The 44,461-nt window shown below is 67.5% G+C and carries 39 protein-coding genes, 3 tRNA genes and 1 pseudogene; 22 read left to right on the top strand and 21 right to left on the bottom strand.

Translation table 11 applies throughout. The annotated features are described in order from the left end of the window. The 6 genes from murJ to A5752_RS16270 form a co-directional block, all read left to right on the top strand. Nucleotides 1–3,602: murein biosynthesis integral membrane protein MurJ (murJ, locus tag A5752_RS16295; protein WP_197500645.1), on the top strand; the 3,602-nt coding region annotated here is incomplete at its 5' end. Nucleotides 3,603–3,668: 66 nt separating this feature from the next. Next, nucleotides 3,669–4,244 (top strand): RNA polymerase sigma factor SigM, encoded by a 576-nt coding sequence (gene sigM, locus A5752_RS16290; protein WP_067087580.1) that lies wholly within the window; start codon nucleotides 3,669–3,671, stop codon nucleotides 4,242–4,244. Nucleotides 4,245–4,300: 56 nt separating this feature from the next. Continuing rightward, nucleotides 4,301–4,909 carry an RsmA family anti-sigma factor gene (locus A5752_RS16285; protein ID WP_082963923.1) on the top strand — a complete coding sequence of 203 codons (609 nt, stop codon included), beginning with the start codon at nucleotides 4,301–4,303 and terminating at the stop codon, nucleotides 4,907–4,909. 94 nt (nucleotides 4,910–5,003) lie between these two features. Beyond that, nucleotides 5,004–5,975: a thioredoxin-disulfide reductase gene (trxB, locus tag A5752_RS16280; protein ID WP_067087578.1), complete on the top strand. Its 972-nt coding sequence runs from the start codon at nucleotides 5,004–5,006 to the stop codon at nucleotides 5,973–5,975. A gap of 14 nt (nucleotides 5,976–5,989) precedes the next feature. Then, the gene (gene trxA / locus A5752_RS16275; RefSeq protein ID WP_067087576.1) at nucleotides 5,990–6,325 is read left to right on the top strand and encodes a thioredoxin; all 336 of its coding nucleotides are present in this window, start codon (nucleotides 5,990–5,992) and stop codon (nucleotides 6,323–6,325) included. A 143-nt stretch (nucleotides 6,326–6,468) separates the two neighbouring features. Beyond that, nucleotides 6,469–7,668, top strand: coding sequence for an N-acetylmuramoyl-L-alanine amidase (locus A5752_RS16270; protein ID WP_067087574.1), 1,200 nt, complete (start codon nucleotides 6,469–6,471; stop codon nucleotides 7,666–7,668). Here the strand turns inward: A5752_RS16270 and A5752_RS16265 are convergent. The 9 genes from A5752_RS16265 to rpmH all read right to left on the bottom strand — a co-directional run bounded on the left by A5752_RS16265 (nucleotide 7,665) and on the right by rpmH (nucleotide 14,094). Beyond that, nucleotides 7,665–8,462 (bottom strand): acetyltransferase, encoded by a 798-nt coding sequence (locus A5752_RS16265; protein ID WP_067087572.1) that lies wholly within the window; start codon nucleotides 8,460–8,462, stop codon nucleotides 7,665–7,667. The genes A5752_RS16270 and A5752_RS16265 overlap by 4 nt on opposite strands. A 207-nt stretch (nucleotides 8,463–8,669) precedes the next feature. Then, nucleotides 8,670–9,656, bottom strand: coding sequence for a ParB/RepB/Spo0J family partition protein (locus A5752_RS16260; protein WP_067087570.1), 987 nt, complete (start codon nucleotides 9,654–9,656; stop codon nucleotides 8,670–8,672). Nucleotides 9,657–9,729: 73 nt separating this feature from the next. Further along, nucleotides 9,730–10,677: a ParA family protein gene (locus A5752_RS16255; RefSeq protein WP_502686741.1), complete on the bottom strand. Its 948-nt coding sequence runs from the start codon at nucleotides 10,675–10,677 to the stop codon at nucleotides 9,730–9,732. 83 nt (nucleotides 10,678–10,760) lie between these two features. Next, nucleotides 10,761–11,450: a 16S rRNA (guanine(527)-N(7))-methyltransferase RsmG gene (rsmG, locus tag A5752_RS16250; RefSeq protein ID WP_067087566.1), complete on the bottom strand. Its 690-nt coding sequence runs from the start codon at nucleotides 11,448–11,450 to the stop codon at nucleotides 10,761–10,763. A gap of 59 nt (nucleotides 11,451–11,509) precedes the next feature. Then, a complete protein-coding gene (locus tag A5752_RS16245) occupies nucleotides 11,510–12,043 on the bottom strand; it encodes a Jag family protein (RefSeq protein ID WP_067087562.1) in 534 nt (177 codons plus the stop codon). 34 nt (nucleotides 12,044–12,077) lie between these two features. Beyond that, entirely contained in the window at nucleotides 12,078–13,139 is a 1,062-nt protein-coding gene (yidC, locus tag A5752_RS16240; protein ID WP_231983434.1) for a membrane protein insertase YidC, read from the bottom strand. 43 nt (nucleotides 13,140–13,182) lie between these two features. Further along, on the bottom strand, nucleotides 13,183–13,551 hold the full coding sequence (yidD, locus tag A5752_RS16235) for a membrane protein insertion efficiency factor YidD (protein WP_067087585.1): 369 nt from the start codon (nucleotides 13,549–13,551) through the stop codon (nucleotides 13,183–13,185). A gap of 8 nt (nucleotides 13,552–13,559) precedes the next feature. Then, nucleotides 13,560–13,919, bottom strand: a complete 360-nt coding sequence (gene rnpA, locus A5752_RS16230; protein WP_067087559.1) for a ribonuclease P protein component — start codon at nucleotides 13,917–13,919, stop codon at nucleotides 13,560–13,562. A 31-nt stretch (nucleotides 13,920–13,950) separates the two neighbouring features. Then, a complete protein-coding gene (gene rpmH / locus A5752_RS16225) occupies nucleotides 13,951–14,094 on the bottom strand; it encodes a 50S ribosomal protein L34 (protein ID WP_003890928.1) in 144 nt (47 codons plus the stop codon). Nucleotides 14,095–14,648: 554 nt separating this feature from the next. Here rpmH and dnaA point away from each other — a divergent pair. From dnaA to A5752_RS16175, 11 genes and pseudogenes are all read left to right on the top strand, one after another. After that, nucleotides 14,649–16,133, top strand: a complete 1,485-nt coding sequence (gene dnaA / locus A5752_RS16220) for a chromosomal replication initiator protein DnaA (RefSeq protein ID WP_067087557.1) — start codon at nucleotides 14,649–14,651, stop codon at nucleotides 16,131–16,133. A gap of 551 nt (nucleotides 16,134–16,684) precedes the next feature. Then, on the top strand, nucleotides 16,685–17,884 hold the full coding sequence (gene dnaN / locus A5752_RS16215; protein WP_067087555.1) for a DNA polymerase III subunit beta: 1,200 nt from the start codon (nucleotides 16,685–16,687) through the stop codon (nucleotides 17,882–17,884). Between the two features lie 13 nt (nucleotides 17,885–17,897). Beyond that, a pseudogene (gnd, locus tag A5752_RS16210) lies at nucleotides 17,898–18,806 on the top strand (phosphogluconate dehydrogenase (NAD(+)-dependent, decarboxylating)); the annotation flags it as partial. Nucleotides 18,807–18,817: 11 nt separating this feature from the next. Further along, the gene (gene recF / locus A5752_RS16205; protein ID WP_067087551.1) at nucleotides 18,818–19,978 is read left to right on the top strand and encodes a DNA replication/repair protein RecF; all 1,161 of its coding nucleotides are present in this window, start codon (nucleotides 18,818–18,820) and stop codon (nucleotides 19,976–19,978) included. Next, nucleotides 19,975–20,532, top strand: a complete 558-nt coding sequence (locus A5752_RS16200; RefSeq protein ID WP_067087549.1) for a DUF721 family protein — start codon at nucleotides 19,975–19,977, stop codon at nucleotides 20,530–20,532. Before recF ends, A5752_RS16200 begins: the two co-directional genes overlap by 4 nt. A gap of 221 nt (nucleotides 20,533–20,753) precedes the next feature. Beyond that, nucleotides 20,754–22,790, top strand: a complete 2,037-nt coding sequence (gene gyrB / locus A5752_RS16195) for a DNA topoisomerase (ATP-hydrolyzing) subunit B (protein WP_067087547.1) — start codon at nucleotides 20,754–20,756, stop codon at nucleotides 22,788–22,790. Between the two features lie 31 nt (nucleotides 22,791–22,821). Next, a complete protein-coding gene (gene gyrA, locus A5752_RS16190) occupies nucleotides 22,822–25,329 on the top strand; it encodes a DNA gyrase subunit A (RefSeq protein ID WP_067087545.1) in 2,508 nt (835 codons plus the stop codon). A 30-nt stretch (nucleotides 25,330–25,359) separates the two neighbouring features. After that, nucleotides 25,360–26,259, top strand: a complete 900-nt coding sequence (locus A5752_RS16185; protein ID WP_067087543.1) for a DUF3566 domain-containing protein — start codon at nucleotides 25,360–25,362, stop codon at nucleotides 26,257–26,259. Between the two features lie 70 nt (nucleotides 26,260–26,329). Then, nucleotides 26,330–26,403: transfer RNA gene (locus tag A5752_RS16180), tRNA-Ile, on the top strand. 16 nt (nucleotides 26,404–26,419) lie between these two features. Next, nucleotides 26,420–26,548: a hypothetical protein gene (locus tag A5752_RS28180; RefSeq protein ID WP_286144367.1), complete on the top strand. Its 129-nt coding sequence runs from the start codon at nucleotides 26,420–26,422 to the stop codon at nucleotides 26,546–26,548. Then, a tRNA-Ala gene (locus tag A5752_RS16175) sits at nucleotides 26,539–26,611 on the top strand. The genes A5752_RS28180 and A5752_RS16175 overlap by 10 nt, the downstream gene beginning before the upstream one ends. 24 nt (nucleotides 26,612–26,635) lie before the next feature. Here A5752_RS16175 and cwsA read toward each other — a convergent pair. Beyond that, on the bottom strand, nucleotides 26,636–27,076 hold the full coding sequence (gene cwsA / locus A5752_RS16170) for a cell wall synthesis protein CwsA (protein WP_067087541.1): 441 nt from the start codon (nucleotides 27,074–27,076) through the stop codon (nucleotides 26,636–26,638). 106 nt (nucleotides 27,077–27,182) lie between these two features. Between cwsA and A5752_RS16165 the strand changes: the two genes are divergently transcribed. Continuing rightward, entirely contained in the window at nucleotides 27,183–27,710 is a 528-nt protein-coding gene (locus A5752_RS16165; RefSeq protein WP_067087539.1) for a peptidylprolyl isomerase, read from the top strand. 9 nt (nucleotides 27,711–27,719) lie between these two features. Here the strand turns inward: A5752_RS16165 and A5752_RS16160 are convergent, their stop codons facing one another. Both A5752_RS16160 and crgA read right to left on the bottom strand, forming a co-directional pair. Then, complete coding sequence (locus tag A5752_RS16160) at nucleotides 27,720–28,142, bottom strand: PH domain-containing protein (protein WP_067087537.1); 423 nt, start codon at nucleotides 28,140–28,142, stop codon at nucleotides 27,720–27,722. A 154-nt stretch (nucleotides 28,143–28,296) separates the two neighbouring features. Beyond that, nucleotides 28,297–28,560, bottom strand: coding sequence for a cell division protein CrgA (gene crgA / locus A5752_RS16155; protein ID WP_067087535.1), 264 nt, complete (start codon nucleotides 28,558–28,560; stop codon nucleotides 28,297–28,299). A gap of 90 nt (nucleotides 28,561–28,650) precedes the next feature. Between crgA and A5752_RS16150 the strand changes: the two genes are divergently transcribed. Continuing rightward, nucleotides 28,651–29,436, top strand: a complete 786-nt coding sequence (locus tag A5752_RS16150) for a DUF881 domain-containing protein (RefSeq protein WP_067087533.1) — start codon at nucleotides 28,651–28,653, stop codon at nucleotides 29,434–29,436. A gap of 66 nt (nucleotides 29,437–29,502) precedes the next feature. After that, nucleotides 29,503–30,189, top strand: coding sequence for an aminodeoxychorismate/anthranilate synthase component II (locus A5752_RS16145; protein WP_067087531.1), 687 nt, complete (start codon nucleotides 29,503–29,505; stop codon nucleotides 30,187–30,189). On the opposite strand, the gene pknB is transcribed toward A5752_RS16145, so the two are convergent. From pknB to A5752_RS16110, 7 genes are all read right to left on the bottom strand, one after another. After that, complete coding sequence (gene pknB, locus A5752_RS16140; protein WP_067087529.1) at nucleotides 30,167–32,044, bottom strand: Stk1 family PASTA domain-containing Ser/Thr kinase; 1,878 nt, start codon at nucleotides 32,042–32,044, stop codon at nucleotides 30,167–30,169. The genes A5752_RS16145 and pknB overlap by 23 nt on opposite strands. Next, nucleotides 32,041–33,384 carry a protein kinase domain-containing protein gene (locus A5752_RS16135; RefSeq protein ID WP_067087527.1) on the bottom strand — a complete coding sequence of 448 codons (1,344 nt, stop codon included), beginning with the start codon at nucleotides 33,382–33,384 and terminating at the stop codon, nucleotides 32,041–32,043. Before A5752_RS16135 ends, pknB begins: the two co-directional genes overlap by 4 nt. Before the next feature lie 46 nt (nucleotides 33,385–33,430). Then, the gene (pbpA, locus tag A5752_RS16130; RefSeq protein ID WP_067087525.1) at nucleotides 33,431–34,906 is read right to left on the bottom strand and encodes a D,D-transpeptidase PbpA; all 1,476 of its coding nucleotides are present in this window, start codon (nucleotides 34,904–34,906) and stop codon (nucleotides 33,431–33,433) included. Then, a complete protein-coding gene (locus A5752_RS16125) occupies nucleotides 34,903–36,315 on the bottom strand; it encodes an FtsW/RodA/SpoVE family cell cycle protein (RefSeq protein ID WP_067087523.1) in 1,413 nt (470 codons plus the stop codon). Before A5752_RS16125 ends, pbpA begins: the two co-directional genes overlap by 4 nt. After that, nucleotides 36,312–37,904 carry a PP2C family protein-serine/threonine phosphatase gene (locus A5752_RS16120; RefSeq protein WP_067087521.1) on the bottom strand — a complete coding sequence of 531 codons (1,593 nt, stop codon included), beginning with the start codon at nucleotides 37,902–37,904 and terminating at the stop codon, nucleotides 36,312–36,314. The genes A5752_RS16125 and A5752_RS16120 overlap by 4 nt, the downstream gene beginning before the upstream one ends. Next, nucleotides 37,901–38,368, bottom strand: a complete 468-nt coding sequence (locus A5752_RS16115) for an FHA domain-containing protein FhaB/FipA (protein ID WP_067087519.1) — start codon at nucleotides 38,366–38,368, stop codon at nucleotides 37,901–37,903. Before A5752_RS16115 ends, A5752_RS16120 begins: the two co-directional genes overlap by 4 nt. A 129-nt stretch (nucleotides 38,369–38,497) precedes the next feature. After that, nucleotides 38,498–39,994, bottom strand: coding sequence for an FhaA domain-containing protein (locus tag A5752_RS16110; RefSeq protein WP_067087517.1), 1,497 nt, complete (start codon nucleotides 39,992–39,994; stop codon nucleotides 38,498–38,500). A gap of 258 nt (nucleotides 39,995–40,252) precedes the next feature. Between A5752_RS16110 and A5752_RS16105 the strand changes: the two genes are divergently transcribed. Then, nucleotides 40,253–40,335, top strand: a tRNA-Leu gene (locus A5752_RS16105). A gap of 225 nt (nucleotides 40,336–40,560) precedes the next feature. On the opposite strand, the gene A5752_RS16100 is transcribed toward A5752_RS16105, so the two are convergent. Both A5752_RS16100 and A5752_RS16095 read right to left on the bottom strand, forming a co-directional pair. Continuing rightward, nucleotides 40,561–41,022: an LppA family lipoprotein gene (locus A5752_RS16100; protein WP_156613923.1), complete on the bottom strand. Its 462-nt coding sequence runs from the start codon at nucleotides 41,020–41,022 to the stop codon at nucleotides 40,561–40,563. Between the two features lie 104 nt (nucleotides 41,023–41,126). After that, nucleotides 41,127–42,785: an alpha/beta hydrolase gene (locus tag A5752_RS16095; protein ID WP_067087515.1), complete on the bottom strand. Its 1,659-nt coding sequence runs from the start codon at nucleotides 42,783–42,785 to the stop codon at nucleotides 41,127–41,129. A gap of 422 nt (nucleotides 42,786–43,207) precedes the next feature. On the opposite strand from A5752_RS16095, the gene A5752_RS16090 reads away from it, so the two are divergent. Beyond that, complete coding sequence (locus A5752_RS16090; RefSeq protein ID WP_067087513.1) at nucleotides 43,208–44,383, top strand: DUF7373 family lipoprotein; 1,176 nt, start codon at nucleotides 43,208–43,210, stop codon at nucleotides 44,381–44,383. Nucleotides 44,384–44,461: the final 78 nt, after the last annotated feature.

The raw sequence follows: 44,461 nt of genomic DNA, 5'->3' as shown, positions 1-44,461 counted from the left end.
GCCACCGGCCAGCTCCCCGGCGCCGCGCCGGCCGCGAAGAACTGTCCGACGCGGCGGTGGTGTCGCGGTCGTGGGGCATGGCCGTGGCGACGCTGGTCAGCCGGCTCACCGGGTTCGCCCGCATCGTCCTGCTCGCTACCATCCTGGGCGCCGCGCTCACCAGCGCCTTTTCGGTCGCTTACCAGTTGCCGAACCTGATCGCGGCGCTCGTCCTCGAGGCGACCTTCACCGCGATCTTCGTGCCGGTGCTGGCGCGCGCCGAGCGCGACGACCCCGACAACGGCACCGCCTTCATCCGCCGCCTGGTGACGCTCGCGACGACCCTGCTGTTGATCATCACCGCGTTGTCGATCGCATCGGCGCCGATGCTCGTCAACCTCATGCTCGGCGGCGATCCGGAGGTCAACCGCGATCTCACCACCGCGTTCGCCTACCTGCTGCTGCCCCAGGTGTTGTTCTACGGCTTGTCGTCGGTGTTCATGGCGATCCTCAACACCCGCAACGTGTTCGGGCCCCCCGCGTGGGCACCGGTGTGCAACAACGTCGTCGCCATCGTGACGCTCGGCGTGTATCTGATTGTCCCCGGCGAACTCTCGGTCGACCCGGTGAAGATGGGCAACGCCAAACTGCTCGTGCTGGGCATCGGCATGACGCTCGGCACGGTCACCCAGGTCCTGGTTCTGCTGGTGGCGATCCACCGCGAACGCATCAGCCTGCGCCCGCTGTGGGGTGTCGACGACCGGATGAAGCAGTTCGGCGCCATGGCGTCGGCGATGGTGCTGTACGTCCTGATCAGCCAGGTCGGCCTGATCGTCGGCAACCGAATCGCCAGCGGCGCCGCGGCTTCCGGCCCCGCGATCTACAACTACACCTGGCTGGTGCTGCAGCTGCCGTTCGGCATGATCGGCGTGACGGTGCTGACGGTCGTCATGCCGCGGCTGAGCCGAAACGCCGCTTCCAACGACCAGCGCGCTGTGCTCAACGATCTCTCGCTGGCGACGCGACTGACGATGGTGACGCTCATCCCGATCGTGGCGCTGATGACGGTCGGCGGCCCCGCGATCGGCAGCGCGCTGTTCGCCTACGGCAACTTCGGCGAGGTCGACGCCAACTACCTCGGTATGGCGATCACCCTGTCGGCGTTCACGCTGATCCCCTACGCGCTTGTGCTGCTTCAACTTCGGGTGTTCTACGCCCGTCAGCAGCCGTGGACGCCGATCCTGCTGATCGTCGTCATCACGACCGTGAAGATCATCGCTTCGCTGATCGCCCCGCATCTCACCAACGACCCCGATCTCGTCGCCGGTTATCTCGGTACGGCCAACGGGCTGGGCTTCCTGGCCGGCGCGGTGGTCGGCTACTTCCTGTTGCGGGCCAACCTCGACCCGCCCGGCGGCCGCCTGCTCGACCTGCAGGTGGTGCGCACGGTGCTGGTCACCATCGCCGCCTCACTGCTGGCCGCAATGGTCGGCCAGGTCGCCGACCAGTTGTTCGGGCTGGAGGCGCTGACCCGAAACTGGGGCGGCGGCGGCTCGCTGCTGCGACTGCTCGCGCTCGGTCTGATCATGGTGCCGGTCATCGTCGGGGTTCTGCTGGGTGCACGTGTTCCGGAAGCCCAGGCCGCACTCGAGGCCGTCCGCCGCCGCCTCGGCGCTCGGTCCCGCCCCGTTCCGGCGGGCGGGTCGGTAGCCGCGTCGGCCACTGCAGCCGCCGACAGGCCACGGACGCGCACCTCACTCACGTACTCTGATCAGAGGAATCCGTCCCTGTCGGGGCGTCGGCACAGCCCGCCGGCGGTCCGGCGCGGACCACCCGACCTAGTTGCCAGGGACCGGATGCGGAAAGGACCAGCGGTGAGCGACGAATCCGCAGGCGGCTCCGCGCCCACACCCGACAGCACCGCCACCGCCAAGCTTCCGAGCGGTCAGCCCGACGTCGTCGCCGACGACCTGCGGCCCGACGTGCCCGACCCCGGCGAGACCACCGAGTTGGCCACCGAGAACGGCACGACGCGGCTTCCCGTGTCGGGCCGGCCGCCGTCCGATTACGGCGGCGACCCCTCTCGGGAGCCCCTCGCCTTCGACGCGCCGCGCGAACCGGCCATCGAAGCCGCGACCTCCGACGAGGACGTCCATCTCATCCCCGGGGCCATGGTCGGCGGCGGCCGATACCGGCTGCTGGTGTTCCACGGTGGCCCGCCCACGCTGCAGTTCTGGCAGGCGCTCGACACCGCGCTCGACCGCCAGGTGGCGCTCACGTTCGTCGATCCGGACAACACGCTGTCCGACGAGACACTGCGCGACATCCTGACCCGCACCCGCAAGCTGAGCAGCCTCGACATGCCCGGCGTGGCCCGGGTGCTCGACGTTGTCAACACCGGGTCCGGCGGTCTGGTGGTCGCGGAATGGATCCGGGGCGGCTCGCTGGTCGAGGTGGCCGACACCTCTCCCTCCCCGATCGGCGGGGCCAGGGCCATGCAGTCGCTCGCCGCGGCCGCCGAGGCCGCGCACCGCGCCGGGGTCGCCCTGTCGATCGACCACCCGGGCCGCGTCCGCGTCAGCATCGAGGGCGACGTCGCGCTGGCCTTCCCCGCGACGCTGCCCGACGCGACACCCGAGGACGACATCCGCGGAATCGGGGCGGCGCTGTACGCGCTGCTGGTCAACCGGTGGCCGCTGCCCGAGCACGGCGTCCGCAGCGGCCTGGCCCCCGCCGACCTCGACTCGGCCGGGCAGCCGATCGAACCGCGCGCCATCGACCGACAGATCCCGTTCCAGATCTCCGCGGCGGCGGCACGCGCCGTCCAGGAGGGTGGCGGCATCCGCAGCGCGCCCACCCTGTTGAACCTGCTGCAGCAGGCGACGGCGATCGCCGATCGCACCGAGCTGATCTCCCCCGTCGACGAACCCGACCGCTCCGGCGCACCGGGAGTCGGGGCCGCCACCGATCCGGAGACCGAGGCGCGGCGACGCAAGGCCCTGATGATCGGGCTGGGTGTGGGCGGCGCGATCGTCGTGGTCGCGCTGGTGGTGTTGGCGACGGTGCTGAGCCGGATCTTCGGCGACGTCGGCGACGGCCTCGGCGGCGACCGGCTCGGCCTCAACGACCCCACCACCTCCGAGTCGGCCGATGGAGGCGGTGGCGGTAGCGGCAATGTCGTCAAACCCACTGCAGTGACTGTCTTTTCGCCGGAGGGCGAAGCCGACGCGCCGTCCGAGGCGGGTAAGGCGATCGACGGCGACAAGTCCACGGCGTGGCCGATCGACACCTACACCGACCCGGTGCCGTTCCCCAACTTCAAGAACGGCGTCGGGCTGATGTTGCAGCTGCCGCAGGCCACCAAGGTGGGCGAGGTCGACATCGACCTCGACAGCACCGGCACCGCCGTGGAGATCCGCTCCGCGCCGTCGCCGAATCCGTCGTCGCTGTCCGACACCACGGTGCTGACGCCGGCCACCCAGCTCAAGCCGGGGTCCAACACGATCAAGGTGGAGGACGCGTCGCCGACGTCGAACCTGCTGGTCTGGGTGTCGACCCTCGGTCAGGTCAACGGCCAGAGCCGTTCCAACATCGCCGAGATCACGGTCAAGTCCGCCTCCTGACCCGTTCATCCCCAACCCGGCAAAGATGTGTCGGGAGGCCCCCGCCGGCCCGTTTAGTGTTCGGCTGTGGGGACGTTCGGGGGGCATTCCGGTCGGCAACGCAGTGACGCGGAACTGCTCGCCGCACACGTTGCAGGCGACCGGTATGCGTTCGAGGAGTTGTTCTACCGACACCACCGCCAGCTGTACCGGATCGCACGCATCACCAGCCGCAACCCCGACGACGCCGCCGACGCACTGCAGGACGCCATGCTCAAGGCGCACCGGCGGGCCCCTGCATTCCGGTACGACTCCGCGGTCAACAGCTGGTTGCACCGCATCGTGGTCAACGCCTGCCTGGACCGATTGCGGCGCAACAAGATCCGAGCGGCCGAAACGTTGTCCGACGACATCGCACACGTCGGCGACCCGGCCTCGCACGTCGACACCGCGATCGTCGTCGAGCGGGCCCTGATGCGGTTACCCGTCGAACAGCGTGCCGCCGTGGTCGCCGTCGACATGCAGGGGTATTCGGTGGCCGAGACCGCTCGCATGCTCGGTGTCCCCGAGGGCACCGTCAAGAGCCGGTGTTCCCGCGCCAGGTCCAAGCTGGCCGAGGCGCTCGACTGCTTCGACGCGCAGGCCACCGCGCGCACCGACTGAGCGGAACCGTCGGCATATCCGCCGCGTCTTACCTGTCGTGGTGGAGACTGGCTGAGATGCAGGACGACGGCTCGGATCCGGCGGTCGAGCGGGTGCGCCGCGGCCTGGCCCGGTTGGCGCACGACGAGGCCTCCGCGCCCGACGTGCCTGCCGGTGTCGCCGAGCGCGTCGGCGCGGCGCTGCGGGCCGCGGGTGAGCCCACGCACGCCGTCGAACGGCCCCGGCTGCGCCCAATCCACGTTTTCGGGCTCGTCATCGGCCTCGCCGCCGTTGTGACCGGCGCCGTCATCGGCACGTCGATGCTGGTCCGCGACCCTGCGCCCCGGTTCTCCCAGCCCGGACTGACCGCCGAGCGCATCACGGTGTCGCGTCCGCCGCCGACCGTGCCGCTGACCGGCCCCCAGCTCGCCGGTCTGCTGTCGGCGCCTGCCGAATACGGCCCGCTGGCGGACCCCGCGCGCCGCGCAGCATGTCTCGAGGGACTCGGCCGCCCGGCGAATACGCCCGTCCTCGGAGCCCGGACCGTCGACATGGGCGGGCGGCCGGCGGTCGTGTTGCTCCTACCCGCGCACGCCGCGACCGAGGTGGTGGCGGTGGTCGTCGACACGGGGTGCCACGCGGCTCACAGTGGGCTGCTGGCCGAAACAGTGGTCAAACGACCGTAGTCTGTCCCCCGAGGTTGTTCGGAAAGTCCGGGGAACACCACCGCCTACGCTGGTGTTTACACCGGTGTCGCAGGAATGCGGCAGAAAGGCGCAAATGACCACCACATCCACGGTCCACGAGCTGATCATCATCGGATCCGGCCCGGCCGGTTACACCGCCGCCATCTACGCGGCGCGCGCGCAGCTCAAGCCCTTGGTGTTCGAAGGCGTCCAATTCGGCGGCGCTTTGATGACCACCACCGAGGTGGAGAACTATCCCGGCTTCCGCAACGGAATCACCGGTCCGGAACTGATGGACGAGATGCGCGAACAGGCGCTGCGCTTCGGTGCGGACCTGCGCATGGAGGACGTCGACGAGGTCTCGCTCGACGGCCCGGTCAAGACCGTGACCGTTGGTGACGACACGTACCAGGCACGTGCGGTCATCCTCGCGATGGGCGCCGCCGCGCGGCACCTCGGCGTCCCCGGTGAAGACGCCCTGCTCGGCATGGGCGTGAGCACGTGCGCGACGTGCGACGGGTTCTTCTTCCGCGACGAGGACATCATCGTCGTCGGCGGCGGCGACTCGGCGATGGAGGAGGCCATCTTCCTGACCAAGTTCGCCCGCAACGTCACGCTGGTGCACCGCCGCGACGAGTTCCGCGCCTCGCGGATCATGCTGGACCGCGCCCGCGCGAACGAGAAGATCACGTTCCTGACCAACACCGAGGTCGTCGAGATCGAAGGCAGCCCGAAGGTCAGCGGAGTCCGGTTGCGTAACACCGCGACCGGTGAAGAGTCCAAGCTCGCCGTCACCGGTGTGTTCGTCGCGATCGGCCACGATCCGCGATCGGATCTGGTCCGCGGCCAGGTCGAGCTCGACGAGGACGGTTACGTCGTGACGCAACGTGGTTCGACCAGCACCTCGATCGAAGGCGTCTTCGCCGCAGGCGATCTCGTCGACCGCACTTACCGCCAGGCCATCACCGCCGCGGGCACCGGCTGTTCGGCGTCCATCGACGCAGAACGCTGGCTCGCCGAAATCGGTTCTGGCCCAAGCGATGAGACCACCGAAACCCCCGTTTGATAGGAGCATCACTGATGGCCGAGACCACTGGAACCACCGTTGCGGTGACCGACGACACGTTCTCTGCGGACGTGTTGTCCAGCAGCACACCGGTGCTGGTGGACTTCTGGGCGACCTGGTGCGGTCCGTGCAAGATGATCGCCCCGGTGCTGGAGGAGATCGCCACCGAGAAGGCCGACGCGCTGACGGTCGCGAAACTCGATGTCGACGCGAACCCGGCCACGGCCCGCGATTTTCAGGTGGTGTCGATTCCGACGCTCATCGTTTTCAAGGACGGCGCCCCGGTGAAGCGGATCGTCGGCGCAAAAGGTAAGGCTGCGCTGCTGCGCGAGCTCGCTGACGTGCTCTGATACCCGGCTGGATCAGTAATCCGGGACGCGGACACCGGCCTGGGGTTTTCTTGAATCGGCGGTGTGTCTGCGACAATCGTGCCTAGCCCGTCAACTTGGTCGGCGCCTTTGCGCAGCTGACAACCGTGACTGAAAGGCCGCATATGTCCAGTCTGCGTCGCGGTGACCGCGGGTCCGCGGTCACCGAGATCCGGGCTGCGTTGACGGCACTGGGCATGCTCGAGAACTCCGACGAGGAGATCACCACCGGTAGACATGTCGCACTCGACGTTTTCGACGGCGAACTCGACCAGGCCGTGCGGGCCTTCCAACAGCATCGCGGACTTCTGGTCGACGGGATCGTCGGCGAGGCGACGTACCGCGCGCTGAAGGAAGCGTCGTACCGGCTCGGTGCGCGCACGCTCAGTCACCAGTTCGGCGCACCGATGTTCGGTGACGACGTCGCGACACTTCAAGCGCGCCTTCAGGATCTCGGCTTCTACACCGGGCTCGTCGACGGGCATTTCGGGCTGACAACACACAACGCGCTGATGTCTTACCAGCGCGAGTACGGGCTGTATCCCGACGGCATCTGCGGCCCGGAAACGTTGCGCTCCTTGTACTTTCTGGGATCCCGCGTCACCGGCGGTTCTCCGCACGCGATCCGCGAGGAGGAGTTGGTCCGCAGCTCCGGTCCGCGCCTGTCGGGCAAGCGGATCATCATCGACCCGGGCCGTGGCGGCGACGACCATGGTCAGATCATGCAGGGCCCCAACGGCCCGATCAGCGAGTCGGACATCCTGTGGGACTTGGCAAGTCGTCTCGAAGGCCGGATGACCGCCATCGGCATGGAGACCTTCCTGTCGCGGCCGGCCAACCGCGCCCCGTCGGATGCCGAACGCGCCGCGACCGCCAACGCCGTCGGCGCCGACCTGATGATCAGCCTGCGCTGCGCCACGCAGCCCACCCCGTCCGCCAACGGCGTCGCCTCGTTCCACTTCGGTAATTCGCACGGCTCGGTGTCGACCATTGGACGCAACCTCGCCGACTTCATTCAGCGAGAAGTGGTGGCCCGCACTGGATTACGTGACTGCCGTACCCATGGGCGGACGTGGGACCTGTTGCGCCTGACGCGGATGCCCACTGTGCAGGTCGACGTCGGTTACATCACCAACCCGCACGACCGGGCCACGCTGGTGTCCACCCAGGCCCGCGACGCGATCGCCGAGGGTATGCTCGCCGCCGTCAAGCGGCTCTACCTGCTCGGCAAGAACGACCGCCCCACAGGCACTTTCACCTTCGCCGAGCTGCTGGCCCATGAGCTCTCGGTCGAGCAGGCCGCAGGGCGCGTCAGCCCCTCCTAGCGTTCGGCCGCGGTCAATCCGACCGAGCCCGCGCCTGCCCCGACCGGTTGCCGAATCTGGGCGAACTCGAACAATCGCTCCAGTGCCGCCTCCACATCGGCCTTCCAGCCCAACCCCTGCTCAAGCTCGAGCCGCAGCCGCGGGAAGTACCGGTGTTGGGATACGACGACGAAACCCGCATCGAGGAGGACGTCGGAGTCGAGCACACACTGTTCGACCGAGCAGTCACCGAGAACCTCGACGACCGGGCGCAGCGCCGGCGTCACAGCGCCCGGTTCGGCGAGCTCGCTGACCGCGGCGGTGTGTGCGAAGGCCTCGAGCGCGCGGGCACCGCGGCGAACCAGGTCGCCAACGACCGCGGCGATCAGCGCTCGCGAGATTCCCTCGGTGTCCTCCCCCGACTCGATGCCGAGCGACGTGAGCAGAACCGCGTCGGCGCTCACGGGTGCGGTCGGAAATCGTCGTGCCCGCGGAACGGATCCGGGCGGCGCGTAGAAGGCGTAGCCGAGGCAGGCCTCGTCTCCGCGCAACGGGGGCAGGCCGTCGTCGGATTGTTCGTCCGTGCACTGCACCGCGACCTGACCGCACGACCCCCACTCGAGCATGACCATCGACAGCCACGCTTCCTTCTCGAATTCGGGGTCCGACAGGTGATCGTCGACCCCCGGCACCGCCGCGCCCGCGGCGTCGCGCCCGAGGGTCAGGGGATCGACCTCCCAGTACACACAGCGGCGGGCATGCTTCGGCAACTGCTCGAAGGCTTCGAGCCGAAGAGGCGTGATGCGTGCCGACACTAAACTTCCCGAGTCCTACGCGATGCCGCGTTGTACAGCTTCCAGTCCAGGATAGAAGCACGTGGCCGGGTCGACGCTCCGTTTTGGGGGCCTCTCAGGGCGGGGGACGAAACGTGTTGTGTCACAGGTGGTTTCCTTCGAAGGACGGCGTTCACGCCGAGTCGGCCCGGGTTGTGTCACAGTGACGTAATTACCCGGTGTGGTGGGTCACCGCTCAGATGCGCTCATCAGTTCGACTATGCGTTGCAGGTCGTCCACCGAGCCGAATTCGACCACGATCTTGCCCTTGCGTTTACCCAAGCTGACCGTCACCCGCGTATCGAACGCCGTCGACAGCCGTTCAGCAACGTCCTGAAGCCCCGGCATGTTGATCGGCTTGCGCTTCGGCGCGGCCGGCGACGGCGCACCCGCGCTGTTGGCGAGGGTGACCGCTTCCTCGGTGGCGCGCACCGACAGGCCCTCGGCCACGATCCGCGCGGCGAGCTCCTCCTGCTTCTCCGGTCCCCCTTCGAGCGACAGGAGCGCGCGCGCATGGCCGGCCGACAGCACGCCGGCGGCGACGCGGCGCTGCACGGCGATCGGCAGGCGCAGCAGCCGGATCATGTTGGTGATCACCGGCCGGGACCGCCCGATCCGGGACGCGAGTTCATCGTGGGTGACCTCGAACTCGTCGAGCAGCTGTTGGTAAGCGGCGGCCTCTTCCAACGGATTCAGCTGCACGCGGTGGATGTTCTCCAACAGCGCGTCGCGCAGCATGCTGTCGTCGGTGGTCTCGCGGACGATCGCGGGGATGGTGGCGAGGCCCGCCTCCTGCGCGGCTCGCCACCGCCGCTCCCCCATCACGAGTTGGAAGCGCGCGGCGCCCGCTTCGGCCGCCGGCAATTCGCGCACGACGATCGGCTGCATGAGGCCGAACTCACGGATGGAGTGCACGAGTTCGCCGAGCGCCTCTTCGTCGAACACCTGGCGCGGCTGGCGGGGATTCGGCTCGATCGCCGACGGGTCGATCTCGCGGTACACCGCGCCGACCTCGTTGGTCGGGCCGCCGTTGGAAGGCCCGCCGATCACGACGTCGGCCGCCGCGTCGCCCATCCGGGGACCGAACCCGGTGTTCTCCCCGTCGGCGGGTCCGGTCGGGATCAGCGAGGCCAGGCCCCGGCCGAGGCCGCTGCGCTTGCGGGTGGGTTGACTCATGTTCTTCTCCTTAGCGCAAACGCTTATCGGTTGTTTCGGTTCTGACCGGGTTCGATGCTCTTCGCGCAAGCGCTCATCGGCGCTCCGCAATCTCACGGCTCGCATCCAGATAGCTCATCGCGCCCCGCGACCCCGGGTCATATCCGAGGATCGTCATCCCGTAACCGGGGGCCTCGGACACCTTGACGCTGCGCGGGATGACGGTCCGAAGGACCTTGTCGCCGAAGTGGGCCCGCACATCGGAGGCCACCTGGTCCGCGAGCTTCGTCCGTCCGTCGTACATCGTCAGGATCACCGTCGTGACATCGAGTTGAGGATTGAGGTGCGCCTTGACCATCTCGATGGTTCGCATCAACTGGCCGACACCCTCGAGCGCGTAGTACTCGCATTGGATCGGGATCAGCACTTCGGGTGCCGCGACGAACGCGTTGATCGTCAGCAGTCCCAGCGACGGCGGGCAGTCGATGAACACGTAGTCGAAGTTGAAGTCCGTGAGCGACGCCAGCGCGGTGCGCAGCCGTCCCTCACGCGCGACCATGCTGACCAACTCGATCTCGGCGCCGGCCAGGTCGATGGTCGCGGGTACGCAGTAGAGGCGGTCGTTGTGCGGACTGCGTTGCAGCGCGTCGCGCAACGGGATCTCTCCGATCAACACTTCGTATGACGACGGAGTGCCCGGGCGGTGTTCGATGCCCAGCGCCGTGCTCGCGTTGCCCTGGGGGTCGAGGTCGATGACGAGCGTCTGCAACCCCTGCAGCGCGAGCGCCGCCGCGACGTTCACGGCCGTCGTCGTCTTGCCGACGCCGCCCTTCTGATTGGCGATCGTGAACACCCGCTGGCGGTCCGGCCGCGGCAGGCTGCCCTTCGACGCGGCGTGTAGCAAGCGCACCGCGCGTTCGGCCTCGGCCCCGATCGGAGTGTCGATCCCCGCGGGGTCGTTCCACGCGCCCGGATCGTTCTTCTGGGTCCAAGCCTCACTCTGCGCGTCGCCGGTTTCGGACTTCGTTTCACGTGAAACCACGGGTGCCTTGGTTTCACGTGAAACATCCGGGCGCTGCCCGCCCGACGCATCCGTCGGCGGCCGCGCGCCGTTCCGCGGCGACGTCATCCTCGTCTCCTGCCCGTCGACCGGTGCGCTACCGTCCTCCCCCGCCGTGCCACGACGACGGTCGCGGGTGGATCCAAGTAGTTCGCGCCACACCTCATCACCTTTACATCGGCCGCACCGAGCGACGCCATCACACGCCGGTGGTCACGGATCTCCTCTTCGGCACGCTCCCCCTTGAGGGCGAGCATGTGGCCATCCACGCGAAGGAGCGGCATGCTCCATCGAGTCAGCTTGTCCAGGGAGGCCACCGCCCTGGACACCACCACGTCGGTCTCCCCCACTTGCTTCCTCACCCCTGGCTCCTCGGCCCGCCCCCGAACGACCGTCATGTCGATGCCGAGTTCATCGACCACCTCGCGCAGGAACTCGCTGCGGCGCAGAAGCGGTTCGATGAGCGTCACCCGGACATCCGGTCGGGCCAACGCCAACGGTATCCCGGGCAGGCCCGCGCCGCTGCCGATGTCGGCGATGTGGCACCGCGGCTCGATCAGCTCAGCCAGAGCGACGCTATTGAGGATGTGGCGGTCCCACAACCGATCGACCTCGCGGGGTCCGATCAGGCCGCGCTCGACGCCCGCGCCGGCGAGCACCCCGGCGTATCGCTCCGTCAGCTCAAGCCGCTCCCCGAACAAGGAGGCGGCCGCTTCGGGCGGCGCCGACACCTCCCCATGTTTCACGTGAAACATCCTCCGGATCGTCGCGTCGGACGACGACGCCTTATGAACTACACAGTTGTAACTCTGGGTCAGTCGGCGAGAACGACCACCCGGCGCGACGGCTCGACGCCCTCGCTCTCGCTGTGCACGCCGTCGATGGCGGCCACCGCGTCGTGCACGATCTTGCGTTCGAACGGAGTCATCGGCGCCAGCTCCTCGCGCTCCCCCGTCTCCAGCACTCGCCGGGCCACCTTGTCACCGAGGGCGGCCAACTCGTCACGACGCCGGCGGCGCCAGCGCGCGATGTCGAGCATCAGGCGGCTGCGCTCACCGGTCTTCTGATGCACGGCCAGCCGCGTCAGCTCCTGCAGCGCGTCGAGCACCTCGCCCTTGCGCCCGACCAACTTGTTCAGGTCGGCGCCGCCGTCGATGCTCACCACCGCGCGGTCACCCTCGACGTCGAGATCGATGTCGCCGTCGAAGTCGAGCAGATCCAGAAGCTCTTCGAGATAGTCGCCCGCGATCTCACCCTCGGCGACCAACTTCTCCTCGAGGTCGTCCTCCGCTGCCGGCGCGGAACCCTCGAGCACCTCGTCGCGTTCGGTCGTATCGGCGTCAGTCATGTCGTTCTCTCCTCATCCCGCCGGGGTCGCCCGGTCACCGTTTACGTTTCTTGGGCCGCGCCCCGGGGCGCGGGCTCGCGCCGGGCCGCGGTGTGCGATTGGCCGCTCCGCTGGCGGCCTTGCCGGGGCTGCTGCCGGTCGGCTTCTTCCCCGCCGCGCCGTTGTCCGACGGCGCCTCGCCGTCGTCGCTTTCGTCGCTAGGGGCTGCCTCGGCGGTCTTCGTCGCCTGGGCCTTGCGGTCGCGTTTCGGCTTGGCTCCGGGCGGCGGTGCGTTCTTGGACTGCCGCTCCTGAGCCTCGAGCTTCTTGGCCTCTTCTTCCTTCTCGATCTTGCCGAACACGTAGTGCTGCTGGCCGAAGGTCCAGATGTTGTTCGCCAGCCAGTACATGATGATCGCCAGCGGCAGGAACGGTCCGCCGACGACGACGCCGAGCGGGAAGACGTAGAGCGCCAGCTTGTTCATCATCGCCGTCTGCGGATTGGCGGCGGCCTCGGGACTCTGCCGGGCCACCGACGCGCGGCTGTTGAAGTACGTCGCGACGCCCGCCAGGATCATGATCGGCACACCGACCGCGATCACCGACGCCCGGTTGAACTCGGTGAAGGCGTCGAGGCCGGTCTTCTGAATCATGGTCGCGCCCAACGGCGCTCCGAAGAGGTGGGCGTCGAGGAAGTTGGCCACGTCCGACGGGCTGAACACGTAGTTGCCGGTGGCCCGGTTCTGCTCGACCGACAGATGGATCTGGCCGAACCCGCCCTGCGTCCGGTTGAACGACCGCAGCACGTGGAACAGCCCGAGGAACACCGGCACCTGGGCCAGCATCGGCAGACAGCCGAGGATCGGGTTGAACCCGTGCTCGCGCTGCAGCTTCTGCATCTCCAGCGCCATCCGCTGGCGGTCCTTGCCGTACTTCTTCTGCAGCGCCTTGATCTGCGGCTGCAACTCCTGCATCTGGCGCGTCGTCCGGATCTGCTTGACGAACGGCTTGTAGAGGATCGCGCGCAGGGTGAACACCAGGAACATCACCGAAAGTGCCCATGCGAAGAAGTTGGAGGGCCCCAGCAGGAAGGCGAACAGCTTGTACCAGACCCACATGATCGCCGACACCGGGTAGTAGATGATGTCCAGGCTGAACCAGTTAAACACGCGTCTCGCTTCCTGCTCGCAATGCTCGGTGGCCACCACTGACGTCGGCAGCGGTGCCCCGATCCTCCGAGGACTCGCCCGCGGGAGCACCCGACGCATGCGCGTCGTCTTGCCCGTCGGATGCGGGACGATCCGGTATCGGGTCCCATCCTCCCTTATGCCACGGTCCGCACTTCAGCAGCCGTACCGTCGCGAGCCAGCCGCCGCGCACCAACCCGTACTCGGTCAGCGCGTCGACCGCGTACTGGCTGCAGGTCGGGGTGAATCGGCAAGTCGGCAGCCGCAGCGGCGAAATCGTGTGCCGGTACAGCTGGATCGCATAGATCACGGCGCGAGCCGTCCACGCCCCGGCCGCACGCATCGACACTCTCACCGCGAGGCCTCGACTTTGGGCTTGGCCCGGCGCAGCGCGGTCCGCAATTCTTGTTCGAGTCGTGCCGAGATGGCGTGACGGCTGCTGGGTAGAGCACGGATCACCACGCGATCGGCGGGATCGAGTTCCTGGAGAAGATTGCGTGCGACATGGCGCAGCCGGCGCGCCACCCGGTGACGCTGCACGGCGGTGCCGACGGCTTTGGAGACGACCAGTCCGATCCTCGGACCGGGGTCGGATGACGCATCAGAGCGCAACGCGTGCACGACAATGTCGGGCTGCACAGCGCGCACCCCTCGACTGACAGTGGTTCCGAACTCGCTCGAGCGCGTCATTCGGTGGCGCGCCGGAAGCACAGCGTCAACTCCCGCTAGAGATCACGGGGAGTCACGCGGTCAGCTTGCGCCGACCCTTGCTGCGCCGGTTCGCGACGATCGCCCGGCCTGCCCGGGTGCGCATCCGCAGCCGGAAGCCATGCACGCGCGCCCGGCGCCGGTTGTTCGGCTGGAAGGTCCGCTTGCCCTTGGCCACGGCTGTCTCCTTGTTGCGTCTGGCACCCGCATCCCCCACCGACGACGTACGAATCGGTTTGGACGCAGTTGCCGTTGTTAAGCTCGTCCATCTTGCTAGCCGGCGCGGTCCCCGGTCGATGCCCGGGTCGCAGCCGTATCGCCTCGTACGGGCGACTGTTCGAGGGTACTGAGCAGATTTCGCTGGGTCAAACCTGGCCGAATGACAGTGGGGACAGCCACATTTGCAACACCTGTCACCGCCGACCAACGGCCCGAAATATCCGTCCACACAATGTTGCAGAACGGTTGGCACCCGCGAAGAAAACTGTTAGCTTCTGCCAATGCCGATTCGATAACGAAACGGCGACGGACAACGAAGCGAGGATGCCCGACCAGTCGTGAGCCCACAGGATGTCTCGCATCTGTGATGAGCCCCGGCCCGCGGCGTCCCCGCCGGTGTAAAACAGAACGACGACGACTGTCCAGTCTCCACAGCCTGTGGATAACTTTGTGGACAGATCGTCATCGTTCCTTTTGGTCGTCCCTGGACAGACCGCAAGGGGGTAGTCGTCGTTGACAGCTGACCCCGATCCCCCCTTCGTAGCCGTGTGGAACACGGTGGTCGCAGAGCTCAACGGCAACCCCGGCACCGGAGGCGACGACTTCGCCGGACCGATCCTCACGCCACAGCAAAGAGCCTGGTTGAAGCTGGTCAAACCCCTTGTCATCACCGAAGGTTTTGCCCTGCTGTCCGTGCCCACCCCGTTCGTCCAGAACGAGATCGAACGCCATCTGCGCGAGCCCATCATCACGGCCTTGAGCCGACAGCTCGGCCAGCGCGTCGAACTCGGCGTGCGCATCGCCGACCCGGGCCCCGATGACACCGACACTGCGCTCAACGGGTTGTCGACGATCGCCGAACCCGACGAAGTCGACGAGGATCTCGAGGCGCGCGTCAGCGCCGAGGAGAGTTGGCCGACCTACTTCACCAGCCGACCGCCGAACACGCTCGCCGACGACACCACGGCGGTCAACCTCAACCGCCGCTACACCTTCGACACGTTCGTCATCGGTGCCTCCAACAGGTTTGCCCACGCCGCGACGCTAGCCATTGCCGAGGCACCCGCGCGGGCTTACAACCCGCTGTTCATCTGGGGCGAGTCCGGCCTGGGCAAGACCCATCTTCTGCACGCCGCGGGAAACTACGCGCAGCGACTCTTTCCCGGCATGCGCGTCAAGTACGTCTCGACCGAGGAATTCACCAACGACTTCATCAACTCGCTTCGCGACGACCGCAAGGCGTCGTTCAAACGCAGCTACCGCGACATCGACGTGTTGCTGGTCGACGACATCCAGTTCATCGAGGGCAAGGAAGGTATCCAGGAAGAGTTCTTCCATACGTTCAACACCCTGCACAACGCGAACAAGCAGATCGTCATCTCGTCGGACCGGCCGCCCAAACAGCTGGCCACCCTCGAGGACCGGCTGCGCACCCGCTTCGAGTGGGGACTGATCACCGACGTACAGCCGCCGGAGCTGGAAACCCGGATCGCCATTCTGCGTAAGAAGGCGCAGATGGACCGTCTCGATGTTCCCGACGACGTCCTCGAACTCATCGCCAGCAGCATCGAGCGCAACATCCGCGAACTCGAGGGCGCGCTCATCCGCGTCACAGCGTTCGCCTCGTTGAACAAGACCGCGATCGACAAGTCGCTGGCCGAGATCGTGCTGCGGGATCTGATCTCCGACGCCAGCACCATGCAGATCAGCACCGCGACGATCATGGCGGCCACCGCCGAGTACTTCGAGACCACGGTCGAGGAGTTACGCGGACCCGGTAAGACCCGCGCCCTGGCGCAGTCGCGACAGATCGCCATGTATCTGTGCCGCGAACTCACCGACCTGTCGCTGCCGAAGATCGGCCAGGCGTTCGGCCGTGACCACACCACCGTCATGTACGCGGAGAAGAAGATTCGCGGCGAAATGGCCGAGCGCCGTGAGGTCTTCGATCACGTGAAGGAACTGACGACACGGATCCGTCAGCGCTCCAAGCGCTGACTCACATCGCCTCTGTCCCCCTCTCGTGGGGCTCGATCGCGCGCTCATGCGGGTGTGCCGACAAATTTTTTCGAAAAATCTTCTGCACCGCCGGCAACACCAGTCACAGCGCCGGGTTGTGCACACCGGTGTGGAGAACTTGGGATCAACCGATGAACTACCAGCCGATCACTACACAACCGGCAGCGAGTCCACAGTTCGTCGCTCACCAGCTGGCGTTCATCCACAGCTCTCTCACAACCCGATACGGCCGTAAGCAGCGCCGACATGTATTCATCCCCAACATCCACAGGACCTAATACTGTTGCTTGAATATCTCCCAAGAATCTTCTTCGAAGAAGGCGGTTGGGGAAGCACGGATCCGGCGGACGTTCGACCCACCGGACGCCGTCGATGTCGCCCCGATCGATTAGCTTTCAAGTTGGGGCGGAAAGCTCTACGGTGATTCATCACAGCCGTTACGGTCGTCGGGGACGCATCGGTCGGACGCGTGGTGAGACACCGAGAAACCGCTGCTTGAGGCTTGTCGTGATTGTGACCGAAGGGACCCTATGGACGTGGCGACGACAACGGTTGGTGTCACCGATCTGAAGTTCCGCCTGGTACGAGAGGACTTCGCCGAAGCCGTGGCATGGGTGGCCCGCAACCTGCCCACTCGCCCGACGGTTCCGGTGCTCGCCGGCGTCTTGCTGACCGGGTCCGAGGACGGCCTGACGATCTCGGGATTCGACTACGAGGTGTCCGCCGAGGTGCGGGTACCGGCCGAGATCGCTTCACCCGGCAGCGTTTTGGTATCCGGCCGGCTGCTGTCCGACATCACCAGGGCGCTGCCCGCCAAGCCGATCGACGTGAGTGTCGACGGCACCCGGGTCTCACTGACGTGTGGGAGTTCGCGGTTCTCGTTACCGACCATGGCTGTCGAGGACTACCCGACCCTCCCCGCGCTGCCCGAGGAGACCGGTGTCGTCTCCGCCGAGTTGTTCGCCGAGGCCATCGGCCAGGTGGCGATCGCCGCCGGTCGCGACGACACGTTGCCGATGTTGACCGGTATCCGGGTCGAAATCGCCGGGGAGAAGGTGGTTTTGGCGGCGACCGACCGGTTCCGTCTGGCGGTGCGTGAACTCACATGGTCGACGGCGGGCGCCGATCTGGAGGCAGCCGTGCTGGTGCCGGCCAAGACGTTGTCGGAAGCGGCCAAGGCCGGCGCCGACGGTGGCGATGTGCACCTGGCGCTGGGCGCCGGGTCGGCGGTCGGCAAAGAGGGACTGCTCGGGATCAGCAGCGGCGGCAAGCGAAGCACCACGCGTCTGCTGGATGCGGAGTTCCCGAAATTCCGCCAGCTGCTGCCCACCGAGCACACCGCCATGGCGACCATCGGTGTCGGTGAACTCACCGAGGCCATCAAGCGTGTAGCGCTGGTGGCCGACCGCGGCGCGCAGGTGCGCATGGAGTTCTCGGAGGACTCGCTGCATCTTTCCGCCGGAGCCGACGACGTGGGCCGCGCGGAGGAAGATCTTCCGGTCAGTTTCGCCGGGGACCCGCTGACCATCGCGTTCAATCCCACGTATCTGACCGACGGTTTGAGCTCGCTGCATTCGGAGCGGGTGACGTTCGGTTTCACGACTCCGAGCCGGCCCGCAGTGTTGCGCCCGGCCAGCGACGACGACACAACCGTCGGTGCCGCGGGCCCGTTCCCCGCCCAGCAGACCGACTACGTCTACCTGTTGATGCCGGTGCGGCTCCCAGGCTGACCGGCCCGACGCCACGGAAGGGGCGCAGATGCAACTCGGTCTGGTCGGTCTCGGCAAAATGGGCTTCAACATGCGCGAACGTCTGCGCGAGGGGGGCCACGAAGTGGTCGGCTACGACCCCAGGCCCGAAGTCACCGACGTTCCGACGCTGGCGGCCCTGGCCGAGGCCCTCGATGCGCCGCGGGTGGTGTGGGTCATGGTCCCGTCGGGGCATATCACCCACGACACGATCACGTCGCTCGCGGACGTGCTCGCCGAGGGTGATCTGGTCATCGACGGCGGCAACTCCCGCTACACCGAGGATGCCCCGCACGCAAAACTGTTGGGTGACAAAGGAATTGCGTTCATCGACGCTGGAGTCTCCGGCGGGGTGTGGGGGCTGAAGGAAGGCTACGGCCTGATGGTCGGTGGCAGCGACGCCGACGTCGAACGCGCGATGCCGATCTTCGACACCTTGCGGCCGCCGGGGCTGCGGGAGGACGGCTTCGTGCACGCCGGCCCGGTGGGTGCCGGGCATTACGCGAAGATGGTGCACAACGGCATCGAATACGGATTGATGATGGCCTACGCCGAAGGTTACGAGCTGCTGGCGGCCGAAGAACTCATCACCGACACCCAGGCGGTCATCCAGGCGTGGACCAACGGCACGGTCGTGCGGTCATGGCTGCAGCAGTTGCTGGCCAAGGCGCTTAAGGAAGATCCGGAGTTCGGCGAAATCAGCGGGTACACCGAGGATTCCGGTGAGGGCCGGTGGACGGTCGAGGAGGCGATCAGCCACCGGGTGCCTATGCCCGTGATCGCGGCGTCGCTGTTCGCGCGGTTCGCCTCGCGGCAGGAGGACTCGCCGTCGATGAAGGCGGTTTCGGCGTTGCGGAACCAGTTCGGCGGGCACGCGGTGAAGCGGATCAGCGAGTCCGGGTAGGCGGCTGCGCAGTGTATGTCCGCCGCTTGGCGTTGACCGACTTCCGATCGTGGCCGCGCGTCGAGCTGGAGCTCGAGCCGGGGCGTACGGTTTTCGTCGGTCCGAACGGCTTCGGTAAGACGAATATCGTTGAGGCACTCTGGTATTCATCCACTCTCGGATCACACCGGGTCGCGGCCGACGCACCCTTGATCCGCACCGGCGCTGAACGCGCGGTGGTGTCGACGATCGTCGTCAACGAGGGCCGCGAACTCGCCGTCGACCTGGAGATCCCCGCCGGGCGCGCGAACAAGGCGCGCATCAACCGCTCCCCCGTCCGCTCCGCGCGCGAGATCCTCGGCGTGCTGCGGGCCGTGCTGTTTGCCCCGGAGGATCTCGCGTTGGTGCGCGGGGACCCGGGTGAGCGACGCCGCTACCTGGACGAGCTCGCCACCACGCGGCGCCCGCAGGTGGCCGCGATCCGCGCCGATTACGACAAGGTGTTGCGTCAGCGTACCGCGCTGTTGAAGACGGCGTCCGGGGCTCGATTCCGGGGTGACAGAAGCGTTTTCGACACCCTCGACGTCTGGGACGGGCACCTCGCCGAGAAGGGCGCGAAGCTGATCACCGCCCGCGCCGAGCTGGTCAACCAGCTCGCGCCCGAAGTGGAGAAGGCATACCAGCTGCTGGCGCCATCGTCGCGGCCCGCTGCGATCCGGTACCGCAGCGGGGTGGATGTGGTGGAAGCAGAGGCGGCCGCGGGCACCGCTGATGCAAAGATGTTCGAGGCGGCATTGCTCGACGCCCTGGCGCGGCGCCGCGACGCCGAACTCGAACGCGGCGTCTGCCTGGTGGGGCCGCATCGCGACGACCTCGAGCTGCGGCTCGGCGACCAGATCGCGAAAGGCTTTGCCAGCCACGGGGAATCGTGGTCGATGGCGCTCTCGCTGCGGCTGGCAGCGTACGAACTGCTGCGCGCCGAGGGCAGCGATCCGGTGCTGCTACTCGACGACGTGTTCGCGGAGTTGGACAAGGCGCGCAGGCAGGCGCTGGCCGCCGTGGCGGCGTCGGCCGAACAGGTGCTGGTGACGGCGGCGGTGGCCGAGGACGTCCCGACGGACTGGGACGCGCGCAGGATCGGGGTCACGATGCGTGACGACGACTCCGGACGAATCTCGGTGGTGGAGCAGTGACATCGTCGGATGACCAGACCGGCCCGCCGGAGCATCTCGCGCACCTGCGCGGGATGGATCTGGTGCGGCGCACGCTCGAAGAGGCGCGCGGTGCGGCGCGTAGCCAGGGTAAGGACATCGGCCGCGGCCGACGCGGAGCCGCACCCCGAAAGATCGCGGGCAACACACGGCGCCGGTGGTCGGGCCCCGGCCCGGACGCCCGCGATCCGCAACCGCTGGGATCGGCGGCCGGCGATCTGGCCCGTAGCCGCGGATGGTCGGGTCGCGTCGCCGAGGGCGCGGTGTTCGGCCGATGGGTCGCCGTCGTCGGCGAAGGTATCGCCGCGCACGCAACGCCGACCTCACTCAACGACGGCGTGCTGACGATTTCGGCGGAGTCCACCGCCTGGGCCACGCAGTTGCGCATGGTGCAGGCGCAGGTGCTGGCCAAGATCGCTGATGCGGTGGGCGACGGTGTCGTGAAGTCGCTGAAGATCGTCGGACCGGTCGCCCCGTCGTGGCGCAAGGGCCGTTACCACGTCTCCGGCCGGGGGCCGCGGGACACGTATGGATAGCGGTCGGCTGAAAGCCGCGAGGACGCCGCGATCTTAGTTCTCAAGCGTCTTGAGGCACCCTGGATCGAGAAATTCCCCAGACGGCGCAAATAGGTGTGCAGAAACGCCGCCTCAGAGTCGGTCCTGTCTGACTCTCCCGGTAGGATGGAGGCAGATCGCAGGCGGTAGTCCGACCGCCCAGCCAGCCTTCCCCGGCAAGAGACCAAGGAGACCCGTCCAACGTGGCTGCCCAGAAGAAGAATGCTCCTAAAGAGTACGGCGCCGATGCCATCACCATCCTGGAAGGTCTCGAGGCGGTTCGTAAGCGCCCGGGTATGTATATCGGCTCCACCGGTGAGCGGGGTCTGCACCACCTGATCTGGGAAGTCGTCGACAACGCGATCGACGAGGCGATGGCCGGTTATGCCACCCGAGTCGACGTGCGCATCCTGGGCGACGGCAGCGTCGAGGTCACCGACGACGGCCGCGGCATCCCGGTCGAAAAGCACAAGCAGGCGGGCATCCCGACGGTCGACGTGGTCATGACCCAGCTGCACGCCGGCGGCAAGTTCGGCGGCGAGAACAGCGGTTACGCGGTCAGCGGTGGTCTGCACGGCGTCGGTGTGTCGGTGGTCAACGCGCTGTCCACGCGGGTCGAGGTCACGATCCTGCGCGACGGATACGAGTGGTTCCAGTACTACGACCGCTCGGTGCCCGGGGAGCTCAAGCAGGGCGGCAAGACCAAGAAGACGGGAACGACGGTCCGGTTCTGGGCCGATCCGGACATCTTCGAGACGACCGAATACGACTTCGAGACCGTCGCGCGCCGCCTGCAGGAACAGGCGTTCCTCAACAAGGGTCTGACCATCGAGCTGACCGACGAGCGGGTGACCGCCGAGGAGGTCGTCGACGAGGTGGTCAGCGACACCGCCGAGGCGCCCAAGACCGCCGATGAGAAGGCCGCCGAATCCTCGACCGGCCACAAGGTCAAGCACCGCGTCTTCCACTACCCCGGCGGGTTGGTCGACTTCGTCAAGCACATCAACCGCACGAAGACGCCGATCCAGCAGAGCATCATCGACTTCGACGGCAAGGCCGCCGGTCATGAGGTCGAGATCGCGATGCAGTGGAACGCGGGCTATTCGGAGTCGGTGCACACCTTCGCCAACACGATCAACACCCATGAGGGCGGCACCCACGAGGAGGGCTTCCGTGCGGCGTTGACCTCGGTGGTCAACAAGTACGCCAAAGACAAGAAGCTGCTCAAGGACAAGGACCCGAACCTCACCGGCGACGACATCCGCGAGGGGCTCGCGGCGGTCATCTCCGTGAAGGTCTCCGAGCCTCAGTTCGAGGGTCAGACCAAGACCAAACTGGGCAACACCGAGGTGAAGTCGTTCGTTCAGAAGATCTGCAACGAGGAACTCACCCACTGGTTCGACGCCAACCCGGCCGAGGCCAAGACCGTTGTCAACAAAGCGGTTTCGTCGGCGCAGGCCCGCATCGCCGCGCGTAAGGCGCGTGAGTTGGTGCGGCGCAAGAGTGCCACCGACATCGGCGGGCTGCCGGGCAAGCTGGCCGACTGCCGCTCCACCGATCCGCGCAAGTCCGAACTGTATGTGGTGGAGGGTGATTCGGCCGGCGGTTCGGCCAAGAGCGGACGCGATTCGATGTTCCAGGCGATCCTGCCGTTGCGCGGCAAGATCATCAACGTCGAGAAGGCGCGCATCGATCGCGTGCTCAAGAACACCGAAGTCCAGGCGATCATCACTGCGCTGGGCACCGGCATTCACGACGAGTTCGACATCTCCAAGCTGCGCTATCACAAGATCGTGTTGATGGCCGACGCCGACGTCGACGGCCAGCACATCTCCACGCTGCTGCTGACGCTGTTGTTCCGGTTCATGAAACCGCTTGTGGAGAACGGGCACATCTTCTTGGCCCAGCCGCCGCTGTACAAACTCAAGTGGCAGCGCAGCGAACCCGAGTTCGCCTACTCCGACCGCGAACGCGACGGGTTGCTCGAAGCCGGGCGCAAGGCGGGCAAGAAGATCAACACCGACGACGGCATCCAGCGCTACAAGGGTCTGGGCGAGATGGACGCCAAGGAGTTGTGGGAGACCACGATGGACCCGTCGGTGCGGGTGCTGCGCCAGGTCACTCTCGACGATGCCGCGGCGGCCGACGAGCTGTTCTCCATCCTGATGGGCGAGGACGTCGAAGCACGTCGCAGCTTCATCACCCGCAATGCCAAAGACGTTCGTTTCCTTGATGTTTAAGGCGAAGTTCCTCTAGAGCCGAAGGCAGATAATGACTGACACCACGTTGCCGCCGGGCGACGAAGCAGGCGACCGCATCGAACCGGTCGACATCCAGCAGGAGATGCAGCGCAGCTACATCGACTACGCGATGAGCGTGATCGTCGGGCGCGCGCTGCCCGAGGTGCGCGACGGCCTCAAACCCGTGCACCGCCGCGTGCTGTACGCGATGTTCGACTCCGGTTTCCGGCCCGACCGCAGCCATGCGAAATCCGCACGCTCCGTTGCCGAGACGATGGGTAACTACCACCCGCACGGTGACGCCTCGATCTACGACACCCTGGTCCGGATGGCCCAGCCGTGGTCGCTGCGCTACCCGCTGGTCGACGGCCAGGGCAACTTCGGCTCCCCGGGCAACGATCCGCCGGCGGCCATGCGGTACACCGAGGCCCGGCTGACTCCACTGGCCATGGAGATGCTGCGCGAAATCGACGAGGAGACAGTCGATTTCGTCCCGAACTACGACGGGCGCGTGCAGGAGCCGACCGTCCTGCCCAGCCGGTTCCCGAACCTGCTGGCCAACGGTTCGGGCGGCATCGCGGTCGGGATGGCGACGAACATCCCGCCGCACAACCTCCGCGAGCTCGCCGAGGCGGTGTACTGGTGCCTGGAGAACCACGACGCCGATGAGGAGGCCACGCTCGCCGCGGTCACCGAACGCGTCAAGGGCCCGGACTTCCCGACGCACGGCTTGATCGTTGGGTCACAAGGGATCACCGACACCTACACCACGGGCCGCGGGTCCATCCGGATGCGCGGCGTGGTGGAGATCGAAGAGGACAACCGCAGCCGCACCGGCATCGTCATCACCGAGCTGCCGTATCAGGTCAACCACGACAACTTCATCACCTCGATCGCCGAACAGGTCCGCGACGGCAAGCTCAACGGCATCGCCAACATCGAGGACCAGTCCAGCGACCGCGTCGGGCTGCGAATCGTGGTGGAGCTCAAGCGCGATGCCGTGGCCAAGGTGGTGCTCAACAACCTCTACAAGCACACTCAGCTGCAGACCAGCTTCGGGGCCAACATGCTGGCCATCGTCGACGGCGTTCCGCGCACGTTGCGCCTCGACCAGCTGATCCGCCACTACGTCAACCACCAACTCGACGTGATCGTGCGGCGCACCCGGTACCGGTTGCGCAAGGCCAACGAACGGGCCCACATCCTGCGTGGTCTGGTCAAGGCGCTCGACGCACTCGACGAGGTGATCGCGTTGATCCGGGCGTCGGAGACCGTCGACGTGGCGCGGCAGGGCTTGATCGAGCTGCTCGACATCGACGACATCCAGGCGCAGGCGATCCTGGACATGCAGCTGCGCCGCCTGGCCGCCCTGGAACGGCAGCGCATCGTCGACGACCTGGCCAAGATCGAGGCCGAGATCGCCGACCTCGAGGACATCCTCGCCAAGCCCGAACGGCAGCGCGCGATCGTCCGTGACGAGCTCAAGGAGATCGCCGACAAGTACGGCGACGACCGTCGCACCCGGATCGTGGCCGCCGATGGAGAGGTTGCCGACGAGGATCTGATCGCCCGCGAGGACGTCGTCGTCACGATCACCGAGACCGGCTATGCCAAGCGCACCAAGACCGACCTGTACCGCAGCCAGAAGCGCGGCGGTAAGGGCGTGCAGGGCGCCGGCCTCAAACAGGACGACATCGTCAACCACTTCTTCGTCTGCTCGACGCACGACTGGATCCTGTTCTTCACCACCCAGGGCCGGGTCTATCGCGCCAAGGCGTACGACCTGCCCGAGGCTTCGCGCACGGCGCGCGGCCAGCACGTGGCGAACCTGTTGGCGTTCCAGCCCGAGGAGCGCATCGCGCAGGTGATCCAGATCAAGAGCTACGAGGACGCGCCGTACCTGGTGCTGGCCACCCGCAACGGGCTGGTCAAGAAGTCCCGGCTGGTCGACTTCGACTCCAACCGCTCCGGCGGCATCGTCGCGGTCAACCTGCGCGACGGCGACGAACTCGTCGGGGCGGTGCTGTGCTCGTCCGACGACGACCTGCTGCTGGTCTCGGCCAAGGGGCAGTCGATCCGGTTCTCGGCAACCGACGAGGCGTTGCGGCCGATGGGGCGCGCGACGTCGGGTGTGCAGGGCATGCGGTTCAACGCCGATGACGCGCTGCTGTCGCTGAACGTGGTGCGGCCCGATACGTACCTGCTGGTGGCGACGTCCGGTGGCTACGCCAAGCGCACCGCGATCGACGAGTACCCGGTGCAGGGCCGCGGCGGGAAGGGGGTCCTGACGATCCAATTCGACAAACGCCGTGGCAATCTTGTGGGAGCGTTGGTCGTCGACGACGACACGGAGTTGTACGCCATCACCTCGGGTGGGGGCGTCATCCGGACCGCGGCTCGCCAGGTTCGCAAGGCCGGGCGGCAGACCAAGGGTGTCCGGTTGATGAACCTCGGTGAGGGCACAACACTGATAGCCATCGCGCGCAACGCGGAGGAAGGCGACAGCACCGACGAAGTCAACACCGACCCCGGTGCCTGACCCAGCGACGGGACCAGTGAGGAGCCGTAGGTGAGTTCACCGAACGAGCCGGGACGCCCCCGCGCGGGCGACGGACCAGGCGGCGCCAACGGCTCCGCGGGCAACCACGACGCGCTCGGCAAGCGCCCCGAGGTTCCGGACCGCGCCGAGGTGCCCCCGTGGCAGCGGGGCCCCGCGGCGCGCACGGCACCTGGAGGTCAGCGGCCGCCGGAGCCGCCGAGGCGCGCACCCGGACCGGGCCCGCGCGGTGAGGGAGCCGTCGATGAGGGTCACGCGACCGAGCGGCCCGCCGACGACCAGCGGGGGAACGCCAACAACTCCCCCAACGTCGGCGCGCGGGCCAACCGGTTCGTCCCGGGTGGCACCACGCCCACCGAGGAGGTCCCGACCCGCAGCGGGCCGTCGGAGGCACCACGCCAAGAGACCTACGCCAGCGAGTTGCCGGACCTGTCCGGGCCAATGCCGCGCGGGCCCCAGCAGCGCAAGCCCGCGGACCGCGCGCCGTCCGAGCCGGGCAGCCGGCCGTCGCCGGGCGGCCGTATCCAGGTCGGCACCCGGCACAAGGGTCCGGTGCGGGCCAGCATGCAGATCCGTCGCATCGACCCGTGGAGCACGTTGAAGGTGTCGGCGGTGCTGTCGGTCGCCCTGTTCTTCGTGTGGATGATCGCCGTCGCGTTCTTGTATCTCGTGCTCGGCGGGATGGGTGTGTGGAGCAAGCTCAACAGCAACGTCGGGGACCTGCTCACCAGTGCCGGCGGCGGTTCCGGCGGTGAGTTGGTGTCGAGCGGGACGATCTTCGGCGGTGCGACGTTGATCGGGTTGGTCAACATCGTGTTGTTGACGGCGATGGCCACGATTGGCGCGTTCATCTACAACCTGACCACGGACCTGGTTGGCGGCGTGGAAGTCACGCTCGCTGATCGGGACTGAGGCGCAGGCCGCGGTTTGGGCGGGAGCCCACGATTGCGGTAATCTCGTCGCTCGGCCATTACGGCGGCACGGGGCTATAGCTCAGGCGGTTAGAGCGCTTCGCTGATAACGAAGAGGTCGGAGGTTCGAGTCCTCCTAGCCCCACGGAAAGGTTCACACCATGAGGCGGGTGCTGTTGATCGCCACGGCGATCGGCGCCGCAGTCACCGTTGCCGTCTGGCGTTCGCGCCACGGCATCGAGGTGTGGCATGTGGCGCCGGACGCGCCGCCTGCGGACCAGGGGCCTTAGCTCAGTTGGTAGAGCGCTACCTTTGCAAGGTAGATGTCAGGAGTTCGATTCTCCTAGGCTCCACTCCTACTTCACCGCCCTGAGATCTCAGGGTTTCGGCGACACTTCCACACTCGGCGGCAGCGGCGAGGGGTCCGGCTGCGTTGACCGCCGCACGATCGAGAACGCCACCGCTCCCCCGGCCAACACGACGACGCCGGCTGCGGCGATCACCAGCCGACGCCTGCGCTGCTTGGCCTTCGACGGGCGGGGCGGCACCGCCCCCTGCAGCACCTGCGAGACGGCCTCCTGGGCCGCGGCGAGCTCCTGCGTGATGGTCTGTTGCGCAGTGGCCAGGTCCTCGCTCAGCTGAGCCTTGATGCGGCCGCGCCGATATCGGTCGCCCACCCAGGACGCCGACGATTGAGCACCGTTGAGCCCCAGCGCCAGAGCGCCCCGGGTGACGTCGACGGGCCCGACCGCCGTGTACTTCAGGCCGCGGCTCAACCGCTGGGCGGGGCTCATCCGGATCTCCGTCTTAGCGCTCATGGGCGTACCTTTCTCGCGGCCGGGGTGCGACCACAACAGCCTGCCATCTAGCCGAACACACCGGTGCCGGATGGGCGCCGAACGCGGCGTGGCACACTGACATCCCGTGACGAGCCCCATTCAGACAGCGACCGCGACCCTGCACACCAACCGCGGCGACATCAAGATCGCACTCTTCGGTAACCACGCGCCCAAGACCGTGGCCAACTTCGTCGGCCTGGCGCAGGGCACCAAGGACTACAGCGGCGAGAACGCATCGGGCGGCACGTCCGGACCCTTCTACGACGGTGTGGTCTTTCACCGTGTGATCGACGGCTTCATGATCCAGGGCGGCGACCCGACCGGCACCGGCCGCGGCGGCCCGGGGTACAAGTTCGAAGACGAATTCCATCCCGAGTTGCAGTTCGACCGGCCCTACCTCCTGGCGATGGCCAACGCCGGGCCGGGCACCAACGGCTCGCAGTTCTTCATCACGGTCACCAAGACCCCGCACCTGAACCGCAAGCACACTATCTTCGGTGAAGTCGTCGACCCCGAGTCGCAGAAGGTGATCGACGCCATCGCGACGACGGCGACCGATCGCAGTGACCGACCGACCGACCCCGTGGTCGTCGACTCGATCACCATCGCCTGACCGAAGCGGTCAGGAACGCGGGCCGGCGTAGCCGGCCTCGGTCAGCGCGTCGAGTACGTGCAGCGGATCGGTGCCCAGATCCCAACGCGTGAACACGGTCAGGTCGCCGCTTTCGGTGTCGATCTCGAGTAGCCGGACTTTGCGGGCCAAGCGGCGGAACTCAGTGATCCGGATCACTTTGATCTCGCTGCGCGGCAAAATCTTCGTGCCGAACCAACCGCGGTTGACGAGAGCGTCAGGTTTGATTGCCAGCTTCGGCCGCGCGCGCCACGAGAAAATTGCAAACACGATCAAACCCACCCCGGCAACTCCCCCGAGGAGGCGGCCCGGAGGGTCTGTGATCAGGCTCACAGCGGTGGTAGCCAAGATGATTCCGCCTATGCCGCACGCTGCGATGCCGACGGCGGGAGGGCTCCATTGAGTTTGCTGCACGGCTCTTCCACACCCTTTCACCGCGGGGTATGCGGTTATCCACAAGTGCTATCCCCAATGGGGATGAATCACAACCGTGTGAGTTGATTACCCGGAGGTTGCTAGCAGGGTAACGCGGAGCAACGGGGTTGAATTCATTCCAGGGACGGGGATCTCAGCGCCACCGCATGGTGAGCAACAGACCGGTGATCATGAAGGCAAACGCGATCGCGTAGTTCCACGGCCCCAGCTCCGCGAGGAAGGGGATGGCCGACGACGCGAGCTGGAACACCAGCAGCCACACCAAGCCGATCAGCATCAAGCTGACGAACAGCACGACGAACCAGGTGCTCGACGGCCCGGCTTTGACCTTGACGGGCGTGCGGCTCACCTGGTTGGCGGTGAAGTCGTTCTTCTTGCGGACCTTCGACTTGGGCATGGGTACCTTCGGGACAACTGAGTGCGACGATGTATTGACGAGCCTAACGTAGGACCGGCACCGCAGAGTCAAGGAAGCCAGGTAAGGCAGTTGCAGGGGTCGCATCGCCCGAAGCAGGCGACACACGAGCAGAGCCGCCGATCGACGGTGTGGCGATACGGCGTGCCGGTGGTGTGTCTGCTGGCCGGGCTCCTACTGTCCGCCACGCACGGTGTCTCCCGGGGCGGCGAGATCCGCCGCGGCGACGCCCCCCGCCTGGTCGACCTGGTCCGCGAGACGCAGCAGTCGGTGGACCGGCTCGGCGCCGAGCGCGATGCCCTCGTATCGACCATCGACAGCCATCACGGGGGCAGCCCGGGCGCCGACGCGGCCTTGGCGGCCATCACCACTCGCGCAGCACGCCTGTCGGCCGAGGCTGGGCTGGACCCGATGCGGGGGGCCGGGCTCATCGTGCGGCTCAATGACGCGCAGCGCGACGCCGAAGGCCGGTTCCCGCGCGACGCCTCCCCCGACGACCTGGTGGTGCACCAGCAGGACATCGACGCCGTTCTCAACGCGCTGTGGAGCGCGGGCGCCGAGGGCATCCAGATGCAGGATCAGCGGATCATCGGTACCTCGGCGCCACGATGCGTCGGCAACACCCTGCTGCTCAACGGGCGCACGTACAGCCCGCCCTACGTCATCACCGCGATCGGCGACGCGTCCGCCATGCAGGCGGCCCTGGCGGACGCTCCCCTGGTCAACCTGTACCGCCAGTACGTGGTGCGGTTCGGTCTCGGCTATGCCGAAGAACCCCAGGCATCGGTGGAACTGGTCGGCCACAAGGAGCCCGTGCGGATGCGGTTCGCCAAGCCGGCAGGCCCAATCGGCTACTGACCTCTCTATGGTGAGCGGACTGGGTGCGACCGGGTACGGCGCCCCCGCAACCAGTAACCTGGGCGGATGCAGGTCTTGGTCGTCGACAACTACGACAGCTTCGTGTTCAACCTGGTCCAGTACCTCGGTCAGCTCGGGGTGCAGGCCCAGGTGTGGCGCAACGACGACGACCGCCTGGCCACCGACGCCGACGTCGCGAAGGCCGCCACTGATTTCGACGGTGTGCTGCTGTCGCCCGGCCCGGGCACGCCCGAGCGTGCGGGCGCGTCGATCCCCCTGGTGAAGGCATGCGCGAGTGCGGGCACCCCGTTGCTGGGCGTCTGCCTCGGTCACCAGGCCATTGGTGTCGCGTTCGGCGGCACCGTCGACCGCGCACCCGAACTGCTGCACGGTAAGACCAGCGTCGTCCACCACACCAATTCCGGTGTGCTGCAGGGTCTTCCGAACCCCTTCACCGCGACGAGGTATCACTCGCTGACAATTCTGCCGGACACGGTTCCGGATGTGCTCGAGGTGACCGCGCGGACCGAGGGTGGCGTGATCATGGGGGTGCGGCACGTCGAGGTGCCGATCCACGGCGTGCAGTTCCATCCCGAGTCGATCCTGACCGAGGGCGGGCACCGCATGCTTGCCAACTGGCTGGGGTACTGCGGCGCCGCACCGGCCGAGGCGCTGGTCCGCCAGCTCGAGGATGAGGTCGCGGGGGCCATCGCGGCCGGCCGCGACGCCGCTACGACGCGAAGCTCAGCGTGATCGTCGCGCCGAAATTCACGCCGGTGCCCGGCGACGGATTCTGAGTCACCACCGCGTTGGTTCGCTGACCGCTGTTTTGCACGTCGGCGCCCTTGTCCAGGAAGCCGGTCCAGCCCAGCGCCCGTAGCCGCGGTTCGGCGTCGGTCCAGAACATGCCGCGCAGGTCGGGCATGACGAACTGGTTGCACGCCGAGAGCTGCAGCTGGATTGGCGAGTCGACCGCCGACTCCTGACCGGCCGGCGGCAGCGTGCCGATGACCTGTCCGCACGGCTTGGGGCTGTCGACCTGAACTGGCACCACGTTGGTGAAGCCGGCGGCGGTCAGGATCTGCCGCGCCGGTTCCTCCGTCTGGTTCTCGACGTTCGGCACGGCGCGGCTCTGCGGGCCCGAGCCCAGGATGATCGTGATCTCGTTGGTGATCGCCGACGTCTGGTTGGCCGGCGGGTTGGTGCCGAGCACCTTGTCCTTCAGCTCCGGCGTCGACGGCGACGACGAGGACTTGAACTTCTCGAAGCCGGCCTCTTTCAGTTTCTCGGTGGCCTCGGAGTAGCTCAGGTTCCTCACGTCGGGGATCTCCCGCTGCTCCGGCCCGGTCGAGACGTTGAGGGTGATCTCCTCCCCCGCGTCGACCGAACTGTCGGCGCTGGGATCGGTGCTGATGACATGGTCGGGAGGCACCGTCGAGTCGGGCCGCTGATCCGTCCTGGTCTTGAAACCGCGGTTCTGCAGTTCGGCGATGGCGTCGGCCGACGGTTGGCCGCTGACGTCGGGCACCTCGACGCTGCGGGTGCTTCCGCCGAACATGTTGATCGCGACCGTGACCACGACCGTCAGGATGGCCAGCACCGCGACCGCGGCCAGCCAGCGTCCGACCGAGCCGCGCCGGTCGCGCTCGGCGTAGTCGGGGGCGGGAACCGGCGGCATCGGGTCGATCGGTTCGGTGCGCTCGTGGGGCGCCGGCGACGACAGCAGTGAGCTGCGCTCGGCGTCGGTGAACACCTTCGGCGCCTCGGGCTGCTCGCCGCTGTGGACGCGGACCAGGTCGGCGCGCATCTCGGCGGCGGTCTGGTACCGGTTGTCGGGATTCTTCGCCAGCGACTTGAGCACCACCGCGTCCAGTTCGGGGCTGATCGCGGGGTTGCGCTGCGACGGCGCGACGGGATCCTCGCGGACGTGCTGATAGGCCACCGCCACCGGCGAGTCGCCGATGAAAGGTGGCTCCCCCGTGAGGATTTCGTACAGCACGCAGCCCAGCGAGTAGACGTCGGAGCGGGCGTCGACCTTCTCGCCACGGGCCTGTTCCGGCGACAGATACTGTGCGGTGCCGATCACGGCGGCGGTCTGAGTGACGCTGTTGGCGTCGGCCAGCGCGCGGGCGATGCCGAAGTCCATCACCTTCACCGCGCCGGTCTTGCTGATCATGATGTTGGCCGGTTTGACGTCGCGGTGGATGATGCCGTGCTGGTGGCTGAAGTTCAGCGCCTGGCAGGCGTCGGCGATCACCTCGATCGCCCGGCGCGGCTCCATCGGTCCGTCGTTGTGGACGATGTCGCGCAGCGTCACACCGTCGACGTACTCCATGACGATGTAGGGCAGCGGGCCCTGTGGGGTCTCGGCCTCACCGGTGTCGTAGACCGCGACGATCGCCGGGTGGTTGAGTGCGGCAGCGTTCTGGGCCTCGCGGCGGAACCTCAGATAGAAGCTCGGGTCGCGGGCGAGGTCGGCGCGCAGCACCTTGATCGCGACGTCGCGGTGCAGCCGGACGTCGCGCGCGAGGTGGACCTCGGACATACCGCCGAAGCCCAGGATCTCGCCCAGCTCGTAGCGGTCGGACAAATGTTGCGGGGTCGTCATTGCAATGTCTGTTCTGGAGCCGAAAGCCGCTGGTACGGCTCCTGTGCCGGGGGCGACGCCGGTACCAGCGGCATTGCCGGTGACGCCATCGCCTGCGGTGTGGTTACCCCTGATTGTCCCTCACCACCGTCGCTCCCCTCGCGGATGGTCCGGTCGGGAAGCGCCTCGGGGGTCTCGAACGGCGTCGTCTCGGTGATGGTGTTGGTGATCGTCGGTGGCGGTGTCTGCTTGTCCTGACGGTCCTGGGCGTTGAGCACGATCAGGATCGCGATGATGATCGCAAGCGCTCCCAGCACGCCGGCGGCCCACAACAGCGCGCGCTGGCCCGACGAGAACGTACGCCGCGGCGGGGGCGGCCGGTGGCTTCCGCTCACCGACCGCGGGCGCGCGGCGGTGGCCGGGGCGCGTCCGGTCATATCGGCGGCGGCACGGGCCTGGGTGGCCGACGGCACGGCGGTGGGGGCAGCCCGGCCGATCGAGGGGGCGGCGTTCGGTCGCGGCGGGCGGCGCCCGGAGCGCACCGCAGCCACCGCGTCGGCGAACGCCCCGCCGGAGCGGTACCGCATACCGGGGTTCTTGACGAGGGTGATCTCGATCAGCTCGCGCACGTTGGGCGGCAGATCGGCGGGCAGCGGCGGGGGAGTCTCCTTGATGTGCTTCATCGCGACCGTCAGCGCACCGTCGCCGGTGAACGGCCGCTTACCCGAAACCGATTCGTAGCCAACGACTCCCAGCGCGTACACATCGCTGGCGGCGGTGGCGTCGTGACCGAGCGCCTGCTCGGGGGCGATGTACTGGGCGGTGCCCATAACCATGCCGGTCTGCGTCACCGGGGCGGCGTCGACGGCCTTGGCGATGCCGAAGTCGGTGAGCTTCACCTGGCCCGTCGGCGTGATGAGGATGTTGCCGGGCTTCACGTCGCGGTGCACCAGGCCTGCGCTGTGGGCGACCTGCAGCGCACGCCCGGTCTGCTCGAGCATGTCGAGTGCATGGCGCAGCGACAGCCGGCCGGTCCGTTTGAGGACGGAGTTCAGCGGTTCGCCGTTGACGAGTTCCATCACCAGGTAGGCGGTGCGCCCTTCGCCGTCCATGTCGGTCTCGCCGTAGTCGTACACGCTGGCGATGCCGGGATGGTTGAGCATGGCGACGGTGCGGGCCTCGGCGCGGAACCGCTCGACGAACTCGGGGTCGGTCGAGTACTCCGCCTTGAGCACCTTCACCGCGACCCGGCGGCCCAGCCGGGAGTCCACGGCCTCCCAGACCTGTCCCATGCCGCCGGTGGCGATCAACCGCTGCAGCCGGTAGCGCCCGGACAGCGTCACTCCCACGCGAGCCGTCATACGGCCCCCCGGGTGTGAGTCATGCGGAACGTCCGCCGTGCGCCGCTCATGAGCCCTCCCGCAGGGCCGCGGCGATCGTGGCCCGGCCGATCGGAGCGGCGAGCTCGCCTCCGGTTGCCGACAGCCTGTTACCGCCGTTCTCGACCAGCACCGCGACCGCCACCTTGGGGGCCTGGGCCGGGGCGAAGGCGATGTACCAGGCATGCGGAGGGGTGTTTCGAGGATCGGTACCGTGCTCCGCTGTGCCGGTCTTGGATGCGATCTGCACGCCGGCGATGGCTCCCTTCTGCTGAGTCACCTGCTCGGCGGCGACCATCAAGTCCGTAAGTGTATCCGCGACCTGCTGCGACACCGCCCGGCGCTCTTCCTGCGGCGCCGTGGTGGCGATGTTCGAGAGGTCCGGTCCCTTCAGGTTATCGACCAGATAGGGCTGCATCGCCACCCCTTTGTTGGCGATGGCCGCGGCGATCTGTGCGTTCTGCAGGGGGGTCAGCGCGACGTCCTTCTGCCCGATGCTCGACATGCCCAGGGCGGCGCCGTCCGGAATGGGCCCGACGCGCGACTCGACCACCTGAAGCGGGATGGGCTCCGCGGGCGCGTCCAGACCGAACGAGCGCGCCGTCGAGCGCAGCGCGTCGGCCCCGGTGTCGATGCCCAGTTCGACGAAGGCGGTGTTGCAGGACCGGGCGAACGCCTCTCGCAGCGTCGTGGTGGGGGCGCCGCCGCAGGACGCGCCGCCGAAGTTCTCCAGCGTTGCGGTGCTGTCCGGCAACGGAATTCGCGGCTGCGCGGTGAGCTGGGTGTTGACCGTCGCGCCGCGCTGCAGCGCTGCGGCGGTGGTGACCACCTTGAACGTCGACCCCGGGGGATAGGTCTCGGAGATCGCGCGGTTGAGCAGCGGCGAGTTCGGATCGTCGCGCAGCCGCTGCCACGCCTGGCTCTGCGCCTCCAGGTTGTGGGTGGCCAACAGGTTCGGGTCGTAGGACGGCGACGACACCATCGCCAGGATCTTGCCCGTCGACGGTTCGATGGCCACCACCGAACCCTTGCACGGGCCGTCGCAGCCGTCCTCCATCGCGTCCCACGCCGCCTGCTGGACCTGCGGCTTGATGGTGGTGTCGACGTTGCCGCCGCGCGGGTCGCGCCCGGTGAAGAAGTCGGCGAGCCGGCGGCCGAACAACCGCTCGTCGGAGCCGTTGAGTACCGAGTCCTCCGCGCGCTCCAGCCCGCTGCTCGAGTACTGCAGCGAGTAGAAGCCGGTGACCGGCGCATACGTCATCGGGTTCGGATACACCCGCAGGAAGCGGAACCGGCCGTTGGTGGACACCGAATACGCCAGCAGCTGGCCGCCCGCGGAGATCTGCCCTCGCTGGCGCGAGTACTCATCGAGCAGCACACGCTGATTGCGCGGGTCCGAGCGCAGCCCGTCGGCGGTCAACACCTGCGTCAGCGTGGCGTTGCCTAACAACAGCACGATCAGGGCCATGACCGTGACGGCGATGCGGCGCAGCGAGGTGTTCATACCTTCTCGATCACCTCGGTGCTGGCCGCAGCGATCGGGGTGGGGGTCTGCGGTCCGGCGATGATCGGGCGGCGGGCCGCGTGCGAGATCCGCACCAGGATCGCCAGCAGCGCGTAGTTCGCCAGCAGCGACGAGCCGCCGTAGGACAACCACGGCGTGGTCAGCCCCGTCAGCGGTATCAGCTTGGTGACCCCGCCGACGACGATGAACAGCTGCAGCGCCAGCGTGGAGGCCAAGCCGGCGGCCAGAAGTTTCCCGAAGCTGTCACGCACGGCGATCGCGGTGCGCAGGCCACGGATGATCACGATGGTGTACAGCATGAGCACCGCGGCGAGGCCAACCAGGCCGAGCTCCTCGCCGACGGCGGCGATGATGAAGTCGGTCGACGCGGCGGGCACCGTGCCGGGCTGACCGTTGCCGAGCCCGGTGCCGAATATCCCTCCGGTGGCGAAGCTGAACAGCGACTGCACCATCTGGTAGCCGGCGCCGTCGGGGTCGGCGAACGGGTCGAGCCAGGTCTGCACGCGCACCTGGACGTGACCGAAAAGGTGGTATGCCGCAACGCTTCCCGCGGCGAACAACGCCAACCCGATGACGACCCAACTGAACCGGTCGGTGGCCGCGTAGACCAACACCAAGAACGACGCATACAGCAGCAGCGAGGTTCCGAGGTCCTTCTCGAAGATCATCACGCCGACCGACGCGATCCACGCGGCCAGCAGCGGCGCGAGGTCGCGGGGCCGCGGCAGATCCATGCCGAGAACGTGCTTGCCCGCGCTGGTGAAAACGTTGCGCTTGGACACCAACACAGCGGCGAAGAAGATCAGCAGCAAAATCTTGGAGAACTCGGCGGGCTGAATCGAGAAGCCCGGCAAGCGGATCCAGATCTTCGCGCCGTTCTGTTCGGACATCGCGCGCGGCAGCACGGCGGGGATCACCAGCAGCACCAGACCCGACAGGCCGCAGATATAGCCGTAGCGGGCCAGGAGCCGGTGGTCGCGCAGGAAGATCACGATGAGCGAGAAGCCGACGACGCCGAGCAGCGTCCACAGCATCTGCTGGTTGGCGGTACCACCCAGCCCGTCCTGGGACAGCTCGCCGTCGGCGAGGTCGAGACGGTGAATCATCACCAGCCCCAAGCCGTTCAGCAGCGCGACGACCGGGAGCAGCAGGGGATCGGCGTAGGGCGCGAAGCGCCGGATGGCGAGGTGCGCGCCGCTGAACAACGCCATGTACGCGACGGTGTACTGCGCGAGGTCCCAGTGGACGCCCTGCTCCTGGTTGGCCTCCACGAGCAGCAGCGCCAGCGTCGTGATCAGGGCGGCGAAGCCGAGCAGCAGCAGTTCGGCGTTGCGCCGGTTGGGAAGTGGCGGCGCGACGGAGACGGCGGACTGCGGCTGTGTCGTCATGACACTTCCCGGCACGTGGTCCCCGGCTCGGGCGGCGGCGGAGGCAGCGCGGTGACGGTCGGGGACGGCGGCGGTTTGGGCGTCGGCGACTCCGGACCCTCGGGCGGTGGCGGCGTGCCCGGTTCGGCCCGCGGAGATTCCGGTCCGGGCGACGGCGGCTTGGGCGCGGGTGACGGGGGAGGCGTTGTCACGGTCCGCGGGGTCTCCGGTGCCGGGGTTTCGTCCTCGCCGCGGGGCGGCGGATTATTCGGTACGCCAGGCGAATTCGACGGCGCCGGGCTGTGCGGCACCGCGCTGGTGCGCGGCGGCGGAGGCGGCGGCGGTGCGCAGATCGGCAGCAGCGAGTCGCGCGCCAGCTGGTTGATCTGGGTGATCGCCTGATCCTCCGATCCCGTCGGCAACCCCGCGATGACCTGACGCTGCTCGGAGGGCTTGAGGTCGCCGACCTTGAGCAGTTGGCAGTCGCGCGGTTTCTGGCCGGGATTGATGAGGGTCAGGCCGTTGCGCTCGGTCAGGCAGCCCTGCCGGTACGGCTCCTGCAGCGGGTATCCGAGCACCGATCCCGGCACACCCCGCATGATCGAGACGACGCCGTCGTGGGCGGCGACGTAGAAGTTGCTTCGGACGATCTCGCGGCCGACGGCCAGCCCGGCCAGGATGACCAGGACCACAAGGGCGGCGGCGATGAACATTCGCCGCCGCGACTTGGGCGGTCGCGGCGGTTCCTCCGGTTCCGGTAGCGCGCGCTTGGTCTCGTTGCGACGCGGGTTGAACGCCGACGCGCGACCGGCCGCGGTGTTGGGCGGCGGCTGATCGTCATCACCCGATACCGCTCCAGCGATGATCGGCTGGGTCTGTCCGTAGTCGTAGGTGCTGTTGTCGACGACATCGGCCACCACGACGGTGACGTTGTCGGGTCCGCCGCCGCGCAGGGCCAATTCGATGAGCCGGTCGGCACTTTCGGCGACGTCGGGGATCTGCAGCGCTTCGAGGATGGTGTCGTGGCTGACCGGATCGGACAGGCCGTCGGAGCACAGCAGGTACCGGTCGCCGGCGCGGGCCTCGCGCATGATCAGCGTGGGCTCGACCTCGTGGCCGGTCAGCGCGCGCATGATCAACGACCGTTGCGGGTGGCTGTGGGCCTCCTCGGCGGTGATGCGGCCCTCGTCGACGAGCGTCTGAACGAAGGTGTCGTCCTTGGTGATCTGGGTCAGCTCACCGTCGCGCAGCAGATAACCCCGCGAGTCGCCGATGTGCACCAGGCCAAGACGGTTGCCCGCGAACAGGATTGCGGTCAACGTGGTGCCCATGCCCTCGAGCTCGGGGTCGGCCTCCACATGCGCGGCGATCGCGGAGTTGCCCTCGCGCACCGCCGCGTCGAGCTTGCTGAGCAGATCTCCGCCGGGTTCGTCGTCGTCGAGGTGCGCCAGCGCGGCGATCACCAACTGCGAGGCGACCTCGCCCGCGGCGTGGCCGCCCATGCCGTCGGCGAGCGCGAGCAGCCGGGCACCGGCGTACACCGAGTCCTCGTTGTTCGCCCGGACCAGGCCGCGGTCGCTGCGCGCGGCGTATCGAAGCACCAGTGTCACGGGCGCAGCTCGATTACCGTCTTGCCGATCCGAACCGGCGTGCCCATCGGAACGCGTACCGCCGTCGTCACCTTCGCCCTGTCGAGGTATGTGCCGTTGGTCGATCCTAGGTCTTCGACGTACCACTCCGAACCTCGCGGCGACAGCCGCGCGTGGCGCGTCGAGGCGTAGTCATCGGTGAGCACCAAGGTCGAGTCGTCGGCGCGGCCGATCAACACCGGCGCAGTGCCCAGTGTGATGCGGGTTCCCGCGAGCGCGCCCTCCGTGACCACCAGATGTCGTGGCACATTACGTCGGGCTCGGCTGGGGAGCAGCGAGGCGCGCAACGGCAGCCCGCGACGGACCATGACCGAACCGGTCGGGGCGTAGAGATCCGTGCGCAGAATCCTCAACACCGACCAGATGAACAGCCATAGCAGCAACAGGAATCCGACGCGCGTCAGCTGCAGTACCAACCCCTGCATCTGACGTCCTCTCCGTCTCCATCCCGTTCAGTCACCTCGGCAACGCAGCCAGCCTCGGCACCGTCACGATACTTGGACGGTTACCGACATGAGGGGGAAGCGACCAGCTTCTCCGCCCCCGGCCGACGCTCAGTGCACTCGGACGATGATCTCGGAGTGGCCCAACCGGATCACGTCGCCGTCCGCGAGTTGCCACTCCTGGACCGGCGCGTTGTTCACCGTGGTCCCGTTGGTGGAGTTCAGGTCGGACAGTAGCGCGACCTGACCGTCCCAGCGGATCTCCAGATGACGGCGCGAGACCCCGGTGTCGGGCAGCCGGAACTGCGCGTCCTGGCCGCGGCCGATGACGTTGGTGCCCTCACGCAACTGGTAGGTCCGGCCGCTGCCGTCGTCGAGCTGGAGCGTGACGGTCGCACCGCCGGCGGCGTAGTCGCCCTGGCCGTAACCGCCGTACCCGGCCGGCTGTCCGTAGTCGTAGCCGCCGCCTGCGGGCTCGGCGTAGCCCGGCTCGGCGTATCCGCCGGGCGCATCGCCGTACCGGCCGTACTCCGGCGGGGCGCCGTAGCCCTGGTCCTGTCGGCCGTAGGGCTGGCCGCCGTAGCCGCCCTGGTCCGGGTAGCCACCCTGGTCGGGGTAGCCGCCCTGATCGGGGTAGGCGGGCCGGGGCTCGGGACGGCCCTCGGGACGCCCATAGCCGCCCTCCTCGTGCCGGCCGGGGGCCGGGGCACGGCCGTAGTCGTAATCACCCGCGGGCGCGCCGCCGTAGCCGGGCTGACCGCCCGGCGGGGGACCGTAGCCACCCGGGGCTTGGCGGTAGCCCTGGTCGGGGTAGCCACCTTGCTGCGGCGGTGGGCCGTATCCGGCCGGGGGGCGCTGCTCGTAGGACGGCGGTGGATAACCCTGGTCGGGGTAGCCGCCCTGATCCGGATATCCGCCCTGATCCGGGTAGCCACCCTGGTCGGGATAGCCGCCCTGCTCGGGGTAGCCCCCCTGGCGCGGGGCGTACGGATCGCCCTGCGGGGGGTAGCCGCCCTGCTCGTGCTGGGGGTACTGGCCGCGGTCGTCCGGGCGGCCGTAGCGGTCGTCCTGGGGACGGTCTTGGGGACGGTCTTGGGGACGGTCGTAGTACTCGTCGGCGGGCCTCCCCGGCCCCTGGCCGCCGCGGTAGGTCGGGTTGTCGCTCATCGGTGGTACTCCTGATTCTGCGCTGGACGCACGTACATGAGGTGGTGGGGCGGGTTCGCCAGTGGTCGAGTCGGGATTGACCGCTCCACGCGCGCGAAACTGTCCGGTGTGCAGGGTGGGTGATTGTTCGAATCTGACGACCACATCACCATACGTTTGCCACCCCTGCTCACGGATGTATCCCTCCAAGTGCTTGGCAAAAGTCGCTGACGTGAGGTCTGGGTCGGCGCTCACCTTCTGATAGTCAGGCACACTGAGGGTAATGACGTAGTCGTTTGGTGCCAAAACCTGACCGCCGAGCACTTCGCGCGCACCGGTGTCGGCCTCCCGGCGGAGCATCGCCTCGACCTCTTGCGGGACGATCGACCCGCCGAACACGCGGGCGAAGGCGTCACCGACCGTCGACTCGAGCTTGCGCTCGATGCGGTCGACTAGACCCATGTCACCGCCCGCCTCACTCGTCGTCGTCCGTCGGCCCTGCTCATAGCCGCCGTGCCTGCGTGTCGCCTGGCCACAATGCTCATGTGCATGGTATCGGCCAAGCGCTGCGCTGCGGGACCAACAGAACTCTGAGAATCGGATCGCCGCAGTTCAGCGCCGCGGATCACGATCAGCCGAACGTGGTGGCGGTAGTCGCGCGGGGCGGCCGGTACGGTTGGGGAGCGGGGCGTCGTGCGTGATAGGCTCCCCCGGTTGTTGGGGCGAGTGGCGGAATGGCAGACGCGCTGGCTTCAGGTGCCAGTGTCCTTCGGGACGTGGGGGTTCAAGTCCCCCTTCGCCCACAAGGAGCGGTCTACGAACTGCGAACACAGAGGCCACGAACCAGAAAAGGTTCGTGGCTTTTGTATTTTCAACGCGTTTGATCCAGCTTGACGGGATGTCGCCTGGAGTGCGGAGCGGTGTTCGCAGATACCCCTCGATTGTCCGCCTCGGGATGGGCGTCATGGGAGCCTGCCCGTGTCTTCGCGACGACTCGGGTCCGCAGGCGGCTGAAGCGGCTGGGTCGGCTACGCGCCGGTTGCGGGCGCGGGAAGATCGGCCTGCCGTAAGCGGCAGTCTGATTTCGCGGACAAGATCGTGTTCGTTTTGGTGCCGAACTCGATCTCTATGCCGTCGGCGCCGCCGAACATGACGTCACGGTCGCCCGGATTGTCGACGAGTGTGGTCATGTTCGATGCGCCGAGGCGCGCAGCACCGTCTTTGACGACCGCCAAGGCGGCCGCCCACTTGTCATCCGGTACCGGCCCGGCAAACACGATGTACACATAGGCCTGAACGCCGGACGTCCTGGCGTACGCGCCACCGCAGCCGCGCCAGCTGTCTTCCTTGATCTGCCATGTCAGGCCCGGCACGAGCGCGGCGACCCGATCAGCCATATCCCGCAACTCATTTCGGTACTCCTCTTGTGCCGCTTCAAATGGTGGCCTCGAACGAAGCGTGGCTTCGGGATCGCCCGTCGACGTGCTCATACCGTCATCCTCTTGGCCGGGTTCTGACCCGCTGCTGCAGCCGGTCACGATGAGTAGCCCGAGAAGGGTCAGCGCGATGATCCTCACGACGTGTGTCGCCACGTTCAGCCTCCCGGTATCGCTCGCGGCAGCGGTATCTGGCCATCCTGCGGGATGAGAGGAACCGCGGGCGGTGGTGGCGCGAACACTAGCTGGTTATCCGGTAGTCCGGCCACGACGGCCGCCAGGTTGTAGCCGGACATGCGCAGGTTGCCGTCGTTGTCCGCGCGCGGGTAGTCGGAGTGGCTATGGACGCCTTCGCGGAAGGTGTTGCCGGCATCGAAACCCGCCTGTGACGACAGCTCGGGCAAAATACCGGCATAGGGGTCGGCACCCCACCCGTGCAGCGGAGCCGTCGGCGCGACGAAAGTGGTGATCGGATCATCTGGCGCTCGCATCACGTATGCGTTGTCGGCGCCAAGTCCGAGCTGCTCCGGATTGGTGAGCCCCAAACCGGGCGAGCCGTAGAAGACCACGTCGTTCACCGGATGCACGCCCTGCGCGTGCAGGTCCTGCAGGGCCAGCGACGACGTGAGCGAGCCGTAGGAGTGGCCAAGCAGCGTCACATGTGCATCCGGATTATCGGCCCGTACCTCCTGTAGGTACGAGGACAGTGCGCCCGCACCGGCATGGGCCTGATCATCGGTCATCGTGGTCCACAGGTCCGCGGGGCTTTTGGTGTCGATGGGATTGGGCGGAGCGTCGTACCCAAGCCACGCGATTGCCGCGACCGAACCCGGCATACCCACCCGGTCAAGCTGGCGCTGGGCGGTATCACGCAGATTGCTTGCCTCCGTGACCATGTCAGGCAAGCTGCCGGGTGTCGTGCCTACGCCGGGCACCGACACCGACACGTTCTTGGCGGTGTCCGGGTTACCGACCGCAACCGCGGCCAGAACCGGCTTGCCCGTGCCCGTGCGCGGATCGAACATCGTCAAGTAAGTTTCCGGAGCCTTACCGAGAGCGTCGTGCACCGCGTTCAGGTCACCGAGGTACCTTTTGGCGTCCGTGAGCTCCTTCCCCAAATTTTCCAGCTCACGCATCGCGGCAGGGCTGTGATCGCCGTTCGTGTAAGCCTGGGCGGCCAGCTGGTCGTAGCGGTTTTGCAATTCATCGACCTTGGCTTGTGTGCTCACCCGTTCCTCGGTCAGGCGCCGCTCGTTGGCGTCACTGGCGATCTGTGTAGGTGTGAGACCGGCCGGCCCTACGGGCGGCCCGGCGTCCTGTGGAATCGGCTCGGCGCCGGTGGCCATGTTGATCGCGCGGGCGAGTTCCTCATCGACCTGCTGTGCATCCGCCAGAATCGACGCCAGCTCAGCCTGGAGCTGTTCGGTCTTGAGCAAGATCTCCATCGGGTTGTCGCCGGCGTTCGGCCCCGGCACAACCGTGCTCGTGACCGGGTCGATCTCCATGCCGAGCCGCGAGGCTTCAGCGCGCACGTTGGCCAACCGATTCTTGACCGACTCGACGCCACCGGCTGCCTGGTCGGCCGCCCGTGCGACAGCTAATGCTTCGTTACCGTGGGCGTCGAGGTCTTTACGCAGTTGCTCGTTCGCGTTTTTCGCCGCTTCAGCGGCGTCACCGCCCCACGTTCCGAAGGCCGGCAGAGTGCTGATGCCGTCGCGCGCCTCGAAGGTGGCCTCTGCCCGGCTCCGCGCAGCGTGGAACACTTCCCGGACGTCTCCTGCGTCCCAGCGATCGACATCGGCAACCGAGACCGTCATGGCAGCCGACCGCTAGAGCCCAAGGTCGACCTCGGTCATATGATCGCCCGCCGCCGTGAGGCTCTCCGCGTTTTGTGCGTCCGTCGGCACAGACCCTCCTCACGCGCCGAGCAACAACAGTCAAGCCAGATTACCGTGACGGTGATCCCGCCTTACGCAGGTAATCAGCTGTGTAACGCCTGGTGCCGCCGACGAGGCCCAGCTAACCTGTGGTCCCACATCACCCAGCTCGTCAACCTCACAAGTTACCGAATCGAGAAGACCTACCAAACACGGCGAGCGCCCGAGTCCCTCGATATCGGGCGCCGCCCGTTAGGGACCGGCTAAGACGCCAGAGCGGCTCGTCTCATTTCTATGAAGTCCGCTCGCGGCGTCGGCACGCCTGAAACTTCCGCCCTCTCGGCGCGGGTAATTTTGCCGCTATGCGGAACGCGATCCTTGCGCTCATCTCTGTCGTCGCGCTGCTCGCGACGGCGTGCACATCGACCGTCGAGGGATCGGCCGTACGAGCGTCGGGTCCCGCGCTCGACTTCGACCAGTTGGACCCGGGCCGGTTCCCGACGGCGCCGCGCGATCCGCTGGGCGTCGCCGGTGACCCGATGCTCGGCGTGGTGCTCGAAGGGCAGCGGCTGGCCAACCACGTCATCGGACCATGGGAGGTCGACCCGGCGATCAAGGACTGGTTCGGACTCGGAGCCATGGTGCTGCCCCGTGCCGAGGCGCTGGCGGCGATCGGACCGATGAACGTCGCCGCCGCGGCGGCCCGGCACGACTTCGTCACCGGTTTCGCCACCACGCGCACCGAGAAGAACAAGCAGATCTTGCTCAACGCGGTGTTGCGCTTCGTCGACGACCGGGCCGCCAAGTCCGCCGCCGACGACATGGGCGACGCGGTGGCGCAGCCTCAGGGCCCCGACGGGCCTTCGCCGAGAATGGACCTCCCCGGCCATCCCGAGGCGCGCGCCAGCAGCCACACCGGAACCGATCGCAACATCGGAAAGTTCGGCGCGGTGCGGTCGTTCACCGCGCACGGTCCCTACGTGATGATGCAGCTGGCGCAGGCGACCGCGGGTGTGGACGCCGCCGCCCGGCTGGTCACCAAGAGCATCGACATGCAGGCCTCGGAGATCGACAGGTTCCGCGCCACGGCCCCCAACGAGCTGGCCGACATCTCGATCGATCCAACCGGGCTGCTCGCCCGCACCCTGCCGCTCGACGGTCGCGACCCGACCTTCACCAAGGGCGGCACCTACGAACGGCGCGGCGCGCTGCATTTCCAGTCCGATCCCGTCCGGTCCGACAAGCTCTTCTCCGAGACCGGCGTCGACCTCGTCGCGATGGGTGGCACGACGGTTTACGAGGCCGAGGACGGCGCGGGGGCCGACGACGTTGTCGAGGAGTTCGCCGACGAGGTGTCGGCGACCGCCAAACCGGCCAACCCGGTCTCGGACATGCCTGGCAGCCGGTGCCTGCGCACGGATGACGGAGCCTTCTACTGTCTGGCCACCGCCGACCGCTACACCATCGAGACCAGCGCCCCGACTCTGCTTGCGGCGCAACAGATGACGGCCGCGCAGTACATCATGTTGATGAGCTAGCTGTTCTGACCTGACAGGTTAGGTACACGGCTGGCCGGTGGTTGACCTTTGAGTGCGGTGTGGCCGCGGTGGTGATTG

It is taken from the genome of Mycobacterium sp. 852002-51961_SCH5331710 (genome assembly GCF_001665535.1).
Lineage (GTDB): Bacteria > Actinomycetota > Actinomycetes > Mycobacteriales > Mycobacteriaceae > Mycobacterium.
Note: the sequence above shows the minus strand (reverse complement) of the source record. Positions and strands in the feature narration are given on the sequence as shown.

Excerpts from the sequence above, each read along its gene's own strand:
- dnaN (WP_067087555.1), top strand. The coding sequence starts at position 16,685 with ATGGACGTGGCGACGACAACGGTTGGTGTCACCGATCTGAAGTTCCGC.
- A5752_RS16115 (WP_067087519.1), bottom strand. The coding sequence starts at position 38,368 with ATGCAGGGGTTGGTACTGCAGCTGACGCGCGTCGGATTCCTGTTGCTG.
- A5752_RS16135 (WP_067087527.1), bottom strand. The coding sequence starts at position 33,384 with ATGACGGCTCGCGTGGGAGTGACGCTGTCCGGGCGCTACCGGCTGCAG.
- A5752_RS16110 (WP_067087517.1), bottom strand. The coding sequence starts at position 39,994 with ATGGGTCTAGTCGACCGCATCGAGCGCAAGCTCGAGTCGACGGTCGGT.
- pknB (WP_067087529.1), bottom strand. The coding sequence starts at position 32,044 with ATGACGACCCCGCAACATTTGTCCGACCGCTACGAGCTGGGCGAGATC.
- A5752_RS16145 (WP_067087531.1), top strand. The coding sequence starts at position 29,503 with ATGCAGGTCTTGGTCGTCGACAACTACGACAGCTTCGTGTTCAACCTG.
- pbpA (WP_067087525.1), bottom strand. The coding sequence starts at position 34,906 with ATGAACACCTCGCTGCGCCGCATCGCCGTCACGGTCATGGCCCTGATC.
- A5752_RS16090 (WP_067087513.1), top strand. The coding sequence starts at position 43,208 with ATGCGGAACGCGATCCTTGCGCTCATCTCTGTCGTCGCGCTGCTCGCG.
- yidC (WP_231983434.1), bottom strand. The coding sequence starts at position 13,139 with ATGTGGGTCTGGTACAAGCTGTTCGCCTTCCTGCTGGGGCCCTCCAAC.
- A5752_RS28180 (WP_286144367.1), top strand. The coding sequence starts at position 26,420 with ATGAGGCGGGTGCTGTTGATCGCCACGGCGATCGGCGCCGCAGTCACC.
- trxB (WP_067087578.1), top strand. The coding sequence starts at position 5,004 with ATGACCACCACATCCACGGTCCACGAGCTGATCATCATCGGATCCGGC.
- A5752_RS16125 (WP_067087523.1), bottom strand. The coding sequence starts at position 36,315 with ATGACGACACAGCCGCAGTCCGCCGTCTCCGTCGCGCCGCCACTTCCC.
- cwsA (WP_067087541.1), bottom strand. The coding sequence starts at position 27,076 with ATGAGCGCTAAGACGGAGATCCGGATGAGCCCCGCCCAGCGGTTGAGC.
- trxA (WP_067087576.1), top strand. The coding sequence starts at position 5,990 with ATGGCCGAGACCACTGGAACCACCGTTGCGGTGACCGACGACACGTTC.
- yidD (WP_067087585.1), bottom strand. The coding sequence starts at position 13,551 with ATGCGTGCGGCCGGGGCGTGGACGGCTCGCGCCGTGATCTATGCGATC.
- A5752_RS16100 (WP_156613923.1), bottom strand. The coding sequence starts at position 41,022 with ATGAGCACGTCGACGGGCGATCCCGAAGCCACGCTTCGTTCGAGGCCA.
- crgA (WP_067087535.1), bottom strand. The coding sequence starts at position 28,560 with ATGCCCAAGTCGAAGGTCCGCAAGAAGAACGACTTCACCGCCAACCAG.
- gyrA (WP_067087545.1), top strand. The coding sequence starts at position 22,822 with ATGACTGACACCACGTTGCCGCCGGGCGACGAAGCAGGCGACCGCATC.
- A5752_RS16285 (WP_082963923.1), top strand. The coding sequence starts at position 4,301 with ATGCAGGACGACGGCTCGGATCCGGCGGTCGAGCGGGTGCGCCGCGGC.
- rsmG (WP_067087566.1), bottom strand. The coding sequence starts at position 11,450 with ATGTTTCACGTGAAACATGGGGAGGTGTCGGCGCCGCCCGAAGCGGCC.
- A5752_RS16270 (WP_067087574.1), top strand. The coding sequence starts at position 6,469 with ATGTCCAGTCTGCGTCGCGGTGACCGCGGGTCCGCGGTCACCGAGATC.
- A5752_RS16245 (WP_067087562.1), bottom strand. The coding sequence starts at position 12,043 with ATGACTGACGCCGATACGACCGAACGCGACGAGGTGCTCGAGGGTTCC.
- A5752_RS16095 (WP_067087515.1), bottom strand. The coding sequence starts at position 42,785 with ATGACGGTCTCGGTTGCCGATGTCGATCGCTGGGACGCAGGAGACGTC.
- A5752_RS16260 (WP_067087570.1), bottom strand. The coding sequence starts at position 9,656 with ATGAGTCAACCCACCCGCAAGCGCAGCGGCCTCGGCCGGGGCCTGGCC.